At 70.3% G+C, this 56,002-nt stretch carries 54 protein-coding genes and 2 pseudogenes (2 of these 56 running past the window's edge); 24 read left to right on the top strand and 32 right to left on the bottom strand.

Annotated elements, in window-relative coordinates; genetic code table 11:
- Together QE359_RS07725 and QE359_RS07720 are read left to right on the top strand one after the other, a co-directional pair.
- Positions 1-270, top strand: the 3' portion of a protein-coding gene (locus QE359_RS07725; protein ID WP_071295328.1) for a helix-turn-helix transcriptional regulator. It extends 84 nt beyond the left edge of the window; only the last 270 of its 354 coding nucleotides appear in the window; the start codon falls outside the window, past its left edge; it ends in the stop codon at positions 268-270.
- Positions 267-950, top strand: a complete 684-nt coding sequence (locus QE359_RS07720) for a cation transporter (protein WP_309778726.1) — start codon at positions 267-269, stop codon at positions 948-950. The genes QE359_RS07725 and QE359_RS07720 overlap by 4 nt, the downstream gene beginning before the upstream one ends.
- 15 nt (positions 951-965) lie before the next feature.
- On the opposite strand, the gene QE359_RS07715 is transcribed toward QE359_RS07720, so the two are convergent.
- The 3 genes from QE359_RS07715 to QE359_RS07705 form a co-directional block, all read right to left on the bottom strand.
- A complete protein-coding gene (locus QE359_RS07715; RefSeq protein ID WP_309778724.1) occupies positions 966-2,927 on the bottom strand; it encodes a potassium transporter Kup in 1,962 nt (653 codons plus the stop codon).
- A 408-nt stretch (positions 2,928-3,335) separates the two neighbouring features.
- The gene (locus QE359_RS07710) at positions 3,336-4,223 is read right to left on the bottom strand and encodes a serine hydrolase domain-containing protein (RefSeq protein ID WP_309778723.1); all 888 of its coding nucleotides are present in this window, start codon (positions 4,221-4,223) and stop codon (positions 3,336-3,338) included.
- Positions 4,224-4,380: 157 nt separating this feature from the next.
- A complete protein-coding gene (locus tag QE359_RS07705) occupies positions 4,381-4,782 on the bottom strand; it encodes a hypothetical protein (protein WP_071295331.1) in 402 nt (133 codons plus the stop codon).
- 141 nt (positions 4,783-4,923) lie between these two features.
- Here QE359_RS07705 and ppk2 point away from each other — a divergent pair, with 141 nt between their 5' ends.
- The 4 genes from ppk2 (at position 4,924) to QE359_RS07685 (ending at position 8,350) form a co-directional block, all read left to right on the top strand.
- A complete protein-coding gene (gene ppk2, locus QE359_RS07700) occupies positions 4,924-5,832 on the top strand; it encodes a polyphosphate kinase 2 (protein WP_070416884.1) in 909 nt (302 codons plus the stop codon).
- A 72-nt stretch (positions 5,833-5,904) separates the two neighbouring features.
- On the top strand, positions 5,905-6,720 hold the full coding sequence (locus tag QE359_RS07695) for a glycosyltransferase family 2 protein (protein WP_309778719.1): 816 nt from the start codon (positions 5,905-5,907) through the stop codon (positions 6,718-6,720).
- Entirely contained in the window at positions 6,717-7,553 is an 837-nt protein-coding gene (locus tag QE359_RS07690; RefSeq protein ID WP_309778717.1) for an endonuclease/exonuclease/phosphatase family protein, read from the top strand. Before QE359_RS07695 ends, QE359_RS07690 begins: the two co-directional genes overlap by 4 nt.
- Entirely contained in the window at positions 7,550-8,350 is an 801-nt protein-coding gene (locus QE359_RS07685) for a hypothetical protein (protein WP_309778716.1), read from the top strand. Before QE359_RS07690 ends, QE359_RS07685 begins: the two co-directional genes overlap by 4 nt.
- Here the strand turns inward: QE359_RS07685 and QE359_RS07680 are convergent.
- Entirely contained in the window at positions 8,269-9,105 is an 837-nt protein-coding gene (locus QE359_RS07680; RefSeq protein ID WP_309778714.1) for an alpha/beta hydrolase, read from the bottom strand. The two genes, QE359_RS07685 and QE359_RS07680, sit on opposite strands and share 82 nt — an antisense overlap.
- Positions 9,106-9,155: 50 nt before the next feature.
- On the bottom strand, positions 9,156-9,881 hold the full coding sequence (locus tag QE359_RS07675; RefSeq protein WP_309778712.1) for an alpha/beta hydrolase: 726 nt from the start codon (positions 9,879-9,881) through the stop codon (positions 9,156-9,158).
- A 146-nt stretch (positions 9,882-10,027) separates the two neighbouring features.
- On the opposite strand from QE359_RS07675, the gene QE359_RS07670 reads away from it, so the two are divergent.
- Positions 10,028-12,259, top strand: a complete 2,232-nt coding sequence (locus QE359_RS07670) for a helix-turn-helix domain-containing protein (protein ID WP_309778710.1) — start codon at positions 10,028-10,030, stop codon at positions 12,257-12,259.
- A 519-nt stretch (positions 12,260-12,778) separates the two neighbouring features.
- The gene (locus tag QE359_RS07665) at positions 12,779-13,693 is read left to right on the top strand and encodes a hypothetical protein (protein WP_309778708.1); all 915 of its coding nucleotides are present in this window, start codon (positions 12,779-12,781) and stop codon (positions 13,691-13,693) included.
- 302 nt (positions 13,694-13,995) lie between these two features.
- Here QE359_RS07665 and QE359_RS07660 read toward each other — a convergent pair whose 3' ends face one another.
- From QE359_RS07660 to QE359_RS07630, 7 genes are all read right to left on the bottom strand, one after another.
- A complete protein-coding gene (locus tag QE359_RS07660) occupies positions 13,996-15,678 on the bottom strand; it encodes an ATP-dependent helicase (RefSeq protein ID WP_309778706.1) in 1,683 nt (560 codons plus the stop codon).
- Positions 15,679-15,682: 4 nt separating this feature from the next.
- Positions 15,683-17,287: an AAA family ATPase gene (locus QE359_RS07655; protein ID WP_309778704.1), complete on the bottom strand. Its 1,605-nt coding sequence runs from the start codon at positions 17,285-17,287 to the stop codon at positions 15,683-15,685.
- Positions 17,288-17,605: 318 nt separating this feature from the next.
- Positions 17,606-18,349, bottom strand: a complete 744-nt coding sequence (locus QE359_RS07650) for a hypothetical protein (protein WP_309778702.1) — start codon at positions 18,347-18,349, stop codon at positions 17,606-17,608.
- Between the two features lie 363 nt (positions 18,350-18,712).
- On the bottom strand, positions 18,713-19,189 hold the full coding sequence (locus QE359_RS07645) for a hypothetical protein (RefSeq protein ID WP_309778701.1): 477 nt from the start codon (positions 19,187-19,189) through the stop codon (positions 18,713-18,715).
- Positions 19,186-19,980: a hypothetical protein gene (locus tag QE359_RS07640; protein ID WP_309778699.1), complete on the bottom strand. Its 795-nt coding sequence runs from the start codon at positions 19,978-19,980 to the stop codon at positions 19,186-19,188. Before QE359_RS07640 ends, QE359_RS07645 begins: the two co-directional genes overlap by 4 nt.
- A 319-nt stretch (positions 19,981-20,299) precedes the next feature.
- Positions 20,300-21,166 carry an SDR family NAD(P)-dependent oxidoreductase gene (locus QE359_RS07635; protein WP_309778697.1) on the bottom strand — a complete coding sequence of 289 codons (867 nt, stop codon included), beginning with the start codon at positions 21,164-21,166 and terminating at the stop codon, positions 20,300-20,302.
- 138 nt (positions 21,167-21,304) lie between these two features.
- The gene (locus QE359_RS07630) at positions 21,305-21,586 is read right to left on the bottom strand and encodes a helix-turn-helix domain-containing protein (protein WP_309778696.1); all 282 of its coding nucleotides are present in this window, start codon (positions 21,584-21,586) and stop codon (positions 21,305-21,307) included.
- Positions 21,587-21,825: 239 nt separating this feature from the next.
- Between QE359_RS07630 and QE359_RS07625 the strand changes: the two genes are divergently transcribed.
- Genes QE359_RS07625 through QE359_RS07610 form a run of 4 tightly spaced genes read left to right on the top strand, consistent with a single transcriptional unit; the run spans position 21,826 to position 24,327 of the window.
- On the top strand, positions 21,826-22,854 hold the full coding sequence (locus QE359_RS07625) for a zinc-binding alcohol dehydrogenase family protein (RefSeq protein ID WP_309778694.1): 1,029 nt from the start codon (positions 21,826-21,828) through the stop codon (positions 22,852-22,854).
- Positions 22,855-22,896: 42 nt separating this feature from the next.
- Entirely contained in the window at positions 22,897-23,304 is a 408-nt protein-coding gene (locus QE359_RS07620; protein ID WP_309778692.1) for a heme-binding protein, read from the top strand.
- On the top strand, positions 23,304-24,020 hold the full coding sequence (locus QE359_RS07615) for an SDR family oxidoreductase (protein ID WP_309778691.1): 717 nt from the start codon (positions 23,304-23,306) through the stop codon (positions 24,018-24,020). The genes QE359_RS07620 and QE359_RS07615 overlap by 1 nt, the downstream gene beginning before the upstream one ends.
- 13 nt (positions 24,021-24,033) lie before the next feature.
- Complete coding sequence (locus QE359_RS07610; protein ID WP_111100032.1) at positions 24,034-24,327, top strand: putative quinol monooxygenase; 294 nt, start codon at positions 24,034-24,036, stop codon at positions 24,325-24,327.
- A 109-nt stretch (positions 24,328-24,436) separates the two neighbouring features.
- Here the strand turns inward: QE359_RS07610 and QE359_RS07605 are convergent, their stop codons facing one another.
- The 5 genes from QE359_RS07605 to QE359_RS07585 all read right to left on the bottom strand — a co-directional run bounded on the left by QE359_RS07605 (position 24,437) and on the right by QE359_RS07585 (position 29,181).
- Positions 24,437-25,144: an SDR family oxidoreductase gene (locus tag QE359_RS07605; protein WP_309778688.1), complete on the bottom strand. Its 708-nt coding sequence runs from the start codon at positions 25,142-25,144 to the stop codon at positions 24,437-24,439.
- Positions 25,145-25,184: 40 nt separating this feature from the next.
- Positions 25,185-25,847: an NAD(P)H-binding protein gene (locus QE359_RS07600; protein ID WP_309778686.1), complete on the bottom strand. Its 663-nt coding sequence runs from the start codon at positions 25,845-25,847 to the stop codon at positions 25,185-25,187.
- A gap of 2 nt (positions 25,848-25,849) precedes the next feature.
- Positions 25,850-26,587, bottom strand: coding sequence for a hypothetical protein (locus QE359_RS07595; protein ID WP_309778684.1), 738 nt, complete (start codon positions 26,585-26,587; stop codon positions 25,850-25,852).
- A 14-nt stretch (positions 26,588-26,601) separates the two neighbouring features.
- A complete protein-coding gene (locus QE359_RS07590; protein ID WP_309778682.1) occupies positions 26,602-27,480 on the bottom strand; it encodes an alpha/beta hydrolase in 879 nt (292 codons plus the stop codon).
- Positions 27,481-27,606: 126 nt separating this feature from the next.
- Positions 27,607-29,181 carry a cation:proton antiporter gene (locus QE359_RS07585; RefSeq protein WP_309778681.1) on the bottom strand — a complete coding sequence of 525 codons (1,575 nt, stop codon included), beginning with the start codon at positions 29,179-29,181 and terminating at the stop codon, positions 27,607-27,609.
- A gap of 68 nt (positions 29,182-29,249) precedes the next feature.
- Here QE359_RS07585 and QE359_RS07580 point away from each other — a divergent pair, with 68 nt between their 5' ends.
- From QE359_RS07580 to QE359_RS07560, 5 genes are all read left to right on the top strand, one after another.
- Entirely contained in the window at positions 29,250-29,405 is a 156-nt protein-coding gene (locus QE359_RS07580; protein ID WP_309778679.1) for a hypothetical protein, read from the top strand.
- 291 nt (positions 29,406-29,696) lie between these two features.
- Positions 29,697-30,278, top strand: a complete 582-nt coding sequence (locus QE359_RS07575) for an alpha/beta hydrolase (protein ID WP_309778677.1) — start codon at positions 29,697-29,699, stop codon at positions 30,276-30,278.
- Positions 30,256-30,516, top strand: coding sequence for an alpha/beta hydrolase (locus tag QE359_RS07570; RefSeq protein ID WP_309778674.1), 261 nt, complete (start codon positions 30,256-30,258; stop codon positions 30,514-30,516). Before QE359_RS07575 ends, QE359_RS07570 begins: the two co-directional genes overlap by 23 nt.
- A gap of 120 nt (positions 30,517-30,636) precedes the next feature.
- On the top strand, positions 30,637-32,802 hold the full coding sequence (locus QE359_RS07565; RefSeq protein ID WP_309778672.1) for an MFS transporter: 2,166 nt from the start codon (positions 30,637-30,639) through the stop codon (positions 32,800-32,802).
- A gap of 54 nt (positions 32,803-32,856) precedes the next feature.
- A complete protein-coding gene (locus QE359_RS07560) occupies positions 32,857-33,732 on the top strand; it encodes an aldo/keto reductase (RefSeq protein ID WP_309778669.1) in 876 nt (291 codons plus the stop codon).
- A 63-nt stretch (positions 33,733-33,795) separates the two neighbouring features.
- On the opposite strand, the gene QE359_RS07555 is transcribed toward QE359_RS07560, so the two are convergent.
- Together QE359_RS07555 and QE359_RS07550 are read right to left on the bottom strand one after the other, a co-directional pair.
- Positions 33,796-33,954, bottom strand: coding sequence for a hypothetical protein (locus QE359_RS07555; RefSeq protein ID WP_209080197.1), 159 nt, complete (start codon positions 33,952-33,954; stop codon positions 33,796-33,798).
- Positions 33,951-34,079: a hypothetical protein gene (locus QE359_RS07550; RefSeq protein ID WP_280635412.1), complete on the bottom strand. Its 129-nt coding sequence runs from the start codon at positions 34,077-34,079 to the stop codon at positions 33,951-33,953. The genes QE359_RS07555 and QE359_RS07550 overlap by 4 nt, the downstream gene beginning before the upstream one ends.
- Positions 34,080-34,309: 230 nt before the next feature.
- On the opposite strand from QE359_RS07550, the gene QE359_RS07545 reads away from it, so the two are divergent.
- A complete protein-coding gene (locus tag QE359_RS07545) occupies positions 34,310-35,347 on the top strand; it encodes a zinc-binding alcohol dehydrogenase family protein (RefSeq protein ID WP_309778667.1) in 1,038 nt (345 codons plus the stop codon).
- 12 nt (positions 35,348-35,359) lie between these two features.
- On the opposite strand, the gene QE359_RS07540 is transcribed toward QE359_RS07545, so the two are convergent.
- Complete coding sequence (locus tag QE359_RS07540; protein ID WP_309778665.1) at positions 35,360-35,908, bottom strand: hypothetical protein; 549 nt, start codon at positions 35,906-35,908, stop codon at positions 35,360-35,362.
- Positions 35,909-36,080: 172 nt separating this feature from the next.
- Between QE359_RS07540 and QE359_RS07535 the strand changes: the two genes are divergently transcribed.
- The gene (locus tag QE359_RS07535) at positions 36,081-36,926 is read left to right on the top strand and encodes a helix-turn-helix transcriptional regulator (RefSeq protein WP_309778664.1); all 846 of its coding nucleotides are present in this window, start codon (positions 36,081-36,083) and stop codon (positions 36,924-36,926) included.
- 23 nt (positions 36,927-36,949) lie between these two features.
- On the opposite strand, the gene QE359_RS19075 is transcribed toward QE359_RS07535, so the two are convergent.
- From QE359_RS19075 to QE359_RS07520, 5 genes and pseudogenes are all read right to left on the bottom strand, one after another.
- The gene (locus tag QE359_RS19075) at positions 36,950-37,282 is read right to left on the bottom strand and encodes a response regulator transcription factor (protein ID WP_396127724.1); all 333 of its coding nucleotides are present in this window, start codon (positions 37,280-37,282) and stop codon (positions 36,950-36,952) included.
- Positions 37,283-39,194: 1,912 nt separating this feature from the next.
- A pseudogene (locus tag QE359_RS19070) lies at positions 39,195-39,683 on the bottom strand (ATP-binding protein); the annotation flags it as partial.
- A gap of 58 nt (positions 39,684-39,741) precedes the next feature.
- Complete coding sequence (locus tag QE359_RS07530) at positions 39,742-41,067, bottom strand: FtsX-like permease family protein (protein WP_309778663.1); 1,326 nt, start codon at positions 41,065-41,067, stop codon at positions 39,742-39,744.
- Complete coding sequence (locus tag QE359_RS07525; protein WP_309778661.1) at positions 41,064-41,783, bottom strand: ABC transporter ATP-binding protein; 720 nt, start codon at positions 41,781-41,783, stop codon at positions 41,064-41,066. Before QE359_RS07525 ends, QE359_RS07530 begins: the two co-directional genes overlap by 4 nt.
- Positions 41,784-41,822: 39 nt before the next feature.
- Positions 41,823-44,099, bottom strand: a complete 2,277-nt coding sequence (locus QE359_RS07520) for a helix-turn-helix domain-containing protein (protein ID WP_309778660.1) — start codon at positions 44,097-44,099, stop codon at positions 41,823-41,825.
- Between the two features lie 122 nt (positions 44,100-44,221).
- On the opposite strand from QE359_RS07520, the gene QE359_RS07515 reads away from it, so the two are divergent.
- Positions 44,222-45,064, top strand: a complete 843-nt coding sequence (locus QE359_RS07515) for a helix-turn-helix domain-containing protein (protein ID WP_309778659.1) — start codon at positions 44,222-44,224, stop codon at positions 45,062-45,064.
- Positions 45,065-45,087: 23 nt separating this feature from the next.
- Here the strand turns inward: QE359_RS07515 and QE359_RS07510 are convergent, their stop codons facing one another.
- Together QE359_RS07510 and QE359_RS07505 are read right to left on the bottom strand one after the other, a co-directional pair.
- Entirely contained in the window at positions 45,088-47,310 is a 2,223-nt protein-coding gene (locus QE359_RS07510) for a helix-turn-helix domain-containing protein (protein ID WP_309778658.1), read from the bottom strand.
- Between the two features lie 42 nt (positions 47,311-47,352).
- On the bottom strand, positions 47,353-48,696 hold the full coding sequence (locus QE359_RS07505; RefSeq protein ID WP_309778656.1) for an MBL fold metallo-hydrolase: 1,344 nt from the start codon (positions 48,694-48,696) through the stop codon (positions 47,353-47,355).
- A 153-nt stretch (positions 48,697-48,849) separates the two neighbouring features.
- On the opposite strand from QE359_RS07505, the gene QE359_RS07500 reads away from it, so the two are divergent.
- Complete coding sequence (locus QE359_RS07500) at positions 48,850-49,677, top strand: helix-turn-helix transcriptional regulator (protein ID WP_309778655.1); 828 nt, start codon at positions 48,850-48,852, stop codon at positions 49,675-49,677.
- A 60-nt stretch (positions 49,678-49,737) separates the two neighbouring features.
- Here the strand turns inward: QE359_RS07500 and QE359_RS07495 are convergent, their stop codons facing one another.
- Positions 49,738-50,706, bottom strand: coding sequence for an alpha/beta hydrolase (locus QE359_RS07495; RefSeq protein WP_309778654.1), 969 nt, complete (start codon positions 50,704-50,706; stop codon positions 49,738-49,740).
- A gap of 13 nt (positions 50,707-50,719) precedes the next feature.
- Positions 50,720-51,589, bottom strand: coding sequence for an SDR family oxidoreductase (locus tag QE359_RS07490; protein WP_309778653.1), 870 nt, complete (start codon positions 51,587-51,589; stop codon positions 50,720-50,722).
- 98 nt (positions 51,590-51,687) lie between these two features.
- Here QE359_RS07490 and QE359_RS07485 point away from each other — a divergent pair, with 98 nt between their 5' ends.
- Positions 51,688-52,254, top strand: coding sequence for a TetR family transcriptional regulator (locus QE359_RS07485; protein WP_309778651.1), 567 nt, complete (start codon positions 51,688-51,690; stop codon positions 52,252-52,254).
- Positions 52,255-52,272: 18 nt separating this feature from the next.
- On the opposite strand, the pseudogene QE359_RS07480 reads toward QE359_RS07485, so the two are convergent.
- From QE359_RS07480 to QE359_RS07470, 3 genes and pseudogenes are all read right to left on the bottom strand, one after another.
- Positions 52,273-52,602: pseudogene (locus tag QE359_RS07480) on the bottom strand (transcriptional regulator); the annotation flags it as partial.
- A 270-nt stretch (positions 52,603-52,872) separates the two neighbouring features.
- The gene (locus tag QE359_RS07475) at positions 52,873-53,499 is read right to left on the bottom strand and encodes a flavodoxin family protein (protein WP_309778650.1); all 627 of its coding nucleotides are present in this window, start codon (positions 53,497-53,499) and stop codon (positions 52,873-52,875) included.
- A 228-nt stretch (positions 53,500-53,727) separates the two neighbouring features.
- Positions 53,728-54,333, bottom strand: coding sequence for a TetR family transcriptional regulator (locus QE359_RS07470; protein ID WP_309778649.1), 606 nt, complete (start codon positions 54,331-54,333; stop codon positions 53,728-53,730).
- Between the two features lie 79 nt (positions 54,334-54,412).
- On the opposite strand from QE359_RS07470, the gene QE359_RS07465 reads away from it, so the two are divergent.
- Positions 54,413-55,264 (top strand): MBL fold metallo-hydrolase, encoded by an 852-nt coding sequence (locus QE359_RS07465; protein WP_309778648.1) that lies wholly within the window; start codon positions 54,413-54,415, stop codon positions 55,262-55,264.
- A gap of 698 nt (positions 55,265-55,962) precedes the next feature.
- A protein-coding gene (locus QE359_RS07460) for a hypothetical protein (protein WP_309778647.1) crosses the window boundary here: on the top strand, positions 55,963-56,002 show its 5' portion. The gene runs 1,148 nt beyond the window's last position; 40 of the gene's 1,188 nt are visible here — the first part of the coding sequence; the start codon lies at positions 55,963-55,965; the stop codon falls past the right edge of the window.

The following is a 56,002-nucleotide window of genomic DNA, read 5'->3' as shown; positions in this document are numbered from 1 at the left end:
CGCCTGCTCGAGTCGCCCCGGTACCCCGCCGTGCTCGCCGACGACCTCGGGACCACCCGGGCGAACGTGTCGAACCACCTGGCGTGCCTCCGCGGGTGCGGGATCGTCGTGGCCGTGCCGGAAGGCCGCCGGACCCGCTACGAGATCGCGGACGCGCACCTCGCCCGTGCACTCGAGTCGCTCGTCGACGTCGTGCTGGCGGTCGACGACGGCGCGCCGTGCACCGACGACGCCTGTGCCGTGCCGCTCTGCTGCGGGCCGGGCGCATGAGCGCCGCGCTGCCCCTCGGGCCGCGTCCGACGGCCGTCCGGAGCGCGGTGCTGCGCCGCCGGATCCGATGGATCGTCGCCGCCACCATCACGTACAACGTCGTCGAGGCCGTCGTCGCGATCAGCGCCGGTTCGGTCGCGTCGTCCACCGCCCTGATCGGCTTCGGCCTGGACTCGATCGTCGAGGTGCTCTCCGCGGCCGCGGTCGCGTGGCAGTTCGCGGCGCCCGACCCCGAGCGGCGCGAGCGGACGGCGCTCCGCGTGATCGCCGTCTCGTTCTTCGGGCTCGCCCTGTACGTCTCGGTCGACGCGGTGCTGACGCTGGCCGGACTGCGCGAGCCGGAGCACAGCACGGTCGGCATCGTGCTCGCCGCGGTCAGCCTGGCCGTGATGCCGTTCCTCAGCTTGCTCGAACGGCGCACGGGCCGCGAGCTCGGTTCGGCGTCGGCCGTCGCGGACTCGAAGCAGACCCTGGTGTGCAGCTACCTCTCCGCCGCCGTCCTGGTCGGCCTACTGCTGAACACCCTGTTCGGCTGGACCTGGGCGGACCCGGTGGCCGGGCTCGTCGTCGTGGTGTTCGCGGTCCGGGAAGGGCTCGAGGCCTGGCGGGGCGACGCCTGCAAGCAGCCCGTCGCCGCGCTCACCGGCGAGCGCGAGGTCGAGGCCTGCGACTGCTGCTGACGCGGGCGACGGTCGTCAGATCTCGACGTCGCTGCCCATCGTCACGGTGCGGTGCGCCGGCAGCCCGAAGCGGGCAGCCGGGTCGGCGGCGTTGTGCGCCAGCCCGACGAAGAGCTTCTTGCGCCAGCCGACCATGCCCCGGTTCCCCGCCACCGGGCGGAGAGCGCCGCGCGAGATGAAGTACGACGCGTTCGCCATCTCCTCGGGGTCGACGTCGAGCACCTCGGCGAGGCAGGCCGCGTGCAGGGCCTTCGGCAGGTCCTGGTCGTCCGAGAAGCCGAACTTGATCGTGATGTGGTCGATGCCGTCGTCCTCGTAGCCGAGGTCGTCACGGAAGAAGGCCTTGGCGTGCGGCACGTGGGGCACGTTCGCGGTGATGACGGACACGATGACGACCGTCCGGTGCACCACGTGGTTGTGCTCGACGTTCGCCCGGAGCGCGAGCGGCGTCGTCTCCTTGTTGGGGTGCGGGAAGATCGCGACACCCTGCACGCGCGGGATGCCCTTCGTGTTGATCTTCTCGATGAAGTCGGCGAGGGACCCCTCGCGCTCCTTGCGCTCCTCCTGCACGAGCTGCCGGCCACGACGCCACGTGGTCATGAGCGTGATCACCGCGAGCGCGATCAGCAGCGGGACCCATCCGCCGTGCAGGATCTTCGACAGGTTGCCGGCGAGGAACGTCAACTCGAGCCCGCCGAACGCCACCGCGGCGACGACGAGCTTCCACGTCTTCCAGTGCCACAGCGGCTTCACCACGAGCAGCAGCAGGAGCGTGTCGACGACGAGCGCACCGGTGACGGAGACCCCGTACGCGGTGGCGAGGCTCGCCGAGGAACGGAACGCGAGCATGACGGCCATCACGCCGATGAACAGCAGGAGGTTGACGGCCGGCAGGTAGATCTGGCCGCCCTCCTGTCGGGAGGTCTGCCGGATGGTGAGCGGCGGCAGCAGGCCGAGCTGCACGGCCTGGCGGCTCAGCGAGAACGCCCCGGAGATGACCGCCTGGCTCGCGATGACGGTGGCCATCGTCGCGAGGATCACGACCGGGATCTGCAACGCGCTCGGGAAGAGCAGGAAGAAGGGGTCCTTCGCCGCCCCGGGCTGGTTGAGCACCAGCGACGCCTGGCCGAGGTAGTTCAGCACGAGGGCCGGGAAGACGACGAAGAACCAGGCGCGGAGGATCGGCGTCCGCCCGAAGTGGCCCATGTCGGCGTAGAGGGCCTCGGCGCCGGTGATGACCAGCACGACCGCGCCCATCGCGACGAACGTGATGTACGGGTGCGCGATGAGGAACGCGATGGCCCACGTGGGCGAGAGCCCCTGCAGGACGCCCGGGTGCGCCAGGATGTGCGGCACCCCGGCGGCGGCGATGACGACGAACCAGAGCAGCATCACGGGGCCGAACAGGTTGCCGACCTTGCCCGTGCCGACCCGCTGCACCGCGAACAGCACCACGAGGATGACCGCCGCGATCGGCACGATGAGGTGGCCGACGCTCGGAGCGGCGGTCTGCAGCCCCTCGACGGCCGAGAGCACGGACACCGCCGGGGTGATGACCGAGTCGCCGTAGAACAGCGAGACGCCGACGATCCCGATGACGAGGAAGATCGTCGCTCCCCCGCGGCGCTTCGCGTAGAGGCGTCGGGCCAGCGCGGCGAGCGCCATCACCCCGCCCTCGCCGTTGTTGTCGGCGCGCATGAGCACGAGGACGTACTTGATCGAGACGATGATCGTGATGCTCCAGAACATCATCGAGATCACGCCGTAGACGTCCTCCTGGTTGGCCTGCACGATGCCGCCGTCGATCGTGAACACGGTGCGCAGCGCGTACAGCGGGCTCGTGCCGATGTCGCCGAAGACGACGCCGAGGGCGGCCAGGGCGAGGGCGGCGATGCCCTTCGCGGGGCCGTGGGTGCCGGCGTCGTCGGAGGTGTCGGTCGTCGGGGTCTGAGAGCGGGTCTCGGTCACGCTCGTCACTTCCGTCTCTTCACCGTCCGTCCGACGGCGTCTTCGCCGTCGGGCGACGGCCGCGGATCATCATCGCACCCGTTCGGCCGGAGCGCTCGCAGCGGGCGCACATGCGCACTCCGGCGGGATCGGGTGCGTTCCCCGGACGAACCCGCCTGCGCCGGAGGAACCTGTGCGGGCCGGAATGCCCGGGGGTCCCGGACACCGCGCACGTCGAGGAACGCGGTCGTACCGTCGGGACAGGACTCCAGGAGGAACCATGAACTTCGACGGCTTCGACCCCGCGGGACTGATCGTCTTCTGCGTGGCGGTGGTGCTGGTCTTCGGCGGACTGATCTCGAGCCGACGGCGCCACTGACGCCCGGCCCTCGGCCCTCGGCCCTCGGCCCGCGGCTCTCGACCGTCGGCCCGCGGCGTTCAGGCCCGGTCGGCCCGTTCCTCCGACTCCAGCTCCGTCGCGACGACCGCCGCGAAGGCGTCCGCTCCGAAGTGGTCGTCCGCCGTCACGGTGACGACCGTGTCGCCGTCGAAGAGCAGCATCTGCCCGTACGCGCCGTGCAGCCGCCAGAGTCGGCCGGGGCCGCCCCACCCCGCCATCGCGTACCGCTCGTAGCCGGGGCCCGTGCCGTCGCGCTCGACCCAGTCGGAGTGCATCGCGTCGCACCAGCGTGCGCCCACGATGCGTCGCCCCGCGGACTCCCCGCGGTCGCGCACCAGTCGGCCGATCCGTGCGAGTTCGCCGGTGCGCAGCGCCAGACCCTCGCCGCCGGCGACGTACCCGTTCGGGCAGCGTGCCCACGGCACGTCCTCGATGCCGAGCGGGTCGAACAACCGCCGGGCGACGAACGCGCCGACGTCGCCGACCCGGGTCTCGAGGACCCGCATCGCCGTGTACGTGCTCGCGTTCGCGTACTGGAACACCCGGCCGCGCGAGGGGCGCCCGAGGAACTCGGCCGCGAGGTCCGGCCAGTCGGTGAGCTCCGTCTCGGACCACGGCATGTCGACACCGCTCGTCATGGTGAGCAGGTGCCGGAGCGTGATCGCGTCCGTGCCCGCCCCGAAGCGTACGGCGGGCAGGAGGGTCGACACCGGGACGTCCACGTCGACGAGTCCGTCGTCGGCGGCGATCCCGGTGGCGAGGACCGCGATCCCCTTGGCGACGGAGTGGACCTCGCGGCGGACGTCGGGCGTCCAGTGGTGCTCGGCGGCGTCGTCCCCGACGAGGACGTGGAGGCCGTGGGCGGCGAAGCCGGTGGCGTCGACGTGACGGACGAGGGCGTCGAGGAGGTCGGTCGCGGTGCGCACCCGGCCATCCTCTCGCGGACGCGACCGCGAACGGACGCCACAGCGGACGGACGCCACCGCGAACGGACCGGACCGCAGACGGACGGGAGGCGCGGTGCCAGCCGGCACCGCGCCTCCCGTCCGTCACCGGGTCGCGTCGCGACCCGCACTCCGGTCGTCAGCGACGGCGGAAGTAGCCGTTCGCGCCACCCACGAACATGAGGATGGTCGCGACGATGACCGCGATGCCACCGATCCAGCCGAAGGCGTTGCCACCGGAGGCGGCGCCCACGCCGACGCCGATGACCTGCAGGATGGCGAGCACGAGCAGGACGATGCGCGCCCAGTTGCGGCCGTCGCGCATCTTGAAGACGATGATCAGCTCGATGATCGCGAGGATGAAGGCGAAGATCGCACCGCCGATGAGCGGAGCCGTGCCGACGCCCTGCGCAGCCGAGGCGCCGCCGCCGGAGACGAGACCGATGATGCCCTGGATGATGTTCGCGAGGACGACCACCAGCCAGATCACGAACGAGACGGTGACGGTGGTCGGACGTCCCGACCGGGTTGTACCTGACATGCTTGCTCCTTCTGCCGCGATCGCGTCCAGCGACCTCACCGTGAACGTACAGCGCTGACGGAACGTTGTCCGGTGTCCCTGCGGACGCAGCCGGGAAGCGCACGCCAGGATGGGGGTGCAGCACACCGACGAGGAGGACCCGTGGACAAGGCCCAGTACTCGCAGCCCATCCGGGAGTACATCGAGCAGCTCCGGACCGAGGGCTACAGCGTCGCCGACGGGCACACCGCCGACCCGGACCTCATCGACCCGTACGGCAACCCGGTCCTGACCTGGCGCGACGACTACCCCTACGACGAACGCCTCGGCCGCGAGGAGTACGAGTACCAGAAGTACCACCTGCAGATCGAGCTGCTGAAGTGCCAGTACTGGCTCGAGGACACCGGGCAGAAGGCCGTCGTGCTCTTCGAAGGTCGCGACGCCGCGGGCAAGGGCGGCACCATCAAGCGGTTCACGGAGCACCTCAACCCCCGGACCTCCCGCGTCGTCGCGCTGAGCAAGCCGAGCGAACGCGAGCGCGGCGAGTGGTACTTCCAGCGCTACGTCCAGTACCTGCCGTCGGCGGGCGAGATGGTCCTGTTCGACCGCTCCTGGTACAACCGTGCCGGCGTCGAGCGGGTGATGGGGTTCTGCTCCGACGACGAGTACGAGTCCTTCATGACGCAGGTGCCGCAGTTCGAGCGGATGCTCGTCGACTCCGGCATCCACCTCACGAAGTTCTGGTTCTCGGTCACCCGCCGCGAGCAGCGCACCCGGTTCGCCATCCGGCAGCTCGACCCCGTGCGGCGATGGAAGCTGTCCGACATCGACCTGCTCTCGCTCGACCGGTGGGACGAGTACACCGAGGCGAAGACCGCCATGTTCGCCCGGACGAGCAAGCGGTACGCACCGTGGACGATCGTCCGGTCGAACGACAAGAAGCGCGCTCGTCTGAACGCGATGCGGTACTTCCTGACGCAGTTCGACTACCCGGACAAGGCGGTGGACGTGATCGGCCGGCCCGATCCACTCATCGTCCGGCGCGGGAAGCGGGACGTCGACGTGGAGTAGGGGCGGCCAGGAGGCGCGGTGCCGGCCCGCAGCGCTGGGCGCGGTCGGAGCACGGCCTGGTTGGGTGGTCGCATGCGCCGCCCCGACACCGTCACCGTCGTCGTGCCGGTCCTCGACGACGCGGACCAGCTCCGCCGGTGCCTCGCGGCGTTGGCTCGCCAGACGCGGCTGCCCGACGAGGTGGTCGTCGTCGACAACGGCAGCTCGGACGACAGCGCGGCTGTGGCCTCCCAGGCCGGTGCCCGCGTGCTGCACGAACCCGTCCGGGCGATCGCCGCGGCGGCGTCCCGGGGCTACGACGCGGCGACGGGCACCCTGATCGCCCGGCTGGACTCGGACTCCTGCCCGGGTCCGGACTGGCTCGAGCGGGCGCTCCGGCACTTCGACGACGACCGCGTCGTGGCGGTGACCGGGCCGGGCGAGTTCCGCGGGCTCGGTCGTCTGGAGCGTGCGTTCTGGCACGTGGCGTACATGCGCGCCTACTTCGCCCTGATGACGGCGGCACTGTGGCGGCCGCCGTTGTTCGGTTCGAACCTGGTCATCCGGCGCCGCGCCTGGGAGGCCGTCCGGTCCCGCGTGCACCGGTACGACGCCGACGTCCACGACGACGTCGACCTGTCCGTGCAGCTCGATCCCGCGTGGCCGGTGGTCCTCGACCGTTCCCTCGTGATGTCCGTGTCGGGCGAGCCCGTCCGCGACCTGCCCGGCCTGGTCGTGCGCACGCGGAAGGCGCTCCGGACACTGGCGCTCGGCGGGTTCCGGATCCTGCCGGTCGTCCGGGCCGTGCGGCGGTGCTGGGCGACGCCCCGTGCCGTGCCCGGTGCGGCGGTCGAGCGCGTCCCCGGGCCGGACGTCGTGGAACCGCTCGAGGAGGTGCCGGCGTCGTGAGCGACTCCCCGCTCGTCGGGCCGCGGTCCGCCCCGGACCTGCACGTCCTGACCCTCAACGTCCGCCGACGCGTCCCGCACCGTCGGACCGACCACCCCGACGCCTGGACGCACCGCCGCGGTGCCGTGCTCGAGCTGCTCGGGTCCGAGTCCCCGCACCTCGCCGCCCTGCAGGAGGTCCTGCCCGACCAGGAGCGCTGGCTCACGGATCGGTTGCAGCCCCGGTGGACCGCGGTGCTCCGGGATCGCGGGCGCCGTGGCGACGGGGAGCGCGTCGGGATGCTGGTCGACACCGACCGTCTGCGGGTCACCGGCGAGCACGTCCGGGCGCTGTCCCGCCGGCCGGAGCGGATCGGGAGCCGGTCGTGGGGCACCCTGTTTCCCCGGATCGCCGTCGGCCTCCGGCTCGAGGACCGCGTCACCGGCACGCGCTTCCTCGCCGTGTCCGTGCACCTCGACGTCGCATCGCCCCTGGCACGCCGGCGGTCGGCAGAGCTCCTCGTCCGGTGGGCGGACGAGGCCGAGCTCCCGGTCGTCGTGCTCGGCGACGCGAACGCCCCCGCCGACAGTGCTCCGCACCGGGTCCTCACCGACGCGGGGTTCGCGGACACCTGGACGGCGGCGGCCTCGCACGCGTCCGAGCAGTGGGGCACGCACCTCGGGTACCGCGCTCCCCGCCAGGGCGGACGCCGGATCGACTGGATCCTGGCCCGCGGTTCCGACGGGGTGCGCGCCTCCGTCGTAGCGGCGGCTGTGTCGACGCGCCGACCGAGCGGGGTGTGGCCGTCCGATCACGCTGCCGTGCAGGCCGTGCTCCGGTGGGAGGCAGCGTGACCACGACCACCGCGGACCACCGCGTGATCGACCGGCTCGGTGCGACGTTCCTCCGCCGACCCCGCGGCGCCGAGGTCGTCGCCGACGCCGTCCGTGCGGTGACGCTGGTGAGCCTGCCGGTCGCCACGATCGGGTGGGGCTGGATCGCGTTCGCCGTGCTCCTGCTCGCACTGCTCGGGGTCGTCGTCCCCCGCGCGCTCGGACTCCGACCCGCCGTCGACACCGCCGTGTGCGCACTGGCCCTCGTCGCCGGGTGGAGCAGCGTCCTCGGCTGGTACACCTCGGTGTTCCTCTGGGACAAGATCGTGCACTTCGTGCTGCTCGCCGCGTTGACCGCGGTGCTCTGGGTGATCGCGAGCGACACCGGGGTGCTGCGCACGGGCGACCGGGTCGGTCGGGTCCAGGCGGTCGTCGTCGCCGGCGTGCTGTCGCTCGCGATCGGGTCCGTCTGGGAGGTGTTCGAGTTCCTCGGGCACACCTTCCTCGACCCGACCATCTACGTCGGGTACGAGGACACCATCGGGGACCTGGCCGCCGACCTCGGGGGCGGGGGTGCTCGCCGGGCTCCTGCTGCCCTGGGCCGTGCGGGACCGCCGGGTCGTCGCGCCGCCCACGAGAATGCGCTGACGGACTGGAGGCGCGGTACGGGTGAGCCGATCAGCTCACCCGCACCGCGCCTCCAGTCCGGGACGCTGCGTCCGCAGCGTCGGTGCTCTCAGCTCCGGAGGAACGCGAGGATGTCCGGGTTGACGACGTCGGCGTGGGTCGTCAGCATGCCGTGCGGGTACCCCTCGTAGATCTTGAGCGTGGCGTCGCTGAGGAGCTCCGCCTGCTTCAGCGACGCGTCCCGGTACGGCACGACCTGGTCGTCGTCGCCCTGCAGGACGAGGACCGGGACGGTGATGGCCTTGAGGTCCTCCGTCTGGTCGGTCTCCGAGAACGCCTTGATGCCCTCGTAGTGCGCGAGCGCGCTGCCCGTCATGCCCTGACGCCACCAGTTCGCGATGACCGGCTCCGACGGCGTCGCACCGTCACGGTTGAAGCCGTAGAACGGGCCGGAGGCGACGGCCTGGAAGAACTCGGCACGGTTGGCGGCGAGCGCCTCGCGGAACCCGTCGAACACCGAGATGTCGGTGCCGTCGGGGTTCGCCTCGGTCTTGACCATGAGCGGCGGCACCGCCGCGACGAGGACGGCCTTGGCGACCCGGCCCTGCGGCTGGCCGTACTGGGCGACGTACCGGGCGACCTGGCCGCCACCGGTCGAGTGGCCGATGTGGATCGCGTCGTGCAGGTCGAGGTGTTCGACCACGGCGGAGACGTCGCTCGCGTAGTGGTCCATGTCGTGGCCGGTGCCGATCTGCGACGAGCGTCCGTGGCCGCGGCGGTCGCTGGCGATGACGCGGTAGCCCTCGGCCAGGAAGTACAGCATCTGCGCGTCCCAGTCGTCCGAGGACAGCGGCCAGCCGTGGTGGAACACGATCGGCTGCGCGTCGCGGCTCCCCCAGTCCTTGAAGTAGATCTCTGCACCGTCGTCGGTGGTCACGTATCCCATGGTGGTCTCCCTGTGGTCGTTCTGGTGTGGTGGTGGTCTGCGGTCGGTGGTCAGTCGCGGTCGCTGCCGGTCTCGCGGACGGCGGTCTCGATGACGTCGGCGACGTCTCCCGGGTGGGTGTGCATCACCAGGTGCGGAGCGGGCAGCTCGACGACGCCCCGCAGCCCCGCGCGCTCGTAGCCGAAGCGTTCGACGTCGGGGTTGATGGTGTGGTCCTCCGCCGAGACGATGCCCCAGCCAGGCGTGGTCTTCCACGACGCCACCGATGCCGGTTCCCCGAACGCGGCGCCGGTCAGCGGACGCTGCGACACGGCGAGGACCGCTGCCGTCTTCGGGTCGACCCCTTCCGCGAAGACGGAGGGGAACGCGTCGATCTTGACGGACACGTCGGTGCCGTCCTCCGCGCCGGCGATCGGGTACGGCGTGTACACGAGGTTCGCGGCGAGGTCGGAGTCCGGGAAGCCGCCCTGCAACTGCCCGAGGCTCTCCCCTTCCTCGAGGACGTAGCCGGAGACGAAGACGAGTCCGACGACGTTCTCGGCGGCTCCGGCGACGGTGACGACCGCTCCGCCGTAGGAGTGCCCGGCGAGGACGACGGGGCCGTCGACGGCCTCGGCGACGGCGCGGACGGACGCAGCGTCCTCCGCGAGGCTGCGGTTGTACACCGGCGGGACGAGCACGGTGTGGCCGCGGTCGAGGAGCTCCCGGGTGACCGGGGCCCAGCTGGCCGAGTCGGCGAATGCGCCGTGCACGAGGATGATGGTGGGCGTTGGCATGCGTTGCTCCCCTTCCCGATGGTGCGGTCCTATCGCTTCTGATCGGACGGTCAGGCACCATGGATTTCCCCCTCATACAAGGGCCACCGGGTGCCCCGACACCAGGAAGAAAGCATGAAGAAACCACGTGTGGAACGAGCTTCTCGATGAGTGACCCGCTCGGTGTGCAGCTGCGCCGCCACCGGCTCATGGCGGACCTCACGTTGGAAGGGCTCGCGAACGCGTCCGGCATCAGCGACCGGACCATCAGCAACATCGAGCGCGGCATCAGCGTCGCACCGCAACGACGGACCCTGACGGCGCTCCTCGATGCCCTCGGCCTCCCCGACCACGAGCAGCAGGCGATGCTGCGTCTGGCGCGCCTGCCCCGCATCGCGACCGAGGGCTCGCCCCGCTCCGCGATGCTCGCGCCGGCCCTGGTGACGGACTTCACCGGCCGACCCGACGTGCTGCGGGACGTCGCCGCGTTCCTCGATCGCACCGACACCGACCTCGCTGCGCCCATCCTCGTGATCTGCGGGCCCGCCGGTGTCGGCAAGACGACCCTCGCCCTCGAAGCCCTGAGCCGGCACGAGTGGGACGACGGCACGCGCGCCTTCGTCGACCTGAACGGCATGAACTCCCTGCCGCTGTCACCGCTCGGCGTGCTCCAGTCGCTCATCGCCCAGACCTCCGAGATCCGCGACATCTCGACCCTCGACGAAGCGATCGCCGAGTGGCGACGGATCACCGGCGGCCGGCGGGTCGCCGTCGTCCTCGACAACGCCGCGAACGAGGACCAGGTCCGCCCCGTGCTCGCCGCGACGAACATCGTGGTCATCGTCACCTCCCGCAGGAGCCTCGCCGGTCTCGTCAACGTGCGACGCATCACGCTCGAACCACTCGAACGGGCGGAGAGCGTGCAGCTGATCGGGCGGATCGTGCCCGCGTCGCAACGCACCGACGCCGATGCCGACGCCCTGGCGGTCGCGTGCGGCGACCTCCCGTTGGCGCTCCGGATCGCCGCGAACCGTGTCGCCGCGCAGCCCCGGTCGACCGTGCGGGACTTCTTGGACACGATGGCCGCCCGACGGGATCCCCTCCGCGCCCTCGTCGCCGGGGACCTCGCCGTCGAGCCCGCGCTGACGCTCTCCTACGGCCACACCGACGCCGCTTCCCAGCAGCTGTTCCGGAGCCTGGCGCTCATCGACGGCGCCACCTTCGATGCGCACCTCGCCGCGGCAGCAGCCGGCGCCGACGTCGACGAGACCGCCGAGCGCCTCGACGAACTCACCGACCTCGGGCTCGTCGAGGCACGTGGCGGGAACCGCTACCACCTGCACGACCTGGTCCGACTGTTCGCCGCGGCACTCTCGCGACGCGACGAGTCCTCCAGCGAGCGGCAGCGACGAGCGCTCCGCCACTGGGTGCTCACCACCGCGCAGAACGCCGGGCTCTGGTTCGAACCGGACCGGGCCCCGGACCCCGAGGCTCCCGGACGCCACTTCGCCTCCGCCGACGATGCACGTGCTTGGCTGCGTATCGAGGGTCCGCAGTGGGCGAGCGCCGTGACGCAGGCGTACGCGCTCGGCGAGGACCAGCTCGTCCTCGACGTCGCCGAGGCCCTGCACTGGTTCTCGGACACCTGGCCTGCGTGGGACCTGTGGCGGATCCTGTTCCTCACGTCGGCCGACGCTGCCACACGCTCCGGCACGGACCGGGACATCGCGGTGCACCACGGCTACGCGACCTGGCTCCACCTCACCCAGGGGGAGTTCGACGCCGCGCTGCGGTCTGCTCGGAGTGCCGTCGCCGCTGCCGAACGGACCCAGGACGACAAGGAACGGGGGTGGGCGTCGTTCTACCTGGCCTGGACGCTGGGACGACTCCTCGACCACGACGCCGCGCTGCGCGAGGCGAGCCGCGCCATGCAGCACCTCACCCTCGCCGGAGACCAGGAGGGCATCACCCAGGTCCTCGCGATGGTGGCGAACTTCCTCATGCACACCGGCGACCTCGCCGGCGCGGTCGAGCACTACGAGCAGGTCCTCAGCCTCCTCGAACGCCGGAGCGGCTCGCTCCCGCCGAACCTCGTCCTCGTGACCGGCGTGCACACGAGGACCCTCCTCGCGAAGGTGCTCAACCGCGACGGTCAGCCGGCGTACGCACTGGAGGTCATGCCCGGTGTGATCGCGGAGGCGACGGCGGCGCAGTTCGCCGACGGCGTCTCCCGGGCACACCTCGAACTCGCCAACGCGCTGCACCTGACCGGTGAGCTCGACGACGCCCGGCACCACCTCGCGGTCGCCGACGAGATCGCGACCGAGCACCGCCTGCTCGCGCTGTTCGCGGAGATCGAGAAGCTCCGGTCCGGCTTGGGGATCCCTGGGTCGCCGTGAGGAACGCGGCCTCGTACCGAGGCCGGCCGGGCGAGGTGTTCGGCTTATTCGCGGATGCCAATGAGGGCGCGGATCGCGGATCCCAGTCCAAACAGGCGTTCCACGGGTATCGGGATTCTGTTCCACGACGCTAGCAGGCAGTTGCCGGATTCTGCCCGGACGCGCAGCCACGCGGAACCGGCGCTCGCTTCCATGCCTTCGCTAGCAGTGGGGAAGACCAGTTCTAGCCCAGCTACCAACCGAACTCCGCGCGCGATCAGTGATGGACTGCCGCATGGCTCGCAGGGCATCTGGGTTTGGACCGTCCCTTGCACCAGAAGCTCGGTGCCACATCGAGGTGAGGGTTCGGTCGCCCGGCTCGCGTCCGAGCGATGTTCGAGCGCGCCGAGCGCGGCGGCCAACACCAACCCTCGGCCTGCAGGTCGTTGTATCTTCGAGACCTCATCGACACGGTTGACGGTCACCCCTTCCACCGATCGACCAAGCGGCTACATGTCGTCGACACCAGCAGTTGGAGGGATGATGCTCAGCACCGACGAGCCCTTCGATGAGAACGGCGAACCTAACCCGGTCATCGCCGCGATTCTCCCTACTCTTTCCCCCGGCACGCTGGACCTTGAGTACGCGGAACCAACCGTCACGGCTTGGAAAACCGGCATGCGATGGCAGGAGCACTTCGGCTCATATGCTCATTTGGCCGACCTCGCGATGTCGTCTCATAGCAGGAGCGTTGCGCGCGGACGCGGTGCCGAGATTTTTGGACGTGCCGCGAGCATGGGCGAGCAGCTCGCCGTCGCGGCGACCGCAGCAGCCGATGCGCAACGTTGGAGCGAGCACGAGCAGCCCGGGGCACGGCAGAGCATGGCTGTCCGTGCCTTGTGCGACCTCAGCGTTCACAACGCGCTCTCCACCAGCCACGGGCTGATAAACATCTCTGCGCGTGTGATCAATCTGCAAGGACCCACCGGATGGGAGCCGAAGGAGCCCGGTAAGAACGCGTACTTGAGAGGCACCCACCTTCCTCCATTTGCCCGCGGCCCCTGGATCGCCCTGACCAAGGACAACGCTCGTGATCACCGTCGAGACGCGGGTACTACCGAGCTGCCCGCCCTCATCGAGCTGGCCGAGGTCGTGAATAGACTGGTCGACGACTCGCGATGGCGGGAGCGCATCCCTGAGCGCAACGAGGACTTTCACGGCTGGCGGGCGCAAAGCGTTGACGGCGGAGTTCCGCGCGAGAACCCGTGGACAATCGATGCAACGAGCGCCTCGATCGGCATCGACGGGCACGTCATGGGGCATCAACCACCAGACCCCGCACGGGTAGTCCAGGAGACGCAAGCGATCATCGCTGCAGTGACGGAGCGACTCGACGCCTGGCACGACGCACTCCCAGCGGCGTTGAACGCGCTCGACCTTCCGGTCGTCGACTGATGATCACAGCAAAGTCCTGTCTCAGGTCGTGGGAGCGTCGCGCCGCATCCGAGCGACCGCGCCACCGCACCCGCAGGCACAACCCCAACTCCTAAGGAGACCCGCGGCCTCAACGACCGCGCTGCCACGGTCGGCTAAGCCGTGTTCGCAAAGATCACGTGCGCGGCCTCACGGGCTTTCTCCCCGCGGCGAACGCCGGCCGCCTAGTTCCCACGGCCCAAATCATCGGCGAGAACACATCGCTACGCCAACCACCAATCAGGGTGGGGAGACGATGGGCATCATCCCTGCCGCGACCTGCTTCAACGCGCAGCTATGTCACTCCAATTCGTCTCTTTAAACCAATCGACAAGCGTTGCCGCATCGCCCGGTTCGGCTGCTGTAAGCATCGGAAGCAGTGAAGAAGCCTGCTTTCTCAAAGGCTTGTTGGCCAAGCTTGGTACCACTTCGGCCCAACTGACCACAACCCCGTGGCGCGCCCGCGACAACATGACTGAGAGCACGCGCGCCTCTTCAGACTTTTCAGCCACCGTAGTGGCCCTGAAATCGGGAAGGACACCTTCTTCCAGCCCCACGACGAACACCCAGTCAAACTGTTGCCCTTTCCCGACATGCCCTGTCAAAAGGTGCACTCCCGGTGCCGTTATCAGAGTAGTCGAGTCGCCGACGCGAATACGCGCCTTGATCTGTGCGGCCGACAACCCCTCTCGCAACAAGTCCTCGCACCATTGCAAGGCATCGACCAGGTTCTCGCGAACGGAGGGCTCGAGGACCGCGGCGAACCCGGCTGCCTCCAGCAGGAAATCCTGCTTTGACTGGGCCATGTCGTACCGTCGTGAATCGAAACGTGACAGCATCGCACGCATAAGTCGAGCGGTCTCGGTATCTACCACACCGTCGTCCCATCGGAAGAACGGAACTTCTGCGGCCGAAAGTGCCGCCTCGACAAACCGACGCCTGTTCACCGTACGCGATAGGATTCCAATTCGTTGCTGCGGCGCTCGCGAGATGATGGCGCGAACAACCTTGGAAACCCACCCAGCTTCTGTATCAGCCGACTCGTGTTTCACAGAGGACGCCAAACCACCCCCAGGCCAAGAGGCCGGGTCTGCCGCTCTCAGCTTGACCCCGCCGGTCTGAACGGACAAGGCGTTCACCATGGCGAGGACAGCCGGAGAAGATCTATGAGATTCAGAGAACTCGATGACCTTCCCGCACTCGGCACGGATGGCCTCGTCGACCTCCTTTGGCTTTGCGCCAGCGAAGCCATAGATCCCCTGAGCGAGGTCACCGGCGAACGTCGTGCGCCGAAACCCAATGCGGTTCACGATACGAAGTTGCTGAAGTGTCAAATCTTGAAACTCGTCAACAATAACGCACCCGAAATGAGCCCGATACAAATCCGCGACGGAATCATTCGCAAGGATCAGCTCCGCGACTCTCGGAAGATCGTCGTACGTGAGACGACCCTCCGCAACCCGCTTGCGCTCGATCTCGAGGGCAGATTCCCTGCCCGGCGCCGTGAGATAAGCGTCGACCTCGGTATCCGTCCGAAACTGTTGCTTAGCTTCGCGCAGAGCGACCTGTACCGCAGCAGTGGTACTAAAGTCGAATCCCAACGCTCGGCACTGCGCGCCAACCCAGTCGCCGGTAGGCAACATCAGGTCAGGTTCAAGACCGATCACGTTCGCATGAGCGCGAAAAATCCGCGCGGCCAGCCCATGAAAGTTGGTTATTGAGATTCGATCGCGCAGGACAGAGCCCTTGAGATACTCTTCCAAGCGTTCACGGATGTTATCACGGGCACGGTTCGAAAAGGTCACGACAAGGACCTTCTGTGGGGGCAACACCGTCCCACGTGCAAGCAGTCCTTGAATACGAAGCGCGAGCGCCTCGGTCTTGCCGCAACCGGCGGGTGCGACAACAAGAAGATCAAGTGCTTCTTCGTCGCGAATTTCGAGCTGGGAGCTTGTCGGCTTGATCATTCAGCTAAACAATCTCGTGCAGTAGCGCCTCGACGCTCTTCAACGAAGAGGCATTGTCTTTTGTCAGGATTGGTAGAACGGAAAGTGCAGCCCGAACCTTCCTCTTGTTCACCCGACAGAAACCTGCAACGTCGCCCTGCAGAAATTCTCCAGAAACGCCGGAAGGGGAACAGTTCGCCAACTCGTTTTTTGAAAAGAGCTTCCCCGCCACGAGGGCGTCGAATACCGCCTTCGGCCCAAGAGCCGTCACGTATTCGTCCTCAAGGTCGCGAATCGAAGTGAAGACGTGGTGGGCTGGAAGACTCTCAACCTCTACTCCAAGCGCTTCCGCCACCTTCACCTCAGCATCTTCGTCTATCAGCCAGAAGACCTCGAGGGCAAAGCCCGTGGATCCGAACAGTTTGATGATGGGCAGAATCTCCGATGCACCATCGGTCTCAATCACTGAGACCCCGAGCCGATCCAGGTTCCGATTCGTGAGATCAGCAACACGCTCAAGAACAATGCGATCCGAAAGCCCCTCTACCGTGACAACCTTCGACGCAGAGAGGGGCTCAAGCTTGTCCCGCACCCACCACTTGACGAAAGTACGCTCATCAGCCTCTAGAAATCCTTCGGTCGGCTGGACGATTTGCCCTCCTGGCCGCACAACAACGATGTTGTCGGCATCAAATGCACCAACTATATCTGACGAATGAGTTGCGAGGACTTTCTGGTTATCACTGGTTCGGAGGAGCCGCGCAAGGCTTCTCTGCGAAGTCGGATGAAGGTGAATTTCTGGTTCATCTATTCCAACCACGTTGGCGCCAGCGCTCATCAAATCATACAACGCAATAGCATATAGGGCCCGGGTTCCGTCAGATTGCTCTGACAGCTCATGCTCAACCCCACCTTTGCTAACGCGCAAGCGGACGTCGCTGAGTACGTCATTGTCCGCCGCCGCTCCGCTCACGAAGGACAAGTCCTTTTTTCTCACTTTCTCTGGCAGAGCTTTCGACAGCTGGCCAGCGAGCTGCTTCCGGAGGTCTCCGAGCGTTTCGGACGCGTTCAGGGCATTCTGGAAGCTCGTCGATATGGAGTCGAAGCCGGTTTGCTCATCACCAAGTTGAACGGCGCGCAGAAGGTCATCAAGTGCCGTCCGGCGTCCGTCCCGCAGGTCCCGGCTCTGCGCCGTGGCGCTCAGGAACTTCCAACCCAAGCCAGCAATCTGATCGCGGGAGAGCTGGCGCCCCGTCCCCGCGTGAGGCCCGGTTCTAGCAATACTGAGCGATTCACTCTCGTCCACCGTCGCCGCAAGCTGAATTGTAAGAGAACGCTGCGCGGATACTGGATCCACGAAGATCTCATCCGCAAACAAGGCCTTCTCATCCGGACGGAAATCGACAAGTTCCACTTCGAACCTGAGTTCCTGCGTTGGGTCCCGGAAGTCCGCTGCACTCAAGCTCGAGTACAGCTGTGCGGTGCTGGCGCCAAGCACGAGGTCGACGGCGCGAAGGAGGGAGGATTTGCCCACATCATTCGCGCCTACCAACACGAGATGCTGGCGTACCGCAATCTCAACGTCTTCCAGCCGCCGGTAGTTCTCGACTTTGATCCTCGTCAGCTTCATGCGTCCTCCAATGTCTCTTGCGACAAATCTCGGGCCAGTCGCAGTACGCAGGTCTCACGAGCAGCCCTACGGCGATAAGCCGGTAGAAGAACCCTCGGCGTCTCAGGGCACGCTATTGACTCTTAGCTCAGGGTAGCGCGTGGACCGCAGCTCGACAAAGTGAATCAGAAAGAATTCTTCCCGTATTCCGGAAGTTCGTCTCGGTTTCGCCGGTGTTGCCACCCGAAGGAGGGGCGGCAGGCAACCACGAGTCGCCTCGCTCCAACCTGCGACGTCGGCTCAGCCAAGCCCGGTCCTGGCGAAGCAGCTCCGGTCGGGTCAGGTGATACGCCAGACGGCTGTAGCCCACCGGTTCTTGCCAACGACACTCTCGCCCAGGAGCGTCGCCTTCACGCTCTCGGGCACCCACCGCTTACCATTCGTCCTCAGGGGGAGTTTGGATCGTACTGAGTCGCCCCCTAGAAACTTCCCGTTCTCGTCGATCGGGCGGAACGAGCTGCCTCCAGAATCCTCCCCCATCATCGAAACTAACCGGAGGGGCTTCAAATAACGTCTTGATCCCAGGGCACGAGCCTGCGAGGCGACATCGATCTGCTGGACGAGTTTCACGACCTCCTGCTGACGCCCACAGATGACAAGTATGCAGTCGGTTTCACCTTCGGCCATCGCTACCAGCTTCAATCTATAAATGTCCGCCAAGATTGTCCGCCACGTTGAATGCGCGGAAGTGGTCCATTTGACTTCGATCGCGAGCGAGCCCCCTTGGCACTGCTTTGTCGGTCGGATATGAAAGTCCAGTTCTCGACGTCGTCCACGTTTGACCTTGCCCTTCTCCGCGTCCGGGGCATCCTGGAGGGCAGGGTGCGCATAGCTCGCCTGGACCCAGTGGTCAGCCGAGCTGAGGTTCGAAATGACTACCTCGTTGATGATTGCATGTACGTGGTACTCGTTGAAGCCCCCTTCGCGCATGCAAGCTTGGTCGAAGGTCAGCTTCGCTGGCAGGGCGTGGGCGATAAGGCGGCCCAGGTCCTTCTTGATTGAAACCTGCCTCAAGTCATCCATGGCAGCAATCTAGCGAGGAAGCCTCGACTCTACAACGCTAGGGCCGACGCGGTATTCCACCCTCGTAACCGAATTCCTCACCCGGTAACGGAGGCGGCGATCCGGTCGGACCGGAGCGCGTCGCCGATAACGCTCATTACGACTTCCCGGGTCGAGCTCGCGCGCTGGCTGCTGAAGCACCACAAAGAGCTTTGCTCCGACCGACCTGTTGGCGGCGGGACGAGGCGGGATGGGCTCGACAAGAGGCGCCGTCCACCGGGAGGTGGACGGCGCCTCTTGTCGTCGGCCACCGCGCGGCGAGCTAGCCCACTCTGCACCTGCGCGACGGGGCCGGGGTCGCCGCGGTGGACCGACTCCCGCGCTTTACTGCTTGGACAGCCGAACGGTGGCGGTGCTGCCCGCGATGCTCACGGGGAAGCTGATCTCTCCGTTCTCGTAGATGAAGACCTTCGTCGAGTCCGTCGATGCCAGAAGGGCCGAGTCGGTGGCGGCGGTGTCCCGCGTCGATGTCCAGGTGTACGGCGAGGCGTCATCGGTCGGAGGCGCGAAGGTGCCGACCCAAAACAGGGACTCGGTGTCACCGTTGTCGGTAACGAAATCCGCCGTGATGGTGGTCCCGGAGATGGTGGCGGTCATCCAACCGTCGTCGCTTGCCGAGTTGTTCTGTTTCCAGTTGCCGGTGAGGTCCGGGATCACGACCGGATCCGGCGTCGGCGTAGATGAGGCTGTCTTCGTCGGACCGCTGGTCTCCCCCGCCGACGCGCCAGCGGTGTTCGTCGCGCTGCACCCGGTGAGAGCCAGGACGGCGGCGAGGGCGACGGGAGCGATCAGCCGCTTCACTTGAACCACCCCGAAACTCCGACAGTGAACGTATCGCACGGGGTGTCGTATAAGTCGTGACTGAACGAGACCGTTGCATCCGCCTCGATGTCGCCGGTCTCGGTGGCGTAGTCGAGGGCTGATGCGGTCAGGGTGTCGCCGCTGAGGCAGTAGATCCCAACAGAGTACGGACCGGTGAGGGCCTTACCGGTCTTGTTCACCGCGGTCCCGATGACCGACTTCCCGTTGTTGTCGGCCTGCGTGACGTTGAGCGGTGCTGAGTTGTACGAAGAGGTGTCCGCCGGCATCGTCGATGTCTTGAAGTTGTATTGCACACCGGACTGCGGTACGGACGAGACGTCTTCGAAGTAGATGTAGCCGAAGCCGGCTTCTCCGGGCTTCACCTGTGCCGGGATCGTGTCCTGGCTCGAGCCACTCGCAACGACCTTGCCGCCCGCCGATGCTGTCCCGGTGAAGTCCACATGCGAGATCGGCGCGGCGGTGTTGTTGCGGAAGGCGAACGCCAACGTGCCGCCGCCGCTGCCGTCCGTCTTGAGCGGCGCAGTGGTCACAACGGAGACCTTCCCTGCATCGCCAGCGGCGACCTTCGGCGTCGCGTTCCCGGCGAGATATCCGCCGGCGTTGAAGGGGAGGGCAGCGACCGTGGTCGACGTGGGAGTCGGGGAGGCGGTCGAGGACTCGCCGACGGTGCCTGCTGCGACGTTGGAGGTGGAGGACGTGCTGCAGCCCGCGAGGAGGAGCAGAGCTGCCCCGCCGAGTGCGGCCGACGCGAGCGTCTGCTTCGAGATCATGGTGGGAGGTGGGTCTTTCTTGAGCGTCTGTCGAAACTGTGGCTTCGCTCAACGTAGTGGCTGGAGCGATGGTGCTCGACACCCCAGTTGTGGAGCAGAGAAGAACGGCGGTTGCCCGCACGTTTGATCACGCGCCGGTAACTGCGGGGAGCTGTCGCACACCTTCGCGACAGTCAAGGCCGCGGATGCCTGCAAGCAGCCCCGGCGACGCCGATCCTCCTGGTCGTGCGCGCGATACAGGCACGAGCGTTTGGCGATGGGCCAGCCCCGAGATCACGACTGCACCGCTCGATGAAGACCTTCAACTGGCGTCTGTCGCTCAGGCCCCGTCCCCGCCATCGCCCGGCAGCTCCACCCGCTCAGCACCGAAATCGGCGGACGCAGAGACACCTTCCCACGCCGTGGCCTCAGCGATCTGCTCCTGCGAGTACGCGATCGCCATGCGCGCCGCCCCGGCGCCGATGACGAGGTGGGACGGCAGCGGGTCCCGTCCAACGGTGCGCACAAGGATCTCGGCGGCCCGATCTGGATCTCCCGCGGCCGGCGCTCCGCGGAGACGCTCCGCGAAGGCACCCACCGTGGCGCCGTACTCCTCCGGGATCCCGTGGACGTCCATTGACGAACCCGCCCAGTCGGTGGCGAACCCGCCCGGCTCGACGACGAGGTAGCGGATCCCGAACGGAGCCGTCTCCGTGGCGAGCACTCGGGTTAGTCCGTCGATGCCGAACTTCGCTGCCTGGTATGAGCCGAGTCCGGGGGTCCCGCCGACTCGTCCTCCGACCGACGAGAACTGGACGATGGTTCCGCCGCCCTGCTGTCGCAGGATCGGGACGGCTGCCTTCGAGACGTTGTAGACGCCCCAGAAGTTCGTCTCGAACTGCTGCCGGAAGTCGTCTTCCGAGGCGGTCTCGACGGGTGCGAGGTTGGCGTACCCGGCGTTGTTGACGACCACGTCGACCGAGCTGAACGCTTCGCGTGTGGCGTGGAGTGCGTTGACGGCAGCGGCCGCGTCGGTGACGTCGAGTGCGAGCGGGAGCACCTGCGAGCCGAACTCCTCGACGACGTCCGACAGCTGCTGCGGCTTCCGGGCGGTGGCTGCCACTCGGTCGCCGGCGCGGAGGGCGGCGAGGGTGAGCGAACGGCCGAAGCCGCGGGACGATCCGGTGATGAACCACGTGCGGGACATGGGTGCTCCTCTGCGAGATCTGACGATCGAACGATTGCAGACGCTACGAGCCGTCCGGCGTGACAACCTGGCCCGGTTGGGGACACGCTCGCGCCGGAGGCCGTGCGTGAACCTGGGTGCATCGACCCCAGGGAGGCCTCAGTGCCGCGTCACGTTCTCGTTCACCCAGTCCCGCAGGTGCGCCAGTGGTGCCGCTGCCCCCTCGCCGAGCGGCGTCAGCGCGTACTCGACCCGGGGTGGCACCTCGGCGAAGACGGTCCGGCTCACGAGCCCGGCATCCTCCATCCGCTTCAACGACGCGGAGAGCACCTTCGGGCTGACGCCCTGCAGTTGGCGCCGCAGCTCACCGAACCGCTGCGGGCCGTCCTCGAGCACACCGATGGCGAGCGCCGTCCACTTGTTCGCGAGCAGGTCGAGCATCTCCCGGCACGGGCAGGCCAGCGGCGTAGACGTCGTTCCGGTCGCAGGTGTCGAGCACGTGGGCGGCTTCGACGGGACGGCTCATCGACGTGGTCACAGCGGCACTGTAACTGCGGACAGGCCCGGCAGCAAGCCTTTAGTTCCCCATGGGTACGGGAGCGGATCTGGGGTTTCTCGGTTACCGCACGGTAACCAGGGGTCCTTGCGGGTAACCACCGGGTCGGGTGCACGGTACTGACATGACCACGACGAACGAGGTCCGAGCGATCGGACAGACAGCCGCTCTCCCGGTCACCAGCGCCCGCAGCCTGGTGCCGACGACCATCCCCGAACCGGTCCCCGGCCCACACGACCTGCTCGTCAAGGTCCGCGCGGTCTCGGTCAACCCCGTCGATGTGAAGCTCCGCGGCGGCTCGGAACCGGACGGCGGTGTGCGGGTGCTCGGCTTCGACGCCTCCGGCACGGTGCGCGCGGTCGGTGATGCCGTCACGCTGTTCGCCCCGGGCGACGAGGTGTTCTACGCCGGCGCCATCGACCGGCCCGGCAGCAACGCAGAACTCCAGCTGGTGGACGAGCGCATCGTCGGACGGAAGCCGTCCACGATGTCCCACACCGAGGCCGCCGCGCTCCCGCTCACCGCGATCACCGCGTGGGAGAGCCTGTTCGACAAGCTCCGGATCACGCCGGATGCGACGGGCACCCTGCTCGTCGTCGGTGGTGCAGGCGGTGTCGGCTCGATCGCCATCCAGCTCGTCCGGACCATGCTGCCCGGCGTGCGGGTGATCGCCACCGCCTCCCGGTCCGAGAGCGAGGCATGGGTGCGCAACCTCGGCGCCCACGAGGTCGTCGACCACCACGGTGACCTCGCCGCGCAGGTCCTCGACGTCGCCCCGGACGGCATCGAGTGGATCCTCACCACCAACTCGGCCGGCCAGCTCCCCGCCTACGAGCAGGTGCTGCGCCCCTTCGGCCAGATCGTCGCGATCGACGACCCCGAGCAGGTCGACGTCGTCCTGCTGAAGTCCAAGGCGATCACGTGGCACTGGGAGTTCATGTTCGCCCGGTCCCTCCACGGGGCCGCTGACCTGGCCGAACAGCACCGGATCCTCGACGAGGTCGCCGACCTCGTCGACACCGGACACATCCGCGGAACCGCGACGACCGTCCTGCGGCCCATCACCGCCGAGACGCTGCGCGAAGCCCACCGCCTCGTCGAGAGCGGACGCGTCATCGGCAAGGTCGTCCTCACCGACGAACCGGCCGCCTGAGCCGCAGACCCACCAAGACCACCACCAGAGAAGGAGACAACCATGTCCATCACCCTCACCCAGGCACAGCGCATCATCGCCGCGGCCGACGCCAAGGCCAGCGAGCTCGGCGTGCCGTCGTCGATCACCGTCCTCGACGACGGCGCCCGGCTGGTCGCCTCGGTCCGCCAGGACGGTGCCCCGCTCGTGTCGATCGACTCCAGCTTCGCGAAGGCACGCACCTCGGTGTACTTCGGCGGCGCGCCCACCGGCGACCTCGCGGCAGCGGTCCAGCCCGGCGCCCCGCTGTACACGCTCGGTGCCGCGAGCAACGAGCCGCTCGCGTTCGTCGCCGGCGGCCTCCCGATCACCGACGAGTCCGGTGTCGTGATCGGCGCCGTCGGCTCCGGCGGCGGCACGCCGGACCAGGACGCCGTCATCGCGCAGGCCGGCATCGACGCGGCACGCTGATGAGCACCGGACTCGCGGGCAGGACCGTCCTGGTCGTGGGCGCGGGATCCGGCATCGGGACGGCGGTCGCATCCGCGGCCGCCGTCGCCGGCGCGCGGGTCGTCGCAGCCAGTCGTCGGCAGGACACCGCCGAGCAAGTCGCCGAGATCATCGGGCACGGAACGTCCGCCATCCGACTCGACCTCGGCGACGAGGACAGCATCCGCGCCGCCGCGGCGACGCTCGGGTCCGTCGACCACGTGGTGACCGTCGCCGCCGACCACGCGAACGGCCCGGTCACCGCACTCGAACAGAGCGACGTGGAGGACGCCTTCCGTGCGAAGGTCGTCGGCCCGTTGGTGCTGGCGAAGCACCTCGCCCCGATCATGCCGCCCACCGGCGCGTTCGTGCTGTTCTCCGGGTACGTGTCCGCCCGGCCACAGCCCGGACTCGCGGTGATGGCCACGACCAACGGCGCGGTGGACGCACTCGTCCCGGCACTGGCCGTTGACCTCGCACCGATCCGCGTCGTCGGGATCTCCCCCGGTGTCGTCGACTCCGGATCGTGGGACGGCATGGACGACAAGGCAGCTTTCTTCGCGCAGGTCGCCGGCTCGAACCCCGCCCGTCGCGTGGGGACCCCGGAGGACGTCGCCGACGCGGTCGTCTTCGCCCTCACCAATCCGTTCCTGACCGCGACCACCGTCCACCTCGACGGTGGCCAGCGGATCGCCTGACCAAGGGGGCACCATGAGCATCGTCATCATCGCGGAGATCGAACCGTCGCCGCGCGACGCAGCGACCGTCCGGGAGGCGCTCCTCACCGCCGTCACACGGGTCCGCTCCGAGGACGACGGCTGCGAGCGCTACGAGTTGCACCGTGACCCGCGGACCGGTGGGTTCGTCATGGTCGAGCGTTGGCGCGACCAAGCGGCGCTGGACGCGCACGCCGCCGGGCCGGCCTTCGCTGCGCTGAGCGCAGCGCTCGAGGGCCGGCTGGCCGGCCCGATCGCGCTCCGGCCGTTGGAGCCCGTCGAGGTCTGAGCACGACGAACGCCCCCTGCTGCGGCTCGCGCCGTGGCAGGGGGCGTCTCCGCGTCGACCGACGGCTAGCGCACGTGCGTCTCGTGCAGACGTGCGCGTCGACAGACGGTCAGCGCACGTGCGTCTCCTGCAGCGCGTCGTAGCGCTCGTGCACCGGCGCGGAGAGACCGTCGCGGGCAGCGCGTGTGAGGTCGTCTGCGAGGACCTCGTGTGCCCCGGCGTCCAGCCCGTCCAGGACGGCAGTGACGACGTCCGCCGGGTCGTTCTTCGGCATGTCCCCGGGCGTCATCGGGGTGTCGGTGAACGCCAGGTAGGCGCCGAGCACCTGCACGCCGTCCGCCGCGAGCTCCAGCCGGAGGGAGTCGGTTGCCGACCACAGGGCGGCCTTCGACGCGCTGTACCCGTTGCCGATCGCGAACCAGCTGAGCGCCGACGCGACGTTGACGACCGCACCGTGCAAGCGGCGGAGCGCCGGTGCGAACGCCCGCGTGACCTGCAGGGGGCCGAAGAAGTTCGTCTCCATCTGCGCACGGACGTCGTCGAGGTCACCGTCCACGAGAGAGCCGCTGCGCAGCACACCCGCGTTGTTGATCACGACCGTCACGTCCTCGGCGCTGGCGGCGGCCTCCCGTACGGATGCGGCGTCGGTCACGTCGAGCCGGATCGGCACGACGCCCCCGTCGTCCCACGTCCGTGGGCTCCTCGCCGCCGCGTACACGCGTGTGGCGCCACGCTCGCGCAGCTGGAGCACGAACTCCTGTCCGAGTCCGCCGTTCGCTCCGGTCACCAGGACCACTGCTCCGTCGATGTTCGTCATGTCCGTCCTTCCCGTTCGTCCTGTTCGTCTGCTCGCGGTGTCACTGTCCCGGCACCATCGCCTGCGCCAACGCCGTGCGGAGCGGCTGGTGCCCGGTCGTGATCTCGAGCTGCAGCCGCCCGGGGTCGGGGCCGACCGCGACGTCCTGCAGCGCGGCAGCGACGTCCGCTCGGGCGATCCCCGTCCGCGTCACGTGCTGCCCCGCTGCGAACGACCGTGATCCGGGTCCGTCGTGGAGTGCGTCCGGTCGGAGGATCACCCAGTCGAGGTCGAGGGTGCGGACGGCGGCGTCCGCGTCGGACTTCGCCCGCAGGTACACCTGGAACGGGTCCGTGGAGCCGCGCTCGTACTCGTCGGCTCCCGCGCCGGAGAGCATCACGAAGCGTCGGACGCCCGCCCGAACCGCGGCCTGCGCGAAGAGGATCGCGCCGTCCCGGTCCATCGAGAGCGACCGGGCAACCGTGCTCGCTTCCCCCGACCCAGCGGCGAACACCGCCGCGTCCGCCCCGCGGAGCACTTCGGCGACGTCGTCGAGCGACGCGGACTCGAGGTCCAGCAGGACGGGGACCACCCCGGGGAGCGCGAGCTCCTTGAGGTGTTCGGCCCGCCGGATCAGTCCGATGACGGTGTGGCCGTCGGAACGGAGCCGCTCGCTGAGGAGACGCGCGACCTTGCCGTGCGCGCCGGCGATGGCGATGCGCATCGTCAGGAGACGAGGATGTCGTCGATGCGGATGGAGACGATGAGCGGCTCCGGCAGCGCGTGCCCGTCGCCGTCGCGGACGAAGATGTTGCGCTCGGTGGCGAGCAGCAGACCGTCGACCCAGGTCTGTCCGGTCATGTACTCCACGCTCGGGGAGGCACCGGCGATGTCGACCTCGTAGTCCCGCCGACGGAGGATGCCGTCGGCGTCGGCGTAGAGCGTCTGCGTCGGGGTGTGTGTCGCGATGGAGTTGGGGTAGGTCACACGGAGGCGGTCCCAGGTCTGACCGTCCGGCTCCGTCCATGGGCCGGCTTCCTCGACCTGCACGCCGGGGAACGTGAACGACCAGGGTTCGGTGTTGTAGGTCCACATGGCGTAGCCCGTGAAGTAGGCCAGTTGCAGGGGCGTCCACGGCGTCTCCAGCACGTGGCCGGCGAACGAAGACCGGGGCGCGACGAGCTCCTCGATGATCTCGTCGCCGTGGTCGGTCGAGCGGACGACGGCCACACGGTCGGCCGTGAACTCGGTCCGGAGGTCGGCGGCACCGAAGTGGTCGAGCGAAGCGCGCTGCTGGCGGAGGTCGACCGTGAAGCGGCCTTCCTCGGCGATGCCGGGCACCTGCTTGAGGGCCCAGAAGGCCCCGCCGAAGTGCCGGTTGGCGGAGATCGTCGAGACGTCCGCCCAGCGTGCGCCGCCGTGGGCGTCGATGATGCGGTCGAGCAGGGTCGTGGTGGTGGTCATGATGGCTCCGGGGTTCAGGCGGCGGATGCCGTGGTGAGGAACTGGTCGACGAGAGCTGCCGCGTCGGCGGGGTACTGGAAGATCGAGGCGTGTGCGGCGTCCGGGAACACGTGCAGGCGCGCGTCGGGGATGAGGCCGGCGAGGGTGTGACTGCCGGGGGTGCGGATCATCAGGTCGTTGTCGCCCTGCAGGACGAGCGTCGGCTGACGGATGCCCGTGAGACGCTCGAGCTTCGAGATGTCCGGGATGCCCCAGGCCAGCACGGCGTCGTACTGCGCGTCGCGGACCGCCGCGGTCGTCGGCTCGTCCCGGTCCTCGGTGCGACCGCCCAGCCGGCGCAGGAAGTCCACGCCGAGCGTGCGGCTCGTCTCCGTGTGCGCGAAGAAGATGTAGAGGAGGTTCTCCGCCGACGGCACGTCCTGGCGCGACTCGCGCTCGATGTCCTCACGCCAACCGTGCATCGTCGGTGCGCCCGCGGGGCCGGTGCCGGCGAGCACCAGGTTGCGCACCGCCCAGGGCCGGAGCAGGGCGAGGTCCTGTGCAATGAACCCCCCGAGCGAGAATCCGAACACGTCGAACCGTCGGATCCCGAGCGCGTCGGTGAACGCCAGCAGGTCGACGGCCATCTGCGCGACCGTCGACGGCACGGTGCCGGTGGATCCACCGACGCCGGCATTGTCGACGAGGATCACCTCGCGGTCGGCGGCGATCGGGTCGACGAGGGCCGGGTCCCAGTTGTCGAGGTTGCCGCGGAAGTGCATCAGGAACACGAGCGGGACGCCGTCCGCGCTCGAGCCGAAGCGGCGGTAGGCGTAGGTGGTGCCGTTGGCAGCCGTCACGCGGCTCGTCCGGACGGTGGTCGTGGTGCTGGTGGTCGGGGCCGTGCTGGTCATTGCGGTGCTCCCTCGGGTCGGCCGACCCCGTCGGCCGGCGGCGGTGTCGACGCTAGGAGCGGTGCGGGCTGCGCAGCGTGCTCCCGTCGGGGACATGCTCCCGAGCGGGACACCCTCCCTGCGTCCTCAGTCGGTCCGCCCGGTGACCGTGGCACGGACGGCGGCTTCCTCGATGTCGAGGACGGTCAGCACGGCACGCACCGCGGCATCGGGGTAGCGGCCCTCGCGCCGCGCCCGCAGGACGGCTCGGCGTTCCTCGGCGATGGCGAGCATCCGGAGCTCGCCGTACGCAGCCGACCGGTCGGCGCGCACTGCGTCGTCGCCCACGAGCGTCTCGCCGAGCAGTGCGGCGTCGACGCGGACGCGCTCCACGACGCGGTCGTCGTACGCACCGTCCTCGAGCTCCTCGACCAGTCGGAGGCTCTCGGCCCGTGCCTCGGCGAGCAGGAGCTGCGTCTCCATCCGCTCCTGGTCGAGGTCGGGCGGCGGCAGCGCCACCTTCCGGATGACCCAGGGCAGGGTCAGCCCAATGAGGAGCGTCGCCAGGACCACGACGAAGGCGAGGAACTGCAGGAATGCCCGGTGTGGAGTCTGCTCGGGCAGCAGGAACACGGCGGCCAGCGTGACGACCCCGCGGACCCCGGCGACGGTCACCGGTAGGTCGAGACGCCACTGCCAGCTCCGCCGTCGGAGTCGCCTGGGACCCCACCGGTAGACGGCCGTCACGGCGAGGCTCCATCCGAGACGCGCTGCCACGAGGACCACGACGACCACCCCGATGACCACGGCCGCGCGGGCGACCCCGATGCCGGACGACAACGCGCCGCGGAGGATTGCCGGGAGGCTGAGCCCGATCAGCAGGAAGACCGCGTTCTCGAGCAGGAACTGGATCGTCCGCCAGTTCAGCGACTCCGCAAGTCGCGCCTCCGCAGACTGCAGCACCGGAGCGCGGAAGCCGAGGAACAGCCCGGCGACCACCACCGCGAGCGGGCCCGATGCACCGATGCCGTGCGCGAGCAGGAAGGCGACGTAGGGCGTGACGAGCGACAGGCTCGTGTCGAGCACGGCGACCGAGATCCGACGCCGCACGGCTCCCATCACGAACGCGACCAGGAGTCCGACGCCCACCCCGCCGACCACCGCCAGCACGAACTCGCCCGCAGCACGGACGGGGTCGAAGACCGCGACGATCGCGACGACCGCGGTGTTCAGTGCGACGAGTGCGGTGGCGTCGTTGAGCAGGCTCTCGCCGTCCAGGATCGATGCCAGCAGTCGTGGGAGCGGCGCCCGGCGCGTCACCGCGGTCACCGCTACGGCGTCCGTCGGAGCGACGACCGCGCCGAAGGCGAACGCGGCGGCGAGGGTGAGGGTCGGCACGACCGCCCAGGTGGCGAGGCCGACGACGACCGTCGTGAACGCCACGAGGCCGACCGACAGCAGCAGGAGCGGTTCGCGGCGCGCGCGGACGTCGGCGAGCGATGTCTGCAGTGCCGCGGCGAACAGCAGCGGTGGGAGGAGGACCGACAGCACGAAGTCCGGTTCGACGTCCACGCGGGGGACGCCGGGTACGTACGAGACCGCCACCCCGATGAGGACGAGCGCCAGGGGTGCCGACCACCCGACGCGTCGGGCCGCCGCGCTCACCGCGACCGTGACCACGAGGAACACGACGATCCACCCCAGGGTCACCTCGACGCTCATCGGGTCCGCCCGTGGGTGTCCGTGTCGCGGGCACGCGTGGATTGCTGCCCGCTCCGTAGCGTGCGGGCATGCGAAGTCTCCCTCGTCGTCCCCACGACCGGAACGTGTCGCCGGTGACGGCGCTTGCGTCGATCGCCCTGACGCGGATCCTCAACGAGCCGGTGGCCGTCGCGGAGAGACCCGGCGAGGAAGACCGGCAGGACGGCGTCCCGCTCGCTCCCTGAGCCGGGACGGTCTGCTGGTCCCCGACGCGGACGAAGGGGGATGCGCGGCGAGTACTCGGAGTGCATGTCGGGACGGTAGGTCGGCTCGGGTCGGACGTGCGTGTCCCCGCTCGGGCCAGGGAGCGGGCGCGATGGTCGCCCGGCTCCCTGGTCGCAGCCCTCCGCAATCGTGCCGAACCGGCGACCCGAGGGTGTTCCCGACGGGGACACGCCCCCGCGGAGCGGCGCTCGTAGCGTCGCCATCGCCGACGACGATCGTCCGGCACCCGACCACGACGCAAGGAGTCAGCAATGCCCACGTTCACCACGCCCGACGGCATCGAGATGTACTACACCGAGCAGGGCGAGGGACAGCCGATCGTGTTCGCGCACGGCTGGCCGCTCAGCTCGGACGCATGGCAGCCGGAACTGAAGTTCTTCAGCGAGAACGGCTACCGCGCCATCGCCCACGACCGCCGCGGGCACGGCCGCTCGGAGAAGACCGCCGTCGGTCACACCATCGACCAGTACGCGAAGGACCTCGCCGCCCTCATCGAGCACCTGGACCTGCACGACGTCATCGTCATGGGCCACTCCACCGGCGGTGGCGAAGTCGTCAAGTACGCCGCACAGTACGCCAACGGCCGGGTCGCAAAGGTCATCACCGCCGGCGCGATCCCGCCGATCATGGTCAAGTCGGACAGCAACCCGGACGGCACCCCCGATCGACGTCTTCGACGGCATCCGCGCCGGCGTCCTCGAGGACGCGTCGCAGTTCTGGCTCGACCTGTCCGAGTCGTTCTTCGGGGCCAACCACGGCCGCGACGTCTCCTACGGCGCGAAGCTCGACTTCTGGCGTCAGGGCCAGTTGGTGAACCTCTCGGCCGCCTATGACTGCGTCAAGGCGTTCTCCGAGACCGACCAGACCGAGGACCTCAAGGCGCTCACGGTCCCGATCCTCATCGCCCACGGCGAGGACGACCAGATCGTCCCGATCGACGACGCTGCACGCAAGTCGATCGAGCTCGTCGCCGACGGCACCCTCAAGACCTACCCCGGCGCTCCGCACGGCATCCACGGTGACTACCGCAAGGTGCTCCAGCAGGACGTCCTCGCCTGGATCAAGGGCTGACGCACCGATCGTCGGACGGGAGGCGCGGTGCGGGACCGCACCGCGCCTCCCGTCCGTCCGCACCCGGAATGCCAACCCACCTATGACGGTTACTTCCGCGCCCGTTCGGAGGAGTTCAGAATGATCAACACGCTGCAGCCGCGACCGCGCCTTCCCCTCAACACGTTCGGCATCGCGTTCGGCACGGCCGGCATCGCCGGCACGTGGACCGCCGCCGGGATCGAGCTCGGCGCACCACCCGCCGTCGGCGAGGTACTCTGGGCGGCCGCAGCGGTCGCCTGGGTGGTCACCATCGTGCGGTACCTGCGCCGCCCCGGCGGTGTCCGAGCGATCCTGAGCGACCTCCGGCACCCCGTCCTGGGACCGTTCGCCGCGCTCGTCCCGGCCGTCGGGTCCCTCCTCGCCGCGCACCTCGCCACGTGGCTGCCGGTCGCGGGCGCGACAGGTGTCTGGGCCATGCTCGTGCTGACGACAGCCTTCGGCGCCTGGTTCGTCACGACGCTGCTCACCGCGCCGCGGGACCCGGCAACCCTGCACGGCGGGTACCTCCTGCCCACCGTGGCGGCGTCCCTGCTGAGCGCCCAGGCCCTCGCCACGATCGGGCACCCGGAGCTGGCAACGGGGTACTTCGCCGCCGGTGTCCTGTTCTGGCTCCTGATCGGAGCCGCCCTCGTCGCGCGCTTCGCGACCGGCCCTGCCGTCCCGGTCGGGCTCCTGCCGACCCTCGCCATCCTGTCCGCACCACCCGCGGTCGCCGGGAACGCGTGGTGGACGATGACGGGAGGCGCGCCGTCCGTGGTGCACACCGCGCTCGCCGGGACGATGGTCGCCTTCCTCCTCCCTCACGTCTTCCTCCTCCGGCGGTACGTCACAAGCGGGTTCGCGATCGGGTTCTGGGCGATGACGTTCACCACCGCGGCGAGCGCGACCTACGGCATCCGCCTGCTCGCGCTCTCGGACCTCGGCACCACCGGGACCGTGCTCTCCTGGCTCGTCGTCGGCGTCGCCACCCTCGTCGTCGGCAGCATCGCCACCCGGTCGCTCGGCCTGCTGCGCCGGTCGGAGCAAGCCGGACCGCGGCGCTCATCCGCGGGCTACCGCCGGGCCGCGCTGATCGGCGTCGTCGTCGCCTCCGTAGCCGTCGCGTTCGGCGCGGGCGCCGGGAGTCCGCTCTTCGTCGTCTACCAGGCGGCGTGGGGCTTCCCCGACTGGCAGCTCACCTCGGCGTTCACGGTCTACGCGGTGACGCTCCTCGGCACGCTCCTGGTCGCCGGGCGCCTGTCAGACCACATCGGCCGACGGCCCGTCCTCATCGCCGCCCTCGCGCTCATGCTGCTCGCGAGTGCGCTGTTCCTCGTCGCCGACGGCATCGGGTGGGTGATCGCCGCCCGCGCCGTCCAGGGTGTCGCGACCGGGGCGGCGACGAGCACGTTCACCGCGGCGATCATCGAACTGTCGAGTGAACGACACCGGCGCACGATGACGGTGCTCACCAGCGCCGCGCCGGTCGGGGGTCTCGCCCTCGGCGCTTTCGGCGGCGGCATCGCCGCGCAGGTCGCGCCCGACCCGACCGCCGCCGTGTTCCTGACATTCGGGGTCGTGCTGCTCGTCGGCATCGCCGCGGTGCTCGCGGCGGACGAGACGGCCGACCGGCACGCCGGAGCACTCGCGTCGCTCCGACCGGTGCTCACCGTCCCCACTCGTGCCCGGGCGTGGTTCGTCGTGCTCGCTCCCCTGACGGCGGCCGGCTGGATGTTCTCCGGGCTGTTCCTCGGGCTCGGGCCGCGACTCGACGACGGCGTCTTCGCACTCGGCAGCGGCGCGGCGAGCGCGGCCGTGATCGCCCTGCAACCCGCCGCCGCGGCGGTCGCCGGCATGCTGTTCGCCCGCGTCGCAGACCGGCGCGGAACGGCGATCGGTGCCGGCCTGCTGTTCGTCGGCGCGGTCGGCGCTGGCGTCGCCGTCCTCACCGCGGACCTCCCCCTGCTCGTCGTCGCGGCGGTCATCGGCGGTGCCGGTCAGGGAGCCGCATTCGGTTCCTCGTTGCGGATCCTCGGCCCGCTCGCGGACAACGCGACCCGCGGCGGCCTGTTCGCGGCCGTGTACCTGGTCGCGTACGCGGCCTACGGTGCCCCGGTGCTCGTCGCAGGCTTCCTCACGGACGGCCTTGGGCTCGCGCCCGTCGGAGCGGTGTACGCGGCACTCGTCGCCGTCGCCGCAGGGGTCGCCGCGGTGGGCCTGACGGCTCGCGCTCGTCGGGAGCGCACGATCGTGCCCGCCGTCTGAGCAGCTCCTCTCTCTTCACCTCCTCCTCCGCACCAGCTGACGAACAGGATCACCATGACCGACATCGATGCACGACCCCGCACCGCCGCTGACGCGGGGACCTTCCTCATCGGCGGGGACCTCCCCGTCGCCCGCCTCGGCTTCGGCTCCATGCAGTTGCCCGGCCGGAACGCCTTCGGGCCCGCACGCGACCCCGAGGGCGCCAGAGCGGTCCTCCGTCGCGCCGTCGACCTCGGCGTGACCCTCATCGACACGGCGGACGCCTACGGACCCGAGGTCGCCGAGGAACTGATCGGTCAGGCCCTCGCCCCGTACCGCTCCGACGTCGTGATCGCCACGAAGGGCGGGTTCGTCCGCGGCCGGCGGGGCGAGTGGATCGTCGACGGACGGCCAGAGCACCTGCGCGCCGCCGTCCGGGGCAGCCTCCGCCGGCTCCGGCTGGAGCGCATCGACCTGTACCAGCTGCACCGCATCGACCAGCGGGTGCCGCTCGGCGAACAGCTCGGCATGCTGGCGTCCCTGCGCGACGAAGGGCTCATCCGGCACGTCGGGCTCAGCGAGGTGAGCGTTGCAGAACTCCGTGCGGCGCAGCGGATCGTGCCGATCGCGACCGTGCAGAACCTCTACAACCTGGTCGAGCGTTCGTCGGAGGAACTCGTGCGTGTGACCGCGGAGCTCGGTGTCGGCTTCATCCCGTGGTTCCCGCTCGCCACCGGCGGACTCACCCGCAGCGGCGGTCCACTCGGGGCGATGGCAGCCCGCGCTGGCGTCTCGCCGTCGCAGATCGCCCTCGCGTGGCTGCTCCAGCACGCGTCGAACGTGCTGCCGATCCCGGGGACGTCGAGCCCCGCGCACCTCGAGGAGAACGTGGCGGCCGCCGCCGTCCGGCTCTCACCGGCCGAGGTTACGGCACTCGACCGCGCAGCGTGACCGTGCTGCCATGACGACGGCCCGGTTCCCTTGCGGGGACCGGGCCGTCGAACGTGCGCGGCCTCACCGCGACGGCACGAAGAAGTCGCCGTAAGCGGGCTCGTCCGGCAGCGAACGCTCCGCCGCCATCACGGCGATCTCGCGAGGCGATCGGAGGCCGCGTCGGCGCCACTGGTCCGGGTCGGTACGCAGCACCTCGAGCACCGCACGCAGCGGGGTCACGAGCGGACCTCCGGGCGCCGGGTGACCGCCGGCGCGAGCGGGAGCAGCAGCGTCCGGAGGACCGGCGGGGCGACGTCGGCCCCGACGTGGGACGTGGCGGGGACGGGCGGGTGCGGGATCCTCATCGGTGCTCCTCGGTCGGGGTCGCTCCACGGCGACGATCCAGACGCTACGGTCGCGCGACACCACGGCACGTGTCCCCCCGAGGACCATCTCCCTGGCAGGGTCAGGGACCGACGAGGGTGTCCCCGGCAGAGGCACGCGACCCGCGACACGGCAGACGTACCGTGCCGGGAGAGGCGACCCACGCCTCCCGGCGGTGGCCCCGCCGGCCGCGTCCCGCACGGAGGAACCCATGACCACGACCGACCCGAGCACCCGCACCGCCGGCACCGTGCCCACCTCGACCCGCGCCTTCCTCGCCCAGGCCGGCCGCTCGATCCGCGACGAGGACGCGTTCGTCGCCCTCGACGTCCCGCTCGCCCCGCTGCGCCCGCACGACCTGCTCGTCCGCGTCGAGGCCGTGTCCGTCAACCCGGTCGACACGAAGAGCCGTCACGGTCTCCGCTCGGGCACGAAGCAGCTCGGATGGGACGCATCAGGTGTCGTCGAGGCGATCGGCTCCGCGGTGACCCGCTTCGCCGTCGGCGATGCCGTCTGGTATGCCGGAGCACTCGACCGGCCAGGGACCAACGCCGAGCTGCACGTCGTCGACGCGCGGATCGTCGGTCGCCGTCCCACATCGCTCGACCACGCCGCGGCCGCGGCACTCCCACTCACCGGCATCACCGCATGGGAGACGCTCTTCGAGCGGTTCCGTCTGACGGAGCAGAGCACCGGCACGCTGCTCGTCGTCGGAGCCCCCGGAGGTGTCGGCTCGGTACTCGTGCAGCTGGCGAAGGCGCGCACCGGACTGACGGTCGTCGGCACGGCCGGACGCCCCGAGAGCCGCGAGTGGGTGACCACCATGGGCGCGGACCACGCGGTCGACCACCGCGACCTGGTGCGGAACGTCCGGGCGGTCGCGCCCGAGGGTGTGCGGTACGTCTTCACGGCGCACTCGGCCGGCAACGTCCAGGCCTTCGCCGAGCTGCTCCGACCGTTCGGCGAGGTGACCGCCATTGACGACCCGCGTGGCCTCGACCTGTACCCGCTCAAGCGGAAGTCCGTCGCCTGGCACTGGGAGCTCATGTTCACCCGGTCGTCGTTCGGCACGCCCGACATGAGCGAGCAGGGACGGCTCCTCGACGCACTCGCGGACCTAGTGGACGCCGGTCGCGTGCGGTCCACCGTGACCTCGGTGGTGCAGGGGTTCGACGCGGAGGGCTTGCGGGAGGCACATCGACAGGTGGCCGGCGGGACCACGATCGGGAAGGTCGTGGTCTCGCGCTGAGGATGCCCGCCGTCAGGCGGGCAGCGAGTCGGCGAGACGTGCGAGCCGCTCAGCCGACCGCTCGTCCGCACCGCGCCAGACAAGCAGAATGTCGCCGTCCGGGCCGGGCACCGCGAACCGGTGGTAGGCGAGCACGAGGTGACCGACCAGAGGGTTGTCGAAGCCGACGAAGCCGCTCGGGCCGACGTCGCCCGGCTCGGCCCAGAGCCGGGCGAAGTCCGCGCTGCGTGCAGCGAGTTCTCCGACCAGTTCGACGAAACCACGGTCTTCGTCGTGCTCGTCGAGCGACCGCCGGAGCTCAGCGGCGAGCCGGGAACCGATCGGCGTCGCGTCGGCCGGGTCCGGTGCCACTCGGAACAGCGGGGCACCGTCGGGCTGCAGGAAGGCCGCGCGCGCCAGGTTCGTCCCGGGCCGGAACGACGGGTGCACAGCGTGCAACAGGTCGTTGGCGACGTGGACCGTGAGGTGCCGGTCGTACACCGCTGCCGGCACGGTGCGCCAGGGCAGGACGAGCCTCGCGAGCAGTACCAGCCGGTGGTCGGCGTCATCGTCCGTGCTCACGTACCGGAGCGTACGGCCGGCCCGGGAGGACGACGTGTCCCCGGCAGGGACACGTTCCGGCGAGGCAGAGATGTGGTCATTCGACGGATGCTGCGGAAGCGGCGGGAACGCCATCGTGGAGACACGGTCCCCGAACGTCCGCGGGGAACGCTGGCCCGACCCGGGAGGCTCCGTGACCCCTACGTCCGCACATCTCGGCGCCTACCTCCGGGCGCGTCGGGCGCTCGTCCGTCCGACCGACGTCGCGATCATCGCCTCCCGGACCCGACGCGTCCCGGGCCTCCGACGCAGCGAGGTCGCGCAGCTCGCCGGCATCAGCCAGGAGTACTACCTCCGACTCGAACAGGGGCGCGACCGCCGGCCCTCGCACCAGGTGCTCACCGCGATCGGACGAGCCCTCCTGCTCGGCCCGGTGGCGGTCGAGCACATGCACCGTCTCGCGCGGCTCGACGACGACGCCCCGTTCCCCGCGACCGCAAGCGCTCCGGTGCTCGAGGGACTGACCGGCCTCGTCGACGGGTTGACCGACCTGCCGGCACTCGTCGTCAGTGCCGAGCAGGACGTCCTCGCCGCGAACCTGCTCGCGCAACTGGTCCGCCCCCGGCTGCTGCCCGGGAGCAACCTCCTGTTCGAGCACTTCTCGACGCGAGGGCGCGCGGATGCCGTCGCGTGGACGGACGACGCCCACCGTGCTGTCGCCAACCTGCGGTTCCACGGCGACCCGAGGAGCGCGCGCTACCAGGAGGTCGTCGGCACCCTGGCGATCCGCGACGAGACGTTCCGGAGCCTGTGGGCTCGTCACGACGTCGAGCGACAGGTCACCTGGCCCGTGCGGATGCGATTCGGGACATCCGGCCCGCTCGACTTCGTCTGCCATTCGCTGACCGTCCCGGGCGGCAGCGGCCAGTCGCTCATCACGATGACGGCAGAGTCCGGCACCGCAGGTGCTCGGTTCCTGCAGCGGGCCAAGGAGCGCTTGCAGACGGTGACCGCTCCTGGCGCTGAGCACGTCGCGTGAGCGGAGAGAACGCCGCTGGGAACTCACTCCGTGGGGTCGGAGGGCCCGAGGACACCCATCAGTTGGGACCGGCGGCTGATGCCGAGCTTCGTGAACGCGCGGGACAGGTGGGCGGCGACCGTGCGGTGGGACAGGTACACCTCGTCCGCGATCTGCCGGTTGGTCCGTCCGGTCGAGGCCCATGCGGGACACCAGGAGTTCCTGCGGCGTGAGCAGGTCCGCAGCCGTCGGCCGTGCCTGACCGCGGGCCGGCAACCCGCCCGCTGCGCGCAGTTCCGTCCGCGCTCGCACTGCCCACGAGCGGGCGCCGATGCCGTCGAACAGCCGAACGGCCTCCGCGAGCTGTTCACGCGCATCGACGATCCGTCGGACTCGACGGAGCCGTTCGCCCAGGTGGAGTCGTGCCACGGCCAGGTCGAACGGCACGGTGCTCGGTGCCCCGGACCCGACAGCGGCCCACAGGTGCTCCAGCGCCTCGCCGTCGTCGACCGCCAGCAGCCCTCGGGCACGCACGACGAGCAACCGCAGGTGCGCGGAGTCGGTTGCGTCCACGACCGGCTCCGCGTCGTCGAGCCACCGGAGCACCGGGGCGACGTCCCCGACCCGGAGTGCGGACTCGACGAGGTCGGCACCGGCCCACAGTGCGATCGGGCGATTCACTGCGGTTCGCGCGTGGTGTGCGAGCGCGTCCTCGTGACGCCCCTCGTCAACCGCGAGGAGTGCCTCCGCCCAGGCAGCGGTCGCGACGATGCGCGCGAACTCCCGAGCCACCGGGATGCGCGTGAGTGCGTCGAGACGAACCCGGGCAGCGTCCCGGTCGCCAGCACGAGCCAGTGCCCGAGCAGCCTCGGCGAGCGCCATCCCGGTGACCACGGGCAGTTCCAGCTCCTCGCTGAGGCGCTCAGCGCGGTCGGCGTCGGCCAGTCCGTCCCGCAGGTGGCCCGCCGTGATCCGTGGAGCGGCACGTCCGCAGAGCGCAGTCGCCTCGTCACTCGTCCGTGCAGCCTCGTGGAAGAGGCGAACACCCGCTGTCCAGCACCGATCCGACAGCGCCATGTCGCCGGATTCCTCGGCAGCGAAGGCGAGGCAGTTGACGATGACGCCGTCGGTCGCTTGCGCGCGATCGAGGAACCGGTCGACCGTCGCTTCGTCGAGACGCCGCCCGGTCCGCACGAGCGCCAGGGCGACGTCGGCGAGCACCGCGTCGTCCTGGTCCCCGTGCCCAGGTACCGTGCGCTCGACGGTCGACGCGACCAGTTCCCGGACACCGTCCGACTCCTGGTGGATGTAGCACTTTGCCGCCGCCCACAGCAGGACTTCGGCACGCTCCGTGGCGTCGGACCGGGTGTCGGCGAAGGCGACGAGTTCCCCCGCGCTTCGACCTCGGTGGTCCGCGGTCATGCTCAGCATCCACTCGGCGCGTGCGAACCGGTGCTGAACCCGGGAGTCCGAGAGCTCGGCGAGCGGCTTGGCGCGGGTCAGGAGCACGGACGCGTCGCTCGAGACGCCCGCTCGTCGGGCAGCCTCCGCCGCTTCCACCAACCGGTTCGCCTGGTGGGTGGGGTCAGGAGAGAGGTCTGCCGCGCGTCGCCATGCGATCGCGGCCTCTGCAGGCGCCCCCTGTCGGAGGGCCGCCTCGGCGACGCCGACGAGCTCCGCTGCGACGGACTCGTCGAGGCCGACCGTCGCTGCAGCACGGTGGAGGGCACGACGGTCCGGGGCGCGGACCGCTCCCGCGAGGACGCGATGGGCTGCACGGCGCCGGACCGGGCCCGCAGCGTCGTAGTGCGCGGAACCGACCAGAGGGTGATGGGGAGCGACCCGGTCCCCGTCACGCCGCACGAGTCCTTGGCGCTCCAGAGTTGCGAGGTCACCGGGCGCGAGGCCGGCCGCTGACACGGCTTCCTCGAGCTCCCGTATCGTGGCGTCCTCGCCGGCTGCCACCAGGAGCAGCGCGTCCTGCGCTCCCTGCGGGAGGACTCGGACGCCGTCGAGGAGCCGCCGCTTCAGGTGCGCGGACATCCGTTCGGGGCTTCCCGACAGCGCCCTGCCCGCGCCGTCGGCGGAGAACTCGAGCAACGCCAGTGGGTTGCCGTACGACTCCCGCTGGACTCGTGAACGTTCCTGCTCGGGCAGGTGGCCTGCTACCTCGGAGAGTAACCGGGCCGCAGCGGCGTCGTCGAGCGGCCCGAGACGGATGACGGTCGGGAACGAGTCCGCCGGGTCCGGCGACTGCTCCGTCCTCCTCGAGGCGGCGACGAGCAGGACCCGGAGCGCGGGCAGGCGCGGAGCCGCGAAGAGCAGCGCGTCCACCGACGTCCGGTCCATCCAGTGCAGGTCGTCGACGAAGAGCACCACCGTGCCGTGGGCACTTGCTTCCTCCAGGAGTCCGAGGACGGCGACCCCGAGCACGAGGCGGTCCGGTGCCGGTCCGCTCGTCCGGCCGAAGGCGACTTCGAGCGCGGACGCCTGTCGTTCCGGGAGGGCGTCGATGTACGCCGTGAGCGGGGTGAGCAGCTCGTGCAGCGCTCCGAACGCGAGGTCCGTCGCGCTCCTGACGCCGCGCGCTCGCAGGACGAAATCCCCACGTCCTCCGGCGACCACAGCCGCGTCTGCCAGGAGCGCGGTCTTCCCAATGCCGGGCTCCCCCTCGACGAGGACTGCGCTGCCCTGACCGGCACGCGCAGCGTCGAGCGCGTCCGTGATCAGTCGGGCCTCGGCGTCGCGGCCGACCAGTCGGTGGATGCGTTCGGGCACGTGCAGAGCTTACGTCCGGTCGGGCCGAGACTGAGCGAGTCCGAGGTGGTGGCGCGACTCAAGCCTGGACGGGACCGCGACGACGACTGGCGGGGAGCGCTGGCAGCACCGAGGAGACGACCACGAGCCCCGTCGAGAACACGGCCACGGCGCCGAGCAGCGCCATGGGGAAGATCGGCCGCGCTCCGGGGTACTCCCCGACGAGCACCGCCCACTCGGCGGTGACCGCGACGGCGACCACCGCCGCGGCGACCAACGTCCCCGTGACCCCGAGGACGAGTCCCTCGAGCGCCGCGACCCGGACCGGCAGGCCAGGCGAGGCGCCGATGGCCCTGAGTTGGTCGCGTTCCCGGGCACGGTCTCGGGCGGCCATCGCCGCGGTGGCCGCCGCCCCGATGGCAGCCAGGAGCACCGGGCCGCTGAGGACGAGCACCGTTGCCCCGGCCCCGCCGGGCGTATCGGCACCGATGGCACTCGCCGCGGTCCGCTGCCCGCCGACCAGCGCGGTGGGCAGTCCGACCGCCACCAACAACGCGGCAAGCGTCGTGTCGCTTCGTGTCGACGACCACCGCACCGCTGCGCGCGCCAGCCCGAAGGCCACGGAAGCCCCGGTGGGCACGATGGCGGTCCAGACCCGCACGGCGGGTGTGCCGACGGTGCGGCCCAGCACGGCCACCGCCGCGACCAGCACCGGGCCGATCAGGAGCGCTGGGGCTGCTCCGTCCGGGATCGACGCTGGCACCCCGGCGAGCATGCTCCCTGCGAGCGCCACGAGCAGGACGGCGACCGTGGCTCGGACGGCGGCTGAGCGACGGCTCACCGTCGGAGCCCCGAGCCCCGTTGACGGCGAGGTGGCTGCCGCACGCCTGCTGCCCGACGCACCGGCGAGGATCGCAGCTCCAGCCGTGACCACGACGACCACGAAGGCTTCACCCCAGGACGGCGCCACCCGGACGTCGGCAAGCCCGTTCGAGTCGAGGAGTGCCGCGGACACCGCTGGCGGAACGACGCCCACGGCCACGGCCGTACCGGCGACCGCGCCGGCCGTCGACACCAGGGCCGTCTGCAGGAGCATCGTCCATCGGACTCCGCGGGGCGTGACACCGGCGAGCTGCCAGAGCCCGTAGGTCCGGTCGAGGAGCGCCGCCGTGAGCCTGACGATGGCCGAGACGACCACCAGGACGGCGATGAGCGCGAACGCTGCCGTCGTGCCTGCGATGGACAACATCGCCAGACCCCGAACGTCCGGGGTCTCCAGCCCGCCCACGACGAGCGTGCCGGGGACCGACCCGGCGATCGCGGCCACAGCACAGACCGCGAACAACCCGCACCAGACCCGCCACGACGACCGGAGGTCGGCGACGGCCAGCTGTGCGGTGATCATGCCGGATCCGCCGCGTGCTCGACGGCGGCGAACAGGCCGTCCACGTCCGGACGGATCAGGTCCGCGTGCACGAGGCCGTCGCGCAGGACCAGGGCACGGTCCGCGCGGGCCGCTGCGGCGAGGTCGTGCGTCACCATCACGACCGACCGCTCGCCCGCTGCGGTCCGGCGGAGCAGGTCGAGCACCCGCGCACCCGCGACGGTGTCGAGTGCGCCCGTGGGTTCGTCGGCGAAGACGACCTCAGGACGGGCGACGAGCGTGCGGGCGATGGCGACCCGCTGCTGCTGGCCGCCGGACATCGCGTCCGGCCGCTGGTCCGCCGCGTCGAGCAGTCCCACCGCGTCCAGTGCGGCGTCGACCGTCCGCCGGTCCGCCGGACGCTTCGCCAGTCGTGCCGGCAACGCAACGTTATCCCGCGCGGTCAGGGCGGGGAGCAGGTTGTACGACTGGAAGACGAACCCGACCCGCCCGCGGCGGTACCGGGCCGAGCGTTGCCGCGAGAGACCGCGGAGGTCGACACCGTCGAGCTCGACCACACCCCGCAGCGGCGTCTCGAGCCCGGACAGGCAGGCGAGGAGCGTGCTCTTGCCGGAGCCGCTCGGCCCCACGATGGCGAGCATCTCCCCGCGGTCGACCTGCAGGGACACCCCGCGCAGGACGGGACGTCCCTGGCTGGCGGGCGTCGGGTAGGCGTGCTCGAGGTCGCGAGCGCGCACGATCGGTTGGTGGTCCGGGTGTGGCTGCACCGCGGCAGGCTAGTCGGCGACTGGCGTGCCCAGCCTGCCCCCGGTGGGGGCACCTTCCACGTCGGCGTCGCTCGTCGACGAGTCCGGTTCGGGCGCCGTCGTCCGCCGAGCGCGGTCGACCAGCTCGGTGAGTTCGCCCAGCACGGCGAGCGCCTGCGCATCCGCGCGGTCCGGGTCGACGAGTGCGATCGCCCGCTCGGCGTCAGCCAGAGCGTCCTCCACCGCCCCCGTCCCGAGCAGCGCCTCGGCACGCTGCCGCAGGGCCCGGGCCGCACCGGTGTCCCACGACATCCCGGCAGCGATGCCGAGCCCGGTGTCCGCGGCGTCACGGGCCTCGTCCCACCGGCCGAGCGCGTTCGCCGACTTCGCGATCTCCTCGAGTGCCACCGCCCGGGTGAAGGCCACGCCGGCTTCGTCCTGGGGTGCCCGGTCCAGGTCGTCGAGCACCGCGCGGAAGGCGTCGATCGCCTCCTCGTGGCGCCCGAGCAGGTGGAGCGCCGCACCGGCCATCGACCGGCACTGCACGAGCGCGGCGTCGTCCCCGGCGCGCTCGTTCCCGTTGATTGCGGACTGGATGTGGGGCAGGGCGAGCACCGGCTGCCGGAGGGCGAGGTGCGCCCAGGCGACGTGGTACTCGGCGTTGGCGACGACCAGGTCGTCGTCGACGGTCTCCGCCGCGGCGAGCCCTGCGGTCGCCAGTTCGAGGGCTCCGTCCCGGTCACCCACCTCCATGAGCGCGGCCCAGGTCTGCAGCCCGAGGAGGCGGGACTCGGCCGCCCGGTCGCCGATCACACGAGCGGCGTCGACCGCCCGCCCGAAGAGCGCGTACCAGCGCCCCCACGCCGGCCAGAGGTTGGAGAACCACTGCAGCTCGCCGGCCACCCGGACGAGCGCCGCGGGGTCGGGACCGGCTGCGAGCGTGCGGAACGCGGGCCACCAGTGGTCGACCTCCCCGACGATCCAGCGCCTCGCCACCTCCGGCGTCGTGATGTCGGACGCGGGACCGGCGTCGGGGGCGAAGCAGCGTGCCGCGTCGGACAGCCTGCCGAGCACCGCGGCGTGGAGACGAGCCCGCCGCCCCGCACGTGCGTCTCCCCCGTCCTCCGCGTCGAGCTGCCCGCGGCCGAACGCCCGGAGCAGGTCGTGCACGCGGTACCGGTTCCCGCCGCGGGGCTCGACGAGACCGAGGTCGACGAGGTCCTCGAGCGCGTCCTCTGCCGTCGCTGTGTCGAGCCCTAGGGCAGCCCCGCCGGTCCAGGCGTCGAAGGTCGACCCGTCGATGACGGACAGAGACCGGAACACGCGGGCTGTCCGTTCCGGGAGCTGCCGGTAGGAGACGACGAAGGCGGCCTCGACAGAGCGGTCACCGTGGTGGAGGACCCCGAGCCGCGCGTCCTCCTCGGCCATCGCCCGGAGGAACCGGTCGAGGTCCGCTCCCGGAGCTGCCACCCGACTACCGGCGATCCGCAGTGCGAGCGGGACGCCGGCGCACCGGTCGACCAGGGCGGACAGCGACGGGTTGCCTGCGGCGTCGGGGACGATGCGCTCGAGCAGGGACACGCCGTCCCGGTGTGCGAAGGGCCCGACCGTCACCCGGAGCCCCGCGTCCAGACCGGCGAGCAGCCGTCGCGCGGTGACGAGCACCGGGGCAGACGGGCCGCTCGCCTGCACCACCGGTCGCACCTGCGCCTCGTCCGCCGCGTCGTCGAGGAGCACTGCATGACCGCGCTCGTCGCGGAGCGCCCGCCACCGTGCGGCGGCCGCGTCGAAGTCGGTCGGTGCGTCCTCCGCTCCGTCCGTCGCGATCGAGATGAGACGGCGCAGCACGTCGAGCGGGGACAGCGGCGACGTCAACTGCCCTCCGAGGTCCACGTGCAGCCAGGTGCCGCCGCGCACGCGGAGCGCCTCCGCCGCCAGCGTGCTCTTGCCGACGCCGGGGCCGCCCGACACGACGACCACCGCCTGGTGGTCGTTGTTCAGTCGGTCGAGGATCTGCCGGAGTTCGGACTCTCGGCCGGTGAAGTCGTCGACGGGGTCGGGCGCGGCCGTCGTCGTTGTCCGCCGCTGCCGGCCGATGCCGAGCAACGCGTCCCGGTCGGCGCGACCGACGTCGAGCGCCGACGCGATCGCCTCGAGCGTGGCACGCTGCGGGCGACGTGCTACGCCCCGCTCGATGTCCCCGATCGTGCGCACGCCGACCCCGGCCCGGTCGGCGAGGTCGGCGAGGGTCAGGCCTGCCTCTGCGCGCATGCGGCGGAGGACCGCTCCGTCGGTCGGTGCGGTCACGGTCTCCTCGATTCCTGCCTGCGTTCTGCATGGTGCGGACGCCGGCCGACTGGTGGGCTGTTCATCGTCATCTTGCAGCACCGGAGACAGGTGCCGCACCGCCGACGAGAGGGAGCGCCGCAATGCCGACCACCGCGACACCGCTGGGCGAGTACCTCCGGGCGCGCCGAGCCCTCGTGCAGCCGACGGACGTCGGGATCGTCTCGCTGACACCCCGCCGCGTCGCGGGTCTCCGTCGCGACGAGGTGGCGCAGCGCGCCGGGATCAGCCAGGAGTACTACCTGCGACTGGAGCAGGGACGAGACCGCCAGCCGTCCGACCAGGTGCTGCTCGCGCTCGGTCGTGCACTGCGGTTGGACGGCGCGGCCGTCGACCACATGCGCCGCCTTGTCCGCATCCAGACGGGCGAGCTCACGCCGGACGCCCCCGCGTTTCCCGGCTCGGCGACGACGGCGCTGGCCGGCCTGCTCGACCAGTGGACCGGCACGCCCGCTTACGTCATGGACGGCAACCAGGACGTCCTCGTCGTGAACCCGCTTGCACGAGCGATGACCGGCGGGGCACTGCGCCCGGGCGTGAACCTGCCGTTCGCCGTCTTCTCCGCGGCCGCCCGGGCCGCGATGGAGGACTGGCCGGAGGCGGCCGAACGCACCGCGGCGACGCTGCGGTACGGGAGTGATCCGCGGGACCGCCGCCTGCAGGAGATCGTCGGCACGCTGTCGATCCGTGACGAGGAGTTCCGGAGACTGTGGGCGCGACACGACGCGCGCCCCTACCTGAACGGCTCCATCGAGCAGGAGGTGCACGGGCACGGCCCCGTCACCCTCCGGTGTCAGACGCTCGAGATCCCCGGCGCCCGACGACACGTGCTCACGGCCTTCCACGCTCCCGCCGGCTCGCACGCGGCCGAGGTGCTCGCCGCGCTGCGGGAGGAACTGACAGCGCAGCGGAGGGTGGCCGTGTGACGCCGTCCCCCGTCGGGAAGGGGTCAACCGGCGGGACCGGTGAGGTCTTCGCGCAGTGCGGCGAGCTCGCGCTGCAACGCGTCCAACCGCGCAGGACGCACCCGCGCCGGCAATGCCTCCAGAGCGCGTTCCACGTCACGGAGTGCGTCGTCCCGGCGTCCCAGTGACGTCAGGACGGCGGCGCGGGTGCGCAGCAGCAGCCCGAGCGACGTCCCGGTGTCGAGCGGGACGGCGGCGAGACCGGCGTCGAGGACGTCGAGTGCGTCGTCCGCCTCGCCTGCGGCGAGGAGCGACGTGGCCAGCTCGGCGCGCGCGAGGGCCTGCGCGTACCGGACGCGCTCGTCCACCGGGTCGAGGCCCGCGACGATGCCCGCGACGGTCGTCCGGAGCTCCGCGACCGACTCGGCGTGCCGCCCCTGCGCACGGAGGACGACCCCGAGCAAGCCGCGGGCCTGGTGCAGGAAGACCGGGTCGGGATCGGCCTCGAAGCCCACGACCGCGGCGCGCACGTGCGCCTCGGCGGCCTCGGTCTCACCGAGCTCCAGCGCCGCCCACGCGACGTGGTAGTGGCCCCACGACACGAGGTGCCCGACGCCCGATCGTTCAGCCGCGCCGAGGGCCTCCGCCGCGTGCCGTGCCGCGAGGCGGTGGTCCGCCCGCTCGATGTGCGCCGCCCAGGCGAGGTGACCGCCGATGGCGGACGCAGCGGCGTCGTCCCCGGTCGCGCTCGCGGCGTCCTGCGCGAGCAGGTCGAGTTCGTACCACCTGCCCCAGTCCGGCCAGAGGTTCGCGACCCACTGCAGCACGCTCGTCAGGGTCAGCACGGTCTCGTGGCGTCCGTCGGCCGCCGCGCGCTGGAACGCCGGCCACCAGTGGTCGACCTCGGCCACGACCCAGTCCCGTGCCGCCTGCTGGTCCGCGTCCGGCCGGGACACCGGGGCCCTGCCGGGGACGACGAACGCCGACCCCGCAGCGAGCAACCGGTCGAGCAGCCACCGGTCCAGGCGTGCGCGGACCGCTGCCTCGGCGGTCGAGTCCTCGCGGAGCCGGTCGGAGGCGAACAACCGGATGAGGTCGTGCACCCGGTAGCGGTCGGCACCCCGCTGTTCGACGAGCCCGAGGTCCACGAGCTGTTCGAGGCGTTCCTCGGTGTCGCGCGGGTCGTCGGCGAGTGCCGCCGCGACGACCTGTGCGTCGAAGGTGACCCCGTCGAGGGCTGCGGTCGTGCGGAACACCGCCGCCGTCGGCGGGTCGAGGTCGTCGTGGGAGACCGCGATCGCCGCCGCGACGGACACGTCCCCCGCGACGAGCAGCGCCAGACGACGGTCGGCCGAGCGCAGCCGGACGACGAGGTCGGCGGCGCTGGTCGCCGGTCGGCTCGCGATCCGGTTCGCCGCGACCCGGAGCGCGAGCGGGAAGCCGTCGCACAGGGCTACGAGCTCCGCGACCGAACCGTCGTCGCGCTGCCCCGGCGGGATCACGTGTTCGAGGAGCAGCCGTGCGTCCGCCGGTGCCAGCACGTCGAGGGCGACCCGTTCGGCGTCGAGTCCCGCGAGCGACCGGCGCGAGGTGGCGACGACGGTCACCCGGCCCTCGACGAGGACGGGCCGCACCTGGTCCTCACCGGAGACGTTGTCGAGGTGGACGAGGACGCGCTCGTCCGCGGCGACCTCGGCCCATCGGGCACGGGCGGCCGCGAGCGTCCCCGGCGGGTCCCCGGGGTCGCACTGCCGGAGGACGCGCTGCAGGACCTCCAGCGCGGTCGAAGCGGGTCGGCCGTGACCCGCGAGGTCGACGAAGACCCGCCGCCCCTGCCCGGCGGCACGCGCGAACGCCTCGGTGACGAACGAGGTCTTGCCGATCCCGGGTGGGCCGGACACGACGACGACACGGACGGGATCGGGTGCACCGGTCGCCGGGGACCGGTCGAGGAGTCCGACGAGTCGGTGCAGCTCGGCACCGCGGCCGGTGAAGTCGACGACCCGCGCCGGCCGGAAGTCGGTGCGGCCACCGTCCGGTCCAGGCGCCACCAGCGGAGCGCGGAGCCAGCGGCGTGCCGCGTCGTCGAGCCCCAGCCCGGACACCAGGGCCTCGACGGTGCGCGGCTGCGGGTGCAGGCTCTTGCCGCGCTCGATGTCGCTGATCCCGCGGACGCTCACACCGGACCGCTCAGCGAGTGCCTCGAGCGTCATGCCGGCCGCCAGTCGCAGCGTGCGGAGCCGCGTTGCGAGTTCCGAACCGCCCACGACGTTCCTCCCGGTCACTGCCAGTTTAATGGGCGCGCTGGCTCAGTCGAGGGTGGTGCGGTGCGGCTCCTCGTCCTCCCCGCCCCGGGGCAGCAGGTCGGGGAACTCCGAGGGTGCGTGCGCCCTGCCGGGCGTGCACAGCGCGACGGCCGACGCCTCCAGTGTCGAGCGGTTCCCGTGATCCGGCCACCGAGCGGCCATCTGGGCCACGAACGCGGACGGGTCCGTGCTCGTGGCGAGCACCGCCTCGACGTCCTCGAGGTAGCGCCGGAGGTCGTCGACCTGCGGTCCCGCCGCGTCGGACGCCGCGTCCGGGTGCCGGTGCCCCGCGACGACCCAGGCAGGGCGCAGTGCCTCCACGAGGTCGAGCGACCGCCACCACCGACGCCGGGACGCGCCGTCGGTGCCGATCAGCCACGGGTGCACGCGGTTGTACACGAGGTCGCCGCCGACCAGCGCGTCGAGGTGCCGGACGGAGACCACACTCGTGGGGCGCCCACCGACCTCGCCGACGTCGAACAGCTGCAGCGTGTGCCCCTCCAGGTCGACGGCTCCGGCGGGGGCCGGGGTCGGGAGTGTCACCGTCGTCGGCAGACGGCCCGGGAAGAGCGTCTCCCACCGGGAGCGCAGCACGGGTGCGGTGTGCGCACGCGCCTGCTCCGCCACGTCGGCGACAGCGATGGCCACGGCGTCGGGGAACGCCCGGAGCACCTGCCCGAGTCCGAAGAAGTGGTCCGCCTGCCCCTGCGTCACCACGACCGCGCGGAGCCGCTTCCCCGTCCCGCGGATCCACGCGACGAGGTCGTCGGCCTCGTCCACCGTCATGAGGGCGTCGACGAGGACGGCGTCGCGCTCACCGGCGATGAGCGTCGCGGTCGTCGGCGACCAGGTCGCGGTCCCGGTTCCGTCGAGACCGGTCCGCGCGATCGGCCGGTAGCCGCCCAGCCAGACGTCCATCGTGAGCGGCGGCAGGACGCGCCCACCGGCGGCACGCAGGCGTTCGGCGAGCCAGTTCCCCACTCGCTCCCGGTCGGCCGGGGAGCGGCTCGCGAGCCCTTCGGTGCTCCACGTGACGAGACTGCCCGCGCCGTCCTGCGACACCCGCACGACAGCGTCGAGATCGTCGATCGCCGACCCGCCGGGGACCCGCGCGCGGTACGCGACGATGCCGTCCGGACCACCGCTGGAACGTTCCTCGACGACGCCCAGGTCCGCCGACGACCGGCGGACCCAGCGGCTCTCGCCGGGCACGAGGACCTCGACCGATCCGCCGGCGCTGACGTGCGCGTCGGCGAAGTCCACGAACCGGGACCACACCTCGGTCGGCGTCGACGCGAACCTGGCCGCGACCGTGACGTGCGCGCGTCGTACCGGTGTTCCCTGCACGGCTCTCCCTCCGGACTCGCCAGACGGTACGGAACCGGGGAGCCCCGAGGGTGTCCCTGCCGGGGACAGTCGGCGCGCTTCGGCCCCACGGATGCGCCAGGATCGACAGGGGCGCCCACGCCGGTGCCGACGAGGACGAAGAGAGGACCGGTCGTGAGCACAGCTTCGCCGCTGGGCGACTACCTCCGCGCACGGCGCGCGGCGACCCGCCCCGAGGACGTCAGCGTCCGGTCGCTGACGCGGCGCCGGGTCCCCGGCCTCCGCCGTGACGAGGTGGCCCGACTCGCCGGTATCAGCCAGGAGTACTACCTCCGCCTCGAGCAGGGCCGCGACCGCACGCCGTCCGACCAGGTCCTGCAGGCGCTCGCGCGCGCGTTCCGCCTCGACGACGCGGCGGCGCAGCACATGGCACGGCTGAGCACGGCACAACCCTCCGACATCGCGGCGGCCGAGGCCGCGGTCTCCACCGAGGCGATGTCGGCGATCCTCGACTCATGGGCGAACACGCCCGCCTACATCATCAACTCGCGGCACGAGGTGGTGCTCTCGAACGCCCTCGCGCGGTGGGTCGTGCCCCTCGGACTCGAGGTCGGGATGAGCATCCCGGAGGTGGTCTTCACCCGACCCGAGGTCCGGGCCCTGCCGACCTGGCCGGCGCTCGCCGACCGCACCGCCCGCCGCTTGCGCTTCTACGGCGACCCGTACGACGAGCATCTCCACGCGACCGCGGCCCGGCTCGCCGCGCTCGACCCGGTGTTCCGCGACCTGTGGAATCGACACGAGGTCGACCCCTACTACGACGGCGACGTCCGGCCGTTCGTCGAGGGGTACGGCCAGGTCCCGCTGCGCCACCAGACGTTCGTCGTGCCGAACACCCCCGGCTACCTGCTCTGCGCCTACCACGCGGTCCCGGGGTCGACGAGCGCCGAGGCGCTCGAGCACCTGTCGCGACGCATCTCCGGCGAGGCCGCGAGGGTCTGAGCGGCCGCACGTCGGACGGGAGGCGCGTGGCGGTGCCGCCACGCGCCTCCCGTCCGTTCCTCATCCCTTCCGGAGGAGCCGCTCCAGCCAGCTGGTCCGTGCGGCCGTGGCCGCTCGGGAGACCGCAGCCGCCGGGACGATCTGGTCGAACCCGTGGAAGCCGCCTGACCAGACGTGCAGCTCGGCCGATCCGCCGGCGGCCCAGATGGCCGACGCGAAGGCGACGTCCTCATCACGGAGGAGTTCCGCGGATCCGACGTCGATGAACGCGGGTGGGAGGTGCGACAGGTCGGTCGCCAGCGACGGGGACGCGTAGATCGACGCTCCTTCCGTGCCACGGCGGGCGCCCAGGTAGGCGTCCCACGCGGTCTCGGTGCTGGTCCGGTCCCAGGTGCCGGCGGAATCGTCGTGGTGGCTGGATACGGTGTCGTTGCGCTCGTCCAGGAGGGGGTACATGAGGACCTGCCCGAGCACGTCCGGGCCCTTCCGGTCCCGCGCCAGCAGCGCCAGGCCGGCGGTCAGACCGGCACCCGCGCTCTCACCCGCGATGACGATCCGAGCGGGGTCGACCCGGAGTTCCGCCGCGTGGTCGGCGGTCCAGACGAGACCGGCGTACACGTCCTCGATCGGAGCCGGATCCGGGTGCTCCGGCGGCCGACGGTACTCGACCGACACGACGACCGCGTCGAACCGTTCGACCCAGTCGAGGTACACCCCGGCTCCGACGAAACGGTCACCGCCGATCAGGCCACCGCCGTGGGTGTGGAAGATCCCGGGCCCGGGACGGGTGTGGTCCGTACGTTCGAAGACCGAGACCGTCAGGTCGGGTGCGCCGACAGGTCCGGGGATCGACCGTACGGTGTGGAGGATCGGCCGACCGGCGATCGTCTCCTCGATCGGCGGAGAGGTGGTCAGCGCCCGGAACGTGTCGACGTCGTCGAGCGTGACGTTCTTCGGGACGAGCCCGTCGAGCACGGGCAGGACGGCTTCGAGCTCGGGATCGAACGGTGGTCTGGGCTGCGATGTCATGTCTGTGCCGCCGTCAGATGATCCGCTCGAGCGGAGCGGTGCCCGCCGGGACGTTGAGCGTCTGCCAGAGCGGGCTGGGCGAGCCGAGCGCGAAGGCCTGGAACTCCGTCCAGTAGTCCTCGATTCCGAGAAGGCGCTTCATGCGTGGGATGGCGAGCGCGTCCGGGCCGGCGTAGTAGTGCACCTTGTCGGTGCGTCCGTCGGTCGCCGCCGTGTACACGACGTCGCCGACGACGGACGGCTCGGAGCCGGACTCCGGGACGTGGTCGAAGAACGCCTGGATCTGAGCGGTGTAAGCGTCCACCTCGATGTCGGGCCCGTCGATCTTGCTGAAGATGCGGGTCGCGTGCTGTCCCGGCAGCACCGCCTTCACCTGCACACCGAAGGGATGCATCTCGACGTTGAGGGCCTCGCTGATCGTCAGCACGGCGGCCTTCGACGCGGAGTACACCGAGGTGTAGGGGTACCCGCCCTCCGCACCGATCGACGCGATGTTGACGACGACGCCGGACTGCTGCGTCCGGAACACGGGCAGGAACGCCTTTGTCAGGGCCAGGAGCCCGAACACGTTCGTCTGGAACTGGCGGTGGATCTGCTCCATGCTCGACGCTTCGAGCGGGCCCATCTGGAAGTACCCGGCGTTGTTGACGAGGACGTCCACACCTCCGAACGCCGCCACGGCGTCGGCAGCGAACGTCGGCGCCGCCGCCTCGTCGTCGACGTCCAGCAGGAGCGTCCGCACGTTCTCGAGCTCGGCGTACAGGCCGAGCTGCTCGGGGTCGCGAACGGTGGCGACCACGTTCCACCCCTCCCGCGCGAACTTCTCGACGGCGGCCTTGCCGAGGCCGGACGACGTGCCGGTGACGACTGCTGTCTTGGTCATGCTGCTGCTCCTAAGTAAGTGTTCACTTGCAATACGTGACGACCCTACGGTGACGGAGCCGGAAGCGCAAGCAACCACTTACTCGCTAGGATTGCCGCATGGTGCGCAGCAGCGAGCAGACGCGGCAGCAGATCCTCGACGCCGCGATCGAGGAGTTCTCGACACACGGCATCGCCGGAGCGCGGGTGGACCGCATCGCCAAGGCCGCCGGAGCGAACATCTCCTCGCTCTTCCGCTACTACGGCAGCAAGGCGCAGCTGTTTGAGGCCGCCTTCGATGCGCTCGCGCTCGGCTCGATCGACGTCGTCCCCTTCGACGCCGAGGACCTCCCCGGCTACACCGGGCGGCTCATGGACCACTACCGCGCACATCCGGAGATCGTGCGGCTGTCCGCCTGGTACCAGCTCGAGCGGCCCGCGGAGGGCGTCCCTGCGCAGGTCGTCGTGTCCGAGCGGAGCAAGCTGGAGCAGATCGAACGCGCCCAGGCGGCCGGCACGATCACCCGGGAGCTGAGCGCCGTCGACCTGCTGAACGTCGTGCTGCACCTCAGCCTCGCCGCCACCGGCACCACGCCGATCCTCGCCGCGACGCCGATCGATCAAGCCGCAGCGCGACGGGCCGCGATGACGGCGGTGGAACGGCTCGTCGAACCGTCCGACCGCTGAGCCTGAGCGGCCGGGCCGTCAACCCAGCGACGACAGGAGCACGAGCTCGTCGGCGTCGGTGCTCCCCGACTCGGCGTCGTACATCACGACGACCAGGCCCTCGCTGCCGACAACGGCGAGCTTCTCCCGCCGCAGGGTGAGGTCGCCGACGGCGCTGTCGTGCACGACGCCGGTCGGACTCCCCACCCGGCTTACGTCCTGGCCGGCCCAGAGCTGACGGAAGCGCTCGCTCTTCATCGACAGCTCACCGATGATCACCTGGAAGCGCGGGTCGTCCTCCTCGGCGCCGGTGTCCGCGCGTAGCTGGGCGACGACGCTCGCCGTGGCCTGGTTCCGGTCCGGGTGCGCGGCCCGGAACCTCGACGGTCAGAACTCCTCTCCGACTGCTGTCGGATCCCACGGGGAAGGGAGGATCCGAATGGGCGCATCGACCCGCTGACGCGCGAAGACACCGGCAGTGGCTCACCCGGTCGTCGACGAGCTACTCGCCTTCGCCCACCAGTCGGCTTCCGGCGGTCTGCAGACGCGCGATGGAAAGTCGGCAGACCACGTCACGCTTCCACACGGATCTGCTGTTTCTGGGAAAGCAGCCCTGGGCCACGTGCACCGTCGCGCCAGTCATCGCGCGTACTCGGTGTTGATTGCTGCCGCAGCGCTGACAGCGCGCCGGCCGGCGATGAAGATCTCCGTCTGCCGAGCGACCTGTCGGCCGAGGTGCTCGGCGGTCTCGATGTCCGACGCGTGCATGGCATCGGGGGCGAGGTCGTTGTGCGTCTGACCGGCGGCACCCTGCCAGAACCCGAGGCGGTTCAGATCGTCCTCGGACTTGTCCGCGAAGTTCCAGCCCGCGGGAAGCGCGAGATTGATCCAGATCATGTGGTGTTGCGCTGCGAGTGCTTGGAAGAACCCAAGCGTGTTCGACTTGTCGCCGCTCTTGGACCCGGAGTTGGTGAAGCCCGCGGCGAGCTTGTCGGCCCACGCGCTCCGGAAGAACCGTCCTCCTGTGAGTTCAGCGAACTTGTGGAATTCGGCCGACGCTCCACCCATGTAGGTGGGCGATCCGAAGACGATGGCGTCTGCTGCGTCAAGAACCTCCCAGTCATCGTCACTCAACCTGCTGACGTCGATGCGGGTGACGCTGGCGCTGCGATCTGCCGCGCCCCGGCCAACCGCTTCGGCGAGCACTGCAGTGTGCCCGTAACCAGAGTGGTAGGCGACGACGATCGATCCCGAGGTATCGGACATGGCGTTCCATTTCAGAGAGGAAGCAACGGCACCCACGAGGCACACGCTGCGTTGATGATTCCGACTACCTCACCGGCAGCACCCGAGCGAGTCACAATCAGCCCGGTTACCCCGAACGTATGACGAGGCGCGGTCGACAGCCTGCTCCTGATGGGGACAGGTCAACCATCCGGACGGTCGTGGAGTCATCTGCAGTTGACGATCTGCGCACCCTGGGCGACAGACGCACTACCGGCCGACGAAGTCGCGCACTTCGGTAATGGCTACGTCGAGTTCCTCGCCGATCCGATCGAAACGTTCGCTGTGGAACGAGGACACGAGCGCGCGCTCCCAGGCGAGCATCATCACGCTTGCGTGCAGCCGGGCCGCCGTCGCTCGATTGCCCACACGGGCGCGTTCCTCACCGGCGGCGGCAAGCGCATCAACCCACATGTCCTGCTGCTGGAGGTGTCGGCGCCGTAGGGCGGGCTCCGACCGGCCCAGACCGATGACCGTCGCCCATCGGTCCGGAGCAGCGCGGACGGAATCGACCGCGACCTGGAACGCCGCACGGAACGCCTCCAGGTCGCTCTCCTCTGCCGGTCGATCGGCCAGGGCATCCGCCACGGCGGAGCTGAGTGACTCGGTTGCCTGCAGCACGGCATCTTCCTTGGTCGGGAAGTACCGGAAGAAGGTCCGCTCGGACACCCCGACGGCTGCGGCGATGGCACTCACCGTGGTGCCGTCGAAACCAACCTCACGGACGAGGCGAACTGCAGCGTCTGTCAGCTCACCCCTGATCGTCTCGCGCATCCGCTCCCGGACACCTTTGGGTCGGGCTTCTCGCTGTTCCATGCCGCCATCGTACGATACAGTCACTTCCTGCCCACATGGCAGCCACTGTCACCAAGTCAGTTTCAGCGAAGGAAGAGTGATGAGCGACACGATCACGATCGGCGAGTACACGATCACAGCACTGCGGGACGGCGACTCCCACCTACCGGCGTCCGCCTACCCCGGAGCGAACTTCTTTGAGCACCCAGACACTCTCGACGCGTCAGGCACCCATCGGATCCGGATCGGGGCACACCTCGTGCAAGGGCCCGCCGGAACGCTCCTCATCGACGCAGGCGCCGGCGAATTGTCCATGCCGTTCCCGGCCGAGCTGGCGGAGCTGAACGGCCTCACGGACCCGCCGAGCCACATGGCGGAAGCAGGCTCGCTCCCCGCCGCACTGGCTGCGGCAGGCGTGAGCCCCGACGACATCTCGAAGGTTCTCGTCACGCATCTGCACCTCGACCACGTCGGCTGGATCATGCACGACGGCAAGCCTTTCTTCCCCAACGCGGAGGTGCACTACGGCGCGGCAGACTGGGCCCCGCTCGTGGAGGGTGCGCCGGATGGTGACCCGACCCGACCGCTGATGGAATCTGCTGCCGCCGCGGGAATCCTGCGGACCTTCGCGCCTGGGACGGCGGAAATCCTCCCAGGCATCACGGTTGCCCACGTTCCCGGGCACACGCCGGGTCACGTGACGATCGAAATCGAGTCCCAGGGGCAGCGAATCCTCTTCGTCGGTGATCTCATCGAGCTTCCGGCCCAGCTCAACGACCGAGGCATCCACTTCATGACGGATCACGATCGGGATCAGGCAGCTGCCGCTCGCGCCGCGCTGTTCGCGCGCGCCAAGGCTGACGGTATCGTCATCGCTGCGGCGCACCTCACCAACCCGACCTTCGGGATCATCACGGCCGACGACACCTGGGCAGACGCATCCAACTCATGACCGAGTGAGGCCTGGGCGCGTCTTCTCGGCGTACCCAGGCCTCGCCGTTCGCCGAAGTGATCTCAAACGCATGAGTCCTCGATCGTGCAGCCGCGCCCACGGTCGCCGCAGGCAGGAGCGGCGGGTTATCCAGGTCACAGGCGATCCACTCGCCGAGGCGCAGCGCGTCAGCTGTATCCGAGTCGCCCTGGACGTCGATGACGTCATCACCCTGATCACGATGGTCGGCGGAGCAAGCCCCCGGGCCCGACGCCGAGGAACCCCGTCACCTTCAGGAAGCGGTCGCCTTCGTTCTCGACGCCATCAGCGTGAAGCAAGACAGTGCGTCGTCGTGCCTTCCGAGCAGATGAAGCGCTGCGCCCGCCGTCGATCAACCTCACTGAGACATGTCGCTCGGGTGCCGGGAAGCGCGATCTGCTCGGCCCCGCTACGTGCTGCGCCGGCGGGGTGCGGCTCACCGCTGAAGATGTTCCCCCCGGGGACATGTGCCGAGCCGCCTTCTTTCGTAGGTTCGACAACAGCGCATGGCGGCAGACGTCACTGCTCCTCAGGGAGGAGCAAGCGTCCGCCGACGCGTCCTGGTCGGGATCGATCCACGGCCCCAGCACCCGCAATCGTCGGAGACACTCATGCACGCTCTTCCACGTCCGCTCGGAGCTCTCGAGCGGATGTACCACCGATTCTCCGAGCTGCACCCGATGCAGTTCGTCGTCGCAGCTCACTTCAAGGGTGCTGTCG

The sequence above is a fragment of the Curtobacterium sp. SORGH_AS_0776 genome, from assembly GCF_031453355.1.
Classification (GTDB): Bacteria; Actinomycetota; Actinomycetes; order Actinomycetales; family Microbacteriaceae; genus Curtobacterium.
This window is presented reverse-complemented; position numbering and strand designations above follow the sequence as displayed.

What these genes read in the sequence shown, in the direction of transcription:
- QE359_RS07720 (WP_309778726.1), top strand. Translation starts at nt 267, where the DNA reads ATGAGCGCCGCGCTGCCCCTCGGGCCGCGTCCGACGGCCGTCCGGAGC.
- QE359_RS07705 (WP_071295331.1), bottom strand. Translation starts at nt 4,782, where the DNA reads ATGTCAGGTACAACCCGGTCGGGACGTCCGACCACCGTCACCGTCTCG.
- QE359_RS07695 (WP_309778719.1), top strand. Translation starts at nt 5,905, where the DNA reads ATGCGCCGCCCCGACACCGTCACCGTCGTCGTGCCGGTCCTCGACGAC.
- QE359_RS07680 (WP_309778714.1), bottom strand. Translation starts at nt 9,105, where the DNA reads ATGGGATACGTGACCACCGACGACGGTGCAGAGATCTACTTCAAGGAC.
- QE359_RS07675 (WP_309778712.1), bottom strand. Translation starts at nt 9,881, where the DNA reads ATGCCAACGCCCACCATCATCCTCGTGCACGGCGCATTCGCCGACTCG.
- QE359_RS07670 (WP_309778710.1), top strand. Translation starts at nt 10,028, where the DNA reads ATGAGTGACCCGCTCGGTGTGCAGCTGCGCCGCCACCGGCTCATGGCG.
- QE359_RS07665 (WP_309778708.1), top strand. Translation starts at nt 12,779, where the DNA reads ATGATGCTCAGCACCGACGAGCCCTTCGATGAGAACGGCGAACCTAAC.
- QE359_RS07660 (WP_309778706.1), bottom strand. Translation starts at nt 15,678, where the DNA reads ATGATCAAGCCGACAAGCTCCCAGCTCGAAATTCGCGACGAAGAAGCA.
- QE359_RS07655 (WP_309778704.1), bottom strand. Translation starts at nt 17,287, where the DNA reads ATGAAGCTGACGAGGATCAAAGTCGAGAACTACCGGCGGCTGGAAGAC.
- QE359_RS07650 (WP_309778702.1), bottom strand. Translation starts at nt 18,349, where the DNA reads ATGGATGACTTGAGGCAGGTTTCAATCAAGAAGGACCTGGGCCGCCTT.
- QE359_RS07640 (WP_309778699.1), bottom strand. Translation starts at nt 19,980, where the DNA reads ATGATCTCGAAGCAGACGCTCGCGTCGGCCGCACTCGGCGGGGCAGCT.
- QE359_RS07635 (WP_309778697.1), bottom strand. Translation starts at nt 21,166, where the DNA reads ATGTCCCGCACGTGGTTCATCACCGGATCGTCCCGCGGCTTCGGCCGT.
- QE359_RS07630 (WP_309778696.1), bottom strand. Translation starts at nt 21,586, where the DNA reads ATGCTCGACCTGCTCGCGAACAAGTGGACGGCGCTCGCCATCGGTGTG.
- QE359_RS07625 (WP_309778694.1), top strand. Translation starts at nt 21,826, where the DNA reads ATGACCACGACGAACGAGGTCCGAGCGATCGGACAGACAGCCGCTCTC.
- QE359_RS07620 (WP_309778692.1), top strand. Translation starts at nt 22,897, where the DNA reads ATGTCCATCACCCTCACCCAGGCACAGCGCATCATCGCCGCGGCCGAC.
- QE359_RS07615 (WP_309778691.1), top strand. Translation starts at nt 23,304, where the DNA reads ATGAGCACCGGACTCGCGGGCAGGACCGTCCTGGTCGTGGGCGCGGGA.
- QE359_RS07610 (WP_111100032.1), top strand. Translation starts at nt 24,034, where the DNA reads ATGAGCATCGTCATCATCGCGGAGATCGAACCGTCGCCGCGCGACGCA.
- QE359_RS07605 (WP_309778688.1), bottom strand. Translation starts at nt 25,144, where the DNA reads ATGACGAACATCGACGGAGCAGTGGTCCTGGTGACCGGAGCGAACGGC.
- QE359_RS07600 (WP_309778686.1), bottom strand. Translation starts at nt 25,847, where the DNA reads ATGCGCATCGCCATCGCCGGCGCGCACGGCAAGGTCGCGCGTCTCCTC.
- QE359_RS07595 (WP_309778684.1), bottom strand. Translation starts at nt 26,587, where the DNA reads ATGACCACCACCACGACCCTGCTCGACCGCATCATCGACGCCCACGGC.
- QE359_RS07590 (WP_309778682.1), bottom strand. Translation starts at nt 27,480, where the DNA reads ATGACCAGCACGGCCCCGACCACCAGCACCACGACCACCGTCCGGACG.
- QE359_RS07585 (WP_309778681.1), bottom strand. Translation starts at nt 29,181, where the DNA reads ATGAGCGTCGAGGTGACCCTGGGGTGGATCGTCGTGTTCCTCGTGGTC.
- QE359_RS07580 (WP_309778679.1), top strand. Translation starts at nt 29,250, where the DNA reads ATGCGAAGTCTCCCTCGTCGTCCCCACGACCGGAACGTGTCGCCGGTG.
- QE359_RS07575 (WP_309778677.1), top strand. Translation starts at nt 29,697, where the DNA reads ATGCCCACGTTCACCACGCCCGACGGCATCGAGATGTACTACACCGAG.
- QE359_RS07565 (WP_309778672.1), top strand. Translation starts at nt 30,637, where the DNA reads ATGATCAACACGCTGCAGCCGCGACCGCGCCTTCCCCTCAACACGTTC.
- QE359_RS07560 (WP_309778669.1), top strand. Translation starts at nt 32,857, where the DNA reads ATGACCGACATCGATGCACGACCCCGCACCGCCGCTGACGCGGGGACC.
- QE359_RS07550 (WP_280635412.1), bottom strand. Translation starts at nt 34,079, where the DNA reads ATGAGGATCCCGCACCCGCCCGTCCCCGCCACGTCCCACGTCGGGGCC.
- QE359_RS07545 (WP_309778667.1), top strand. Translation starts at nt 34,310, where the DNA reads ATGACCACGACCGACCCGAGCACCCGCACCGCCGGCACCGTGCCCACC.
- QE359_RS19075 (WP_396127724.1), bottom strand. Translation starts at nt 37,282, where the DNA reads ATGCGCGTGAACAGCTCGCGGAGGCCGTTCGGCTGTTCGACGGCATCG.
- QE359_RS07530 (WP_309778663.1), bottom strand. Translation starts at nt 41,067, where the DNA reads ATGATCACCGCACAGCTGGCCGTCGCCGACCTCCGGTCGTCGTGGCGG.
- QE359_RS07515 (WP_309778659.1), top strand. Translation starts at nt 44,222, where the DNA reads ATGCCGACCACCGCGACACCGCTGGGCGAGTACCTCCGGGCGCGCCGA.
- QE359_RS07495 (WP_309778654.1), bottom strand. Translation starts at nt 50,706, where the DNA reads ATGACATCGCAGCCCAGACCACCGTTCGATCCCGAGCTCGAAGCCGTC.
- QE359_RS07490 (WP_309778653.1), bottom strand. Translation starts at nt 51,589, where the DNA reads ATGACCAAGACAGCAGTCGTCACCGGCACGTCGTCCGGCCTCGGCAAG.
- QE359_RS07485 (WP_309778651.1), top strand. Translation starts at nt 51,688, where the DNA reads ATGGTGCGCAGCAGCGAGCAGACGCGGCAGCAGATCCTCGACGCCGCG.
- QE359_RS07475 (WP_309778650.1), bottom strand. Translation starts at nt 53,499, where the DNA reads ATGTCCGATACCTCGGGATCGATCGTCGTCGCCTACCACTCTGGTTAC.
- QE359_RS07470 (WP_309778649.1), bottom strand. Translation starts at nt 54,333, where the DNA reads ATGGAACAGCGAGAAGCCCGACCCAAAGGTGTCCGGGAGCGGATGCGC.
- QE359_RS07465 (WP_309778648.1), top strand. Translation starts at nt 54,413, where the DNA reads ATGAGCGACACGATCACGATCGGCGAGTACACGATCACAGCACTGCGG.